The organism is Kitasatospora sp. NPDC088742 (assembly GCF_055584905.1).
Map to the genome: position 1 here is coordinate 1 of NZ_JBVJLD010000051.1, position 56,602 is coordinate 56,602.

Below are 56,602 nucleotides of genomic sequence, written 5' to 3' on the forward strand. Positions count from 1 at the left end.
GCACGGGAGAGAGGGGCACCTACCGGTGTCGTACCGGCGGGTGCCCCTCACCCTTGGTACGTCAGGCCTGCTCGGCCTCGACGGCCGGAGCCTCGGTGACCTCGGCAGCGGGGGCCTCGACGGTCTCGGCAGCCTCAGCGGCCTCGGCGGCCGGAGCCTCGGTGACCTCGGCGGCGACCGGGGCCTCCTCGGCCTTCTTCTCGCCCTCGAGGAGGTCCTTCTCCCAGTCGGCGAGCGGCTGGTCGGCGCCCGGCTCGGCCTTGACATCGCCCTTGGCGACACCGGCGCGGGACTTCAGGCCCTCGGCGACGGCGTCGGCGATGACGCGGGTCAGCAGGGTGACGGAGCGGATCGCGTCGTCGTTGCCCGGGATCTTGTAGTCGACCTCGTCCGGGTCACAGTTGGTGTCCAGGATCGCGACGACCGGGATGTGAAGCTTGCGGGCCTCACCGACCGCGATGTGCTCCTTCTTGGTGTCCACGATCCAGACGGCGCTGGGCACGCGCTGCATGTCGCGGATACCGCCGAGGGTCTTCTCGAGCTTGGTGTGCTCGCGCTCGAGGACCAGGAGCTCCTTCTTGGTGAGACCGGAACCGGCCACATCCGTGAAGTCGATCTCGCCGAGCTCCTTGAGGCGCTGCAGACGCTTGTAGACGGTCGAGAAGTTGGTCAGCATGCCGCCGAGCCAGCGCTGGTTCACGTAGGGCATGCCCACGCGGGTGGCCTGCTCGGCGATGGCCTCCTGGGCCTGCTTCTTGGTGCCGACGAAGAGGACGCTGCCGCCGTGGGCAACGGTCTCCTTGACGAACTCGAAGGCGCGGTCGATGTAGTTCAGCGACTGCAGGAGGTCGATGATGTAGATGCCGTTGCGCTCCGTGAAGATGAAGCGCTTCATCTTCGGGTTCCAACGACGGGTCTGGTGACCGAAGTGGACGCCGCTCTCCAGCAGCTCCCGCATCGTGACGACGGCCATGGCCGTGCTCCTTGTGCTCTGCCCGGCGCGCCGGGTCCTTGCGGACCGCGGGGTGCCAGGGGTTCTCGGTTGTTCCGTGCCGGTCGGGCGACCGTCACGCCTGACGCCCCGGACGTGCCGAGCCACTCGGCCTGGCGTCGATCGGGACCGGGGTCCTGACCGCACCGGGCTCGGCGGACCGAGCGGCACTCACACCGGGCTGGCGGCCTCCTCGCGGGGTGGCCTGACCGCCGGTGGCGGGGCGTGCGAAGTCGACCCGGGAGACCGGGTCGCGTGTGAAGTGTACGGGAAGCCCCGAGCGAGGAGCGACTCCGCCGGTGAGGGGCTCGGGCCCGAGGGCGGCCCGACTGTGGCCCAGCGAGTGCCCAGCGATGGCCGAAGGGTCGTTGGAGGGTGGCCGGCGGGGCGATCGGGGCGCGGAGGTGGGGCGGAGTACTGAGATCCATCGGGCGCCTGATCGCCTCGGGTTCACCCCTGCGGGGGACGGCGGCTGTCCACAGGGCGGCCTTGTCCACAGGGCGGGGCCTGGTGGTGGTCCGGGGCGGGGCCGATCGGGAGTCTGCACGGCATGACCGATCCTTCCGCCTGTCGTGTGATCCCGCTCCAGCTGCCCTCCTCCCGTCCGCGTTCCCGGCCCTGGCCCCGGTTCGGCTCCCGAGGCCGAGCCTGGGGGCGGGAACGAGGGCGGGAACGGGGGCGGGGCCACGCTCCGGCTCTTCCCGGCGGGCTCGTCCTGACAGCCGGCGGGCCCGGCTCCGGGCCACCGGGCAGGCCCGACCGGCGGCTGGTCCTGCTGCTGGCCACCTTGCTGACTGCAGTGCTGCTGGTCGGGCTGGAGCCACCGGCCGCCCATGGAGCGGCGCGAGAGACGGCGGGCCTCGACCTGCCGGCCAGCCGCCCTGTCGTCGGGCCGGGGCCCGGACGGGCCTGGCCGGTGGGTGGGAGGAGCGGGCTGCTCCAACGGTTCGACCCACCACCGGTTCGCTGGGCGGCCGGCCACCGGGGCGTCGACCTGGCGGCCTCGGTCGGCGACACCGTCCGGGCGGCCGCGCCCGGGGTGGTCTCGTTCTCGGGGACGGTGGGTGGCCGCCCGGTGGTGACGGTGACTCACCCCGGCTCGGGGAGCCCGGCGTTGCGGACCACCTACCTGCCGGTCACCGGCGTCCCGGTCGGCACGGCGGTCTCGGCCGGACAGCCGATCGGGGTGCTGGCCACCGGGGCCGGGCACTGCGCCAGCGGCTGCCTGCACTGGGGGCTGCTGCGCGGGAAGCGCTATCTCGATCCGCTGGCCCTGCTGGGAACCGGGCGGGCCAGACTGCTGCCGCTCGACGTGCGGTGAGGCGCGCGGACGAATCATCGCGTCGCGCTGCGGGGCCGCCCGCCAAGCGCCGAGGGCGGCCTCCGTCAGTCCGTGGCCGGGGTGTCGGCGGGCGGCTCGACGGTAGTGGTGCCGTCAGCCGCCGCGCGGTGCGCCGGACAGACACCGTGCAGCACCATCGAGACGGCGGAGTCGGAGACCGGACCGGGGCCCGGACCGGTCGGCCGCTCGGCCTGCCGGACGGCGGCCTCGACCACTCCCTGGAGGAGTGCGGCCGCCACCCTTGGCTGATCGTGCCCGAGGTCCTCCAGGGCCCGCACCACCAGGTCGACCAGGGTGTGGTGGGCCGCCCGGATCCGCTCCCGCGCCGCATCGCTCAGTTCGAGCGCCGAGATCGCCACGACCGCTCGGTGCCGGGGATCCGCCGCAAGGGCGAGCTGCCCCCGGACATAGGCCTCGACCTTCTCCTCCGGGGCGTCGGAAGCGGCCATCCCCGCCTCGATCTCGGCGGCCCAGAGCGGGAAGTCGATGGCGCAGAGCTCTTCCACGACCGCTGCCCGCGAACGGAAGTACTCGTACACCGAGGAGCGCGCGAGACCGGCTCGCGCCGCGAGGGTGGGGAAGGTCAGCGCCTCCATGCCCCCCTCGGTGAGCAGCGTGCGGGCAGCGTCGAGCAGCGCTGCGTGCTGCAGCTGGCGATGCTCGGCCACGGTGGCCGCCCGGATCTTAGGCACGCTCCTACTGTACGGAGCCCGGAGCGCTCCGGTGACCGGGCCTCGCGAATCCGTCAGAGCATGCCCCGGCGCATCCGGCGCACACCTCCCGACACGCGCTCGACCATTGGGCTGCGCCGACGGCGGCCAGCCGACCCACCGCTCCCGGCTGCCCGACTGCCCAGCTGCCCAGCTGCCCAGCTGCCCGTCAGCAGATCTCGGAGAGCTTGGCCCGGAGCTGGATCACCGACTTGGTGTGGATCTGGCTGACCCGGCTCTCCGTGACGCCGAGCACCTGCCCGATCTCGGCCAGAGTGAGCCCCTCGTAGTAGTAGAGGGTGACCACCGTCTTCTCCCGCTCCGGGAGGGTGTTGACCGCCGTGGCCAGCAGCCGGCGCAGCTCCCTGTCCTCCGCCACCTCGACGGGGTTGTCGGCTCCGGTGTCCTCCAGGGTGTCCATCAGGCTCAGCCGGTCACCTCCGTCACCGGCCGGGTGCAGCAGCTCGTCCAGGGCCACCACGTTGGCGAGCGAGAGCTGACTGAAGATCGCGTGCAGGTCCTCGATGGCGATCCCCATCTCGGCCGCGACCTCCGGCTCGTGCGGGGTGCGGCGCAGGCGCGCTTCCAGCGTGGCGTAGGTCCGCTCGACCGCCTTGGCCTTCTGCCTGACGGAGCGTGGGATCCAGTCCAGCGCCCGGAGCTCGTCGATGATCGCGCCGCGGATGCGGCTGATGGCGTAGGTCTCGAACTTGATCGCGCGATCGATGTCGAACTTCTCGATCGCGTCGATCAGGCCGAAGACCCCGGAGGAGACGAAGTCGGCCTGCTCGACGTTGGCGGGGAGCCCGACCCCGACCCGGCCGGCCACGTATTTGACCAGTGGCGAGTAGTGCAGGATCAGTTGCTCCCGCAACCTGGCGTCGCCGGACTCCTTGTAGGAGCGCCAGAGCACCTCCAGGGCTGACCGTTCGTCAGTGGCCGCACCCTCTGGGGGAACCGCCGCCCGCTCTCGCCGGGCGGCCGGTGGACGGACTGCCGTCTGGGCAGCCTCCTCCACGTTCCCCCTGGCGTGTGCCCGGCCCGCCTGCCGGGTCACGCCCATCACGCCTGCTGCCTTGGCCGGTCCCTCGGCGGCCGGGCGCACCTCGGCCCCCGACCCTGGCCCTCCCGAGGACCGGAGGCCACCGGTCACCCTGTGTCCGGGAATGTGTGTGGGCATACGTTGGTCTGCGCCGTTCTGCCGAGTCATGTGCTGATAGGGAAGCCAGTGGGAGCGTAGCGTGATCGAGTCGCTGCACAGTGCTACCGCCACTCGGTCGTCCCCCGATCCGGTGGTGCGCTCGGCGCGTCGCGCTCCACCGGACCGGCGGGTCGTCATCCCCGTCCGGACCTCGCCCGGCGCGCCAACCGCCAGTGCGCACCGCACCTCTCGACGAAGCCGAGGGACCCCAACTCGTACAGCCGCTGCTGGACTTCGTCCTGCGACAGGCCGGCCTGCCGCGCCAGCCGCTCGAGCGGCGCGCCCTCGGCGGTGGCCGGGACCGCCTCCAGCACCTTGGCCACGTTCGGGGTCAGCAAGTCCCGTGGAAGGACCGGTCCTGATCGGCGCGGCGCGAGGTCGTCGCCGATCGCCCCGATCAGCTCGCTGACCTCCGCGGCATCGGTGACCAGGGTGGCCGCGCCGCTGCGGATCAGTGCGTGGACCCCGGCCGAGAGTTCGGAGGTGACCGGGCCGGCCACGCCCATGGTGTGCCGGTTGAGGTCGCGGGCCCGGCGGGCGGTGCTCAGGGCACCGCTGCGCAGGGCCGCCTCCACCACCACGGTGCCCCGGGTGAGGGCCGCGATGACGCGGTTCCGGAGGACGAAGCGGAACCGGTTGGGGTGTTCACCCGGGGGCAGTTCGCTCAGCAGCAGCCCCTGCGCCGCGATCCGGGCGATCAGCTCGGAGTTGCCCGCCGGGTAGGCCACGTCCACCCCGCTGGCCAGCACAGCGAGGGTCACTCCACCGACCGCGAGCGTGCCCCGGTGCGCAGCCGCGTCGATCCCGTACGCCGCTCCGGAGACCACCACCCAGCCGCGCTCGGCGAGTTGGGCGGCGAGCTCTCCGGCCACGTGGGCTCCGTACGAGGTACAGGCCCGGGCCCCGACCATCGAGACCGACCGCAGAGCGAGCATCCGGAGGGAGCCCGAGCCCCTGACCCAGAGGCCGACCGGCCGGCCGTCTCCCAGGTCGTCGAGTTGGGAGGGCCACTCGGTGTCGCCCGGAATGATGAACCGTCCACCGAGTGACCGCACCCGTTCCAGGTCACCGTCGATGTCGATGAGCGGCAGTCGGGCCCGGTAGGCGGCGAGGCGGTCGGCGTCCACGTCCAGGTAGCCGGGCTCCGCCCGACGGTGGATCGCCTCGATCAACCTGACCGCGCCGACCTGTCCGAGCCAGCGGCCGATCACGGCGTCGCCCGGCTCGATGAGGCGGGAGAGCGCGACTCTCGCACGCCGCTCGGGGTTCTCCTGCCACGGATGAGGGTGGGTGCCGTCACCGGCACAGTCCTCGACGCTGTGCCCGGTCTCGGGCAGCGGCCTGGCCTGCTGCCCGGTCTGGGCCTCGGACTTGGCTTCGGGCTGGTCCTCAGGCCGGGGCTCCGATTCGGGCTCGGCAACGGTGGGTCTGATGCGGTTCACCTGCACCTCCACGGTGTCGGCGGAGTTCTGGACGGCTCGGCCAAGAAGGCTGCGCGGGGGTGTCAGGACTCGCTCTCGAAATAGCTGTCCGGCTCCTTGTCAGGGTGGGTCGGCCGGTCCGTGGTGGTGAGTCCGCGTTGGACTCCCGTCCGCAGCTGCAGCGCAGCCCGGACATCGACCCTGGTCGGGCTGGGGTGTCCGCACAGGTCCGCTACCGTCCAGGCGACCCGGAGCACGCGGTCCAGCCCGCGGGCGGTCAGCAGGCCGCGTTCCAACTCCCGCTCCGCGTCGATCAGGGCGCCAGGCGCCAACTGCCAACGGGTCCGGAGGGTGTGGCCGGGGACCTCCGCGTTGGTGCGCCACGGCATCTCGGCCATCCTGGCCGCGGCTCGCTCGCGAGCGAGCCGCACCCGGGCGGCGACCTCACGGGTGCTCTCCGCCTTCCCCTCACGCCCCATCAGCTCGGCCCTGGTCACCGGCGCCACCTGAACCTGGAGGTCCACCCGGTCCAACAACGGGCCGGAGAGCCTGCCCTGATAACGGCTCACCATCGTGGGCGTGCACTCGCACCCTTCGCCCCGACGAGAATGCCTGCCACAGGGACAGGGATTGGCCGCGAGGCAGAGTTGGAACCGGGCCGGCAACCGGACCGAACCGGCCGACCGCGCGATGGTCACCTCACCGGACTCCAACGGTTGCCGGAGCGCGTCGAGGACCCGGACGGGGAACTCCGGCGCCTCGTCCAGGAAGAGGATCCCCCGGTGTGCCAAGGAGACGGCTCCCGGCCGGGGATACCCGCTTCCGCCGCCGACGATCGCGGGCATCGTCGTGGAGTGGTGCGGCGCGTAGTACGGCGGACTGTCGATCAGCGGGCGGTCCACGGGCAGCAGACCGGCGACCGAGTGCACCGCCGTCACCTCCAGCGCCTCGGACTGGGTCAGCGGCGGCAACAGGGCTGGTAGACGCTCGGCGAGCATCGTCTTCCCCGCACCCGGCGGTCCCTTCAGGTAGAGGTGGTGGCCGCCGGCGGCCGCGATCTCAAGCGCCTGACGGGCCTCCTGCTGCCCCGACACGTCGGCGAGGTCGAGCAGGGCTGCCTTCTCCGCTGTGAGCCCCCGGATGCCCGCTCCCGGCAGGAGCAGCCCGGCCATCGACGGGTCACGGCGCACCTCCCCCAGAGGTGACGGCTCGTCAGGATCTGGGGCACCGGTCAACATGGCGATGAGCTGCCGAAGGCTGCGGACCCCTCGGACCGAGACATCCGGGACGAGGGACGCCTCGGCAGCGGTCTGCTCAGCCACGATGATCTGCCGGTAGCCGGCTTCGGCGGCCGCGAGGACGGAGGGCAGCACTCCTCTGACCGGCCTGACCCGTCCGTCCAGGCCGAGCTCACCGATGATCAGCAGGTCGGCGATGACGGCTGGTTCGAGCCGCTCGGCGGCGGCCAGCACCGCGCAGGCCACGGCCAGGTCGAAGCCGCTGCCACCCTTCGGGACCGAAGCCGGGCTCAGACCCACCGTCAGTTTCCGCTGGGGCCAGGTCTCCCCACTGTTGACCACGGCCGCCCTCACCCTGTCCCTCGCCTCGGAGAGCGCCTTGTCGGGCAGGCCTACCAGGGCGAAGGCGGCCAGGCCGGGCTCCAGGTCCGCCTGGACCTCCACCACCACTCCGTCCACCCCGACCAGGGCCACCGAGCATGTGCGGGCGAAGGCCATCTCAGACCGCCCCTCTGAGGTGCTCCACCAAGGCCGCGCCCTTGAGGCGGTTGACCACCGCCACCAAGTCGATGCGGACTCCGCCGGGCGGCAGCGGGACCGACCGGATGGGCGGCTCCGGGGTGGCGGTCTGTCTGCCGCCCTTGACCGTCTTGGCGCGGCTTCCCTTCGCGCTGCCGGTCTTGCCACCTGCGGTCTTGCCCGAGGCCGTGCTCGTGTCCGTCCGCGACAGCTCGGCTTCGCCGGCCCCGCCCTCGCTGCCGGGACCGGTCGGTGGAGTCCCGGCCGACTGGCCGGCTGACGGTCCGTCCGGTGCCCCGGAAGCCGTCTCCACCGCTCTCGCCAGCCGGTCGAAGTGCTCGGGCCAGCGCTCGCCCAGCCAGCGCTCGGCGAGATGGCGCAGGCGCTCGGCCTTGGTGTGGTCGATGCCTTCCTGGGGCTGCTGGAACCCACGCTCGGACCGCGTCTTCACCTCGCAGACGGCGAGGGTGTCCCCGTCGAGGGCGACGATGTCCAGCTCACCCTCGGCGCAGCGCCAGTTGCGTTCGAGGATCTGCAGACCACCCTGGGCGAGCCAGCGGGCAGCGACTTCCTCGCCGTATCGGCCGAGGCCGGTGTTGGAACTCTGCACGGCAATCACCTCCATGCCGGAGGTTGCCGCGACGGACCGACGACGGGTCGGAAGTGCCCTCAGCCTGTGGAAAACCCGGGGCTGTGGACAACCGAGCTCACTCGGAAGAGTGGTACCGAGAATTCACCCTGGACAGACCGGCGGCCGGCGGTCCAATGTCTCGTTCCGGGCAGCCGTTCGAGCGCTGCCGCGGTTCAGTTCCCGAACGACGCGTCGTCGGACGGGAGCTCCAGATCACTCTTCGCCAGTTCCTCGATATTGACGTCCTTGAAGGTCAGCACCCTCACCTTGCGGACGAACCGGGCAGGCCGGTACATGTCCCAGACCCAGGCATCCGCCATCGAGACCTCGAAGAAGACCTCGCCCTGCACCGAGTGGACCTGAAGCTCGTAGTCGTTCGTCAGGTAGAAACGCCGCTCGGTCTCGATCACGTATTTGAACAGGCCGACGACATCCCGGTACTCCCGGTAGAGCTTGAGCTCCATCTCGGTCTCGTACTTCTCGAGGTCTTCGGCACTCATCCAGGCGTCCCCTCAGCTCGATACGTCCACCCCATTGTGGACCACCCCGCTCGTCCGCAGAGCCTTACCGGCCGGACTGGCGGACCATCGGTCAGCAACCGCTCCGCCAGGTCGGCCAACTCCACCGGATAGACCGTCTCCCCGGTCTCCCGAAGTTCGGCCACTGTCCACCAACGGGCCGTCAGCAGCTGGGCGTGCTCAGCCCCGTCCGCTTCGGGCACCCGCAGCTCGGTGGTCGCGGTCCGTGCCAGGTGAAACCACTGGTCCTGCTCGTACCCCCTCCCCAGATAGGAGAAGGTCACCGTGTCGAACGCCACCACCGGTCCGAGCTCCACCTCGGTCAGCCCGGTCTCCTCGGCCAGCTCGCGCAGGGCCGCGTCCCGCAGCTCCTCGCCGGGCTCGACTCCTCCTCCGGGTGTGAACCACCAGCACACGCCCGGAACCGCTGGATCCACTCCTCGGAACAGCAGCAGCCTGTCCTCGCTGTCCAGCAGCAGCACCCGCGCCGCCCGACGTCGCTCCACCGTCATCGCGGACTCCTCCGTCACCGACCCGGCGCGGCCTCGCGGTTCAGCTCCGCCCCGCTCGCTTCCTCCGCCGCCCGGCCAGCGACGCCACTCCACCGACCAGCGAGGCCAGCAGGATCAGCCCCGCGCCGAGCACCGTCCCGAACGCGAGCGGCCCGATCGGACCGGCGTCCGCCGCCGCCCGGCCAGGCAGAGCGTCGAAGGCGGCCGTACGTTCGCTCACGCCCGCGCGGCCGGCCGGCCAGACCGTCGCGTCCACCCGTCCCAGCACATCGGTCGCCGCCACCGTACCGCCCGCCAGGTCGAGGTGCGTCCGCGAATCGAGCGAGCCGAGCCGGTGGTCACCCAGCAGGAACAGGCGCCCCTCGGGCACGGTCGTGGAGAAACGCTGGTCATCGAGCTTCGGATCAGCCACGTAGGGCTCGTCGACCGGGTGGTCGTTCACCATGAGCCGGTGCTGGGCATCGCAGCAGACCACGGTGTCGCCTCCGGTCGCGACCACCCTCTTGACCAGCGCGCTGTTGCCCCACAGCGCATCCCGGAAGACCACCACGTCGCCACGGCCGATGCTGTCGGCCGGCACCGACCGGGCCACCACCGTGTCGCCCACCCGAAGCGTGGGCTCCATCGACTGCGTCGGAATCCGGTACGGCCGGTACTGCACCGCGATCACCGCGAAGCAGCCGATCATCAGCACGAAGCCGAGGCCGATCACCAGCCCCTGGACGACCGCCGCCGGACGCCGCCCGAGCTTCGTCCCCGCCGGGGCCGGGGCCACCGGGCTCATCACACCGCTCACCGTCGCCACCTCCTGGTCGGCCCGCGCTCCGCACGGGCAGGCCGCGGCGGGGCCGGACAAGCCGACGGGCCGTGGCACGTGCGAGCAGATTACTCGCCGGTACCACGGCCCGCGCAAGAGCCGAGTGCTACCCGGAAGCAGCCGGACCAGCCGTCACCGGCGCTTGCGCCGCAGCCACCAGGCCGCCGGCAGTGCGACCGCCGCGCCCGCCACCGGAGGCGCGTACGGCAGTGCGGCAGCCGCGAGGCCCTTCTGCTCGAAGGTGTCCGGGACCGGAAGCGTGGCCCAGTTGCCGATGGGCCAGGCGACCACGAAGGCGCGGCCGACCACGTTGTCCACTGGCACCGTGCCGCCACCGGGCTGGTCCTGGTGGAAGCGCGAGTCGAGCGAGTCCGCCCGGTGGTCGCCCATGACCCAGATCCGGCCCTCGGGAACGTGCACCGGACTGAACGGCTTGTCGCCGCACGGAGTGTTGCCGGCGTAGATGTAGGGCTCGTTGAGCGCGATCCCGTTCACCTTGACCGGCCCGGTGCCCTCGCACTCGACGGTGTCGCCACCGACCGCGATGACCCGCTTGATGAGGTCCTTCTCGTTGGCCGAAGGCATCAGACCGACGAAGCTCAGCGCGTCCTGGATGCCGCGGACGACGGCGTTGTCGCTCTGCTGCGTCGGCTCGTCGCTCAGCCAGCCGCCCGGATCATGGAAGACCACGACCTCTCCACGCTCGGGCTCGGCTCCGAACCAGGGCGTCAGCTTGTCGACCAGCACCCGGTCACCGATCTGCAGGGTGTTCTGCATCGAGCCCGAGGGGATCGAGAAGGCCTGGACGAAGAAGGTCTTGATCACCAGCGCCAGGATCAGCGCGATGCCGACCAGGATCGGCAGCTCCTTCCAGAACGAGCGCTGCTTGGCCTGCTTCTTCCCGCCGCCTTCCGGCGTCTCCTCGGCCGAGTCCGAGGCCGCCGGAGCGGCCTGCCCGGATCGATCGGAGCCGTCCAACTGCTCGGGGCCCTCGCCCTCGGGCTCAGGGCCCCCAGAGCGGGCACCGATCACCAGATCCCCCACAACATCTCCTCCCAGCTGTGCGGACGCCCACGCGTCCGCGCTCACAGTGCCGCACAGCGGGCACCACGTTCTGCGACGGGTTGTCAGCCCGCATCAGCCCTGCCCGTCGAAACGGGGTCTGACACCGACTCACCGACCTTGCCGCCGGAGGCAATCGGACCGTGCACCGAGCACTCCAGCACTTCTCTACCACTCCCGGCCGGGACGCCCGGGCTCCCACACGGCAGCACCGGCGAATCAGCGGACGGACGGCCCGCCCCGGTCCCTCGCGCGCCTTGGCCGCACGAGGGCCGGAAGGAAGCCCAACACACCCATAACGAGCGGAGGTTTCGCCGGATCCGGCTGAGCACCCGCGAGATTCGTCCCGTCAGGTGTGCCCGCTCCTCCACCCGCCCCCGGAACGCTACGCTCCCCCGCCCCGGCTTGCACGGGAAGCGCCGACAGAGTCCCGGGAACGTCGAGTTGACTCATCCTCTGAAGCGGCCAGGCGATCACGAAGGCCCGTCCGAGCACGTTGTCGATGGGGATGGTGCCCTGGCCGGCCTCGCCGAGGTGGTAGCGCGAGTCGGCGGAGAGGTCCCGGTGATCGCCCATCACCCAGAGCCGCCCCGGGGGGACGGTGACCTTGAACGGCTGCTTCGACGGCACGTTGCCCGGCGCCAGGTAAGGCTCTTCCAGCGGAACGCCGTTGACGGTCAGTCGGCCCGTCGCCTCACAGCACTCGATGGTGTCGCCCGGGACACCGATCACCCGCTTGATCAAGTCCTGCTCGTCGTCGGACGGGAGCAGGCCGACGTGCGAGAGCAGCCGCTTGGTGGTGCTCAGTACGGCGCCTTCGTCCTTCGCATGGGGCTGGGGTTCGAGCCAGCCGCCCGGATCCTTGAAGACGACCACCTCACCCCGGGACGGCTCGTTGCCGAACCACGGCGTGAACTTGTCGACCAGCACCCGGTCGCCGATCTGGATGGTCTGCTCCATCGATCCCGAGGGGATCACGAAGACCTGAACGGCAAAGGTCTTGAGCGCCAGGGCGATCAGCACGGCCACCACCGCGATCAGCGGCACCTCGCGCAGCAGCGACCGCCTGCGCCGCCGGGCGGCCCGGCGGGCACTGCGGCGCCGTTCGGCCCGGCCGCGCGGCGCCGGCGCCGAGGCGGGCGCTGTCCCACCTGCGGCCGCAGTGGCCTGCGACTCGCCTCCCGGCGTGCCCGTACCGTCCGCGCCCCCGGCCCAGCCGGGTATACCGGTGCCGGCGCTCGTGCCGTCAGCCGGCGGCGAGGCGAGGCCACGCCCCCTACCTCGTTCCCCCACGGCCACCAGTCCCCTCCACCGGGGCGAAGCTCGCTGGGCGGTCGAGCGAAGTCCAGCGACCGACCGGGAAGACGATCCAGTCCGCCCGTCCGATCACCTTCGACTCGGGCACGAAACCACCGCCGGGCTCACCGAGATGGTCCCGTGCGTCACGGGAGGCGCTCCGATGGTCCCCCATCAGCCAGAGCTTGCCGGCCGGCACCACCACGTCGAACTTCACCGCTGACGGGGCGTCACCCGCGTACAGGTAGGCCGACTCGTCCAACGGCACCCCGTTGACCCTGAGCCGCCCGTCCGTTCCACAGCACGTCACTCGGTCACCCCCGATGCCGACCACACGCTTCACGTACACAGAACTGTCGCCGGGGCTGAGCCCTGCGGCCGACAGGAAGCGTCGCACAGGCGGTGTCTCGTCGGCGTAAGGCAGGAACGAACCCGTCCCGTCGAAGACCACCACGTCCCCGCGCTCGATCTCGCCGCCGAAGGCGTAGGCGAGTTGGTTCACCAGCAGGCGGTCACCCGGCTGCAGGGTGCCCTCCATCGACCGCGACGGGACGGAGAACGGGCGGACCACGAAGGCGTTCACCAGCAGCAGGACCAGCAGACACACCGCACCGATCCGCAGGAGGTCCCATGTCGACCAACCGGCTGACGAGTCATCGGCCACGTCGGTGTAGTCCGTGCCGTCGTCGCCGACCGCTCCGTCGGCTGCGGCTCCGGCTCTTTCGGCTTCCTCGCCCCCTGCTTCGGCGGCTTCACCGGACCCGTCCGTCGGACCAGCCCCCCGCACTCCGTCGGCGGCCATCGCGGACGAGGCCGCAGCGACCGTCACGGTCGCGGCTGTGGCCGGAGCCGTGGGCGGGGCGGAAACGGACGCGGACCGCGACGGCGAGTCCGCACCCTGGGGTACGGCTGTGCCGTCGCGGTCCGCGACTGGTTCTTGCGTGCTCATCGGGGCAGAGCCTATCCCGAAGGGACTCGACCCCGACTGAGCGTCCCGGGCCTCCGGACGGACCGGAGGCCGGAGGATCAGCGGTCGCGCTTCTCCTTGATCTTCGCGGCCTTGCCGCGCAGGTCACGCAGGTAGTACAGCTTGGCGCGGCGGACCGCACCACGGGTCACGAGCTCGATCTTCTCGACGACCGGGGTGTGCACCGGGAAGGTGCGCTCCACGCCGACGTTGAAGGAGACCTTGCGGACGGTGAAGGTCTCACCGATGCCGGCGCCGTGACGGCGGATGACGACGCCCTGGAAGACCTGGACACGGGAGCGGTTGCCCTCGATGACCCGGACGTGAACCTTCAGGGTGTCACCGGCGCGGAAGGCCGGGATGTCGGAACGCAGCGAGGCCGCGTCGACAGCAGCGAGCTTGTTGCTCATTTTGCTCTCCATCGCAGGCGCCACGGGCCGCCCACGGAAGTTCGTCACAATGGGGTGTGCTGCGGGCCGTTTCGGTCTTCGACGTTCCCCCCGTGGCGGGGGCACCGATCCACTGGCTCCCACGGAGGAAGCCCAACGGCAGACAACAGTCGCCTATTCTTCCACAGCCTCCGCCGTGGACCGAAATCGGCCGAGCTCCTGGTCCCAGGCCAGCCCCAGGATGCTGAGCGCCTCACGCTCCTTCTTGTCGAAGTCGCCGTACTGCCAGCGCTGCACCAGGTCGGGCCGGTTGGCCAGGGTGCGGGTGAAGGCCTGCTCGCGACGCCACCGGGCGATCTTGCCGTGATGTCCACTGAGCAGCACCTCCGGCACCTCCCGGCCGCGCCACTCGGCGGGCTTGGTGTAGACGGGCCCTTCCAGCAGGTCCGCCATCGCGCCCGGCGCGAAGGAGTCGTCCCGGTGGGACTCCGCGTTGCCGAGCACCCCGGGCAGCAGTCGGGCGATCGCCTCGACCATCACCAGCACCGCGACCTCGCCGCCGGCCAGCACGTAGTCGCCGATCGACGCCTCGACCACCGGCATTCGGGTAGCGGCCTCCTCGATCACCCGGCGGTCGATGCCCTCGTACCGCGCGGGCGCGAAGGCCAACCACTGACGGCCCGCCAGCTCCTGGGCCAGCTCCTGGGTGAACGGCCTCCCACTCGGGGTCGGCACGACCAGGGTCGGCACCTCGCCCTCGGGCCCCTGGGCGAGCACCGTGTCCAGGGCCGCGCCCCACGGCTCGGGCTTCATCACCATGCCGGGGCCACCCCCGTACGGGGTGTCGTCCACCGTCCGGTGCACATCGGTGGTCCAGGACCGCAGGTCGTGCAGGTGGACGTCGAGCTGCCCGCGGGCCCGGGCCTTGCCGACCAGGGAGACGTTCAGCGGCTCCAGGTACTCCGGGAAGATCGTGACGACGTCGATGCGCATCTCGCTCATGCGCGAGCCCCGCCGGTCGCCTCGTCGGGCGCATCACCGGCCGACCCACCGTCAACTGCCGCCGTCTCGGTCGCCCCGGCCCCCCCGGTCGGCTCTGCTTCGCCCGTACCGTCCGCACTGACCACCTCGGCGTCCGCCGGGTCGATCAGACCGGGCGGCGGGTCGATGACCGCGCGCTGGTTCTCCAGGTCGATGGTCGGCACGATCCGCGTGACGAAGGGCACCAGCACCTCCGTCCCGTCCGGCTTGGTGACGGTCAGCAGGTCCTGGTACGGCAGGTGGACCACCTCGGTGAGCTCGCCCACCAGGGTGCCGTCCAGCATCACCACATCGAGCCCGATCAGCTGGTGGTCGTAGTACTCCTCGGGATCGTCCGGACGCTCCTCCGGGTCGACCTCCGCGATCAGCATCGTGCCGCGCAGGGCCTCGGCACCGTTCCGGTCCTTGACCCCTGCGAAGCGCAGCAGCAGCCGGCCGCTGTGCACCTTGCCCGACTCGATGGTCAGCGGGCCGGCCGACGCCGGGTCGGTGAGCAGCACCGCACCGGGTCCGAGCCGCAATTCGGGCTCGTCGGTCCGGACCTCGACACTGACGTCCCCCTTGATGCCGTGGGCGCGGCCGATCTTGCCGACGACGAGCTGCACGGTGATCGTTCTCCTGATCCTTTGGTCCTTGAAGCGATGAATACACGAGCGGCGCCCGTGCGGGCACCCCGGTACGCAGAAGGACCGGCCGGGACGACATGCGTCCCGGCCGGTCCCTGAAACCTGACGATCTAACGTCAGCGAATGCTGTCCACGTCGACCAGGTCGACCCGGACGTTGCGACCGCCGAGGGCGCCGACCACGGTGCGCAGAGCGCGGGCCGTACGGCCGCCCCGGCCGATCACCTTGCCGAGGTCATCGGGGTGCACGCGCACCTCGATGGTGTTCCCCCGACGCAGGTTGCGCGAGCGCACCTGTACCTCGTCGGGGTGCTCGACGATGCCCTTCACCAAATGGTCCAGGGCGTCCTCGATCACGATCAGGCCTCGGTGGAAGCGGCGTCGGCCTCAGCCTCGGCCTTGTCAGCCTTCTTGGCCTTCGGGGTGATGGCAACACCGGTGGTGCTGTCCTCGAAGCCGGCGACGGCCTTCGCGAAGAGGTGCGAGAAGTCCTCGACCTTGGGCTCGGCAACCAGCAGCGGAGCCGGAGCCGGCAGGCCCTTGTACTTCTGCCAGTCGCCGGTGAGCTTCAGGATGGCGAGGACCGGCTCGGTCGGCTGGGCGCCGACGGACAGCCAGTACTGGGCGCGGTCGGTGTCGACCTCGATCTTCGAGGGGTTGTAGGTCGGCTGGTAGATGCCGATCTCCTCGATCGCGCGGCCGTCACGCTTGGTGCGCGAGTCGGCGACGACGATGCGGTAGTGCGGGGAGCGAATCTTGCCGAGACGCTTGAGCTTGATCTTGACTGCCACGGGAGTGGATTCTCCTGGTGTTGACGTGGGTGAGCGGCCACTGCCGTCGCGTGGGGTTGCGAGGTGGGCCGTTCAAGGGACACGCCAGCCGTAGGAGAGAGGGGTCCTGCTCGGCTGCCGAGTACTCAGCTGTCTATTCTGCCACACGCCGAGGGAACGCCCGAACAGGGTCCGCGCCGGTCGGCCCGACCGAGGGCCCCCGCCCTCGGTTGAGCCGAATCTCGGCACGACAGGCACTGCACACCACGAGCAGTACAGGTTGTACGGCACTGCGAGTACTACGGGACTGCGGGACTACCGAACCTTCAGGACTGCGAAACTGCCGAGGCCACGGGCCCCACGTGCGAGCAGCGCGGTACGTACGGCTCATCCGCCTGGCAACGGATGGCCACCCCCCGACCGGCTGCGACGGATCGCCTCTGTACTCAGGCGATCCGGAACGGCTGCTGGCAGGCACCGCAGACGATCGACGCCTGGGCGAGCACCGACGGCACCACCCGGACGTTGCGGCCGCAGCCGCAGATCGCCTTGACGCGGACGCCGCCCCCGGAGGAGCCGTGTCGAGCGGCTGGCCCGCGGAACGCGCGGTGACCGCCTTCACCGTTGACGGCGAGCTGGTGCGCACCGAGGGCGCGGTCCAGACGCTCGATCGTCTCGGTGTACCGCTCCTGCGTCTCCGACAGCATGGTCACCTGGGAGAAGCCGCTGCTGGCGTGCGGCTCGATCGGGTGCGCCAGGCCGAGCTCGGAGGCGAGCATCAGGAAGCGGCGGTTGTGGTAGCGGCCGGCTCGCGAGGTGTCCCGGATGTCCCGGGCGGCGGCGAGGCCGTGGGCGGCTTCGTGCAGCAGACGCTCGAAGCCGAGCTGGGTGCCGCAGGCCGACGAGGACTCGCCGATCAACGCCTCGGGCGAGGCGAGGTCGGGGAGGTCCTGATGGTGGGCCTGGATGTCGCTCCAGGCGGCGGCCAGTTCGGCCGCCAGGACGAGAGGCTGTGTCGTGCTCACGCTAGACCAACGATGCAGTCAGAGCCGATGTTCCGCGAGTTCCCGTTCACGGGGAATTCCCAGCGAACTTTCAGGAATGCACTGCCGTGCGCGAATTGTGCTGCCTGTATCTGACGCAAGACCAACCCCCTGCAACTTTGGGCCCGGCGAACCTCGCCAGGCTCTCGGCTATCGCCCGGGAGCGGTTGCTCCCCTTGCGGCGAACGGCCCGTGGCGGTGTCGAGAATTGACAGGGCCACGGGCCGTATACCGTACCGCTAGTTCACCACGACCGGGAGTTGACCGGTCAGTAGTCTCACCAGACAGTCAGTCGGCGGTAGAACATTCGCACTGCATAAGTCACGTTCGGAGTCCTGCAAAGCCCCGGCCGGAGACCCGTTCGGGGCCCCGGCCGCGGACTCGATCACCGGCTCGGACTCAGTAGGCCCGGGCCACGATCGCGACGTTGCCCTCCTGGTCGTCCGTCAGCGGCACGGAGCCGTCGGCGGCGACGATGCAGCGGACCGAGACGCCCTGCTCGGCCAGCTTGGCCTCGCCCTCCGGGCCGAGCTCGGCCCAGGAGATCCGGCCCCAGCCGGTGGCGGCGGCCTCGACGGCCTCGTCGAGGTTAGTGACCTCGACGGTGCGGGCCAGCCGGCGCTCGCGGGACTGACGGAGAAGCAGTGCCTGGTCCTCCTCGAGGATGCCGGGCAGCAGCGCGGCCAGGCCGTCGATCGAGACCGGCTCCTTGCCGCCGGGGATGCGGCGGGCCAGCATCGCGGTGCCGTTCTCCAGGTCGCGCGGGCCGACCTCGATGCGCAGCGGAACGCCCTTGAGCTCCCAGTCCACGGCGCGGCGGCCGAACGGGGTGTCGGTGCGGTCGTCCACGACCACCCGCACGCCGGCCGCCTCCAGCTGGGCGCCGATCTCGCGGACCTTGGCCAGCACCGCGTCGTCGCCCTTGATGGCGAGCACGACGGCCTGCACGGCGGCCAGGCGCGGCGGGACACGCAGCCCGTTGTCGTCGCCGTGGGACATGATCAGGCCGCCGACCATGCGGGTCGAGACGCCCCAGGAGGTCTGCCAGACGTACTCGCGCTCGGCGCCCTGCAGCTGGTAGGTGGTGTTGAACGCCTTGGCGAAGTTCTGGCCCAGCTCGTGGCTGGTGCCCATCTGCAGCGCCTTGCCGTCGCCCATCATGCCCTCGAGGGTGAGGGTGTTGATGGCGCCGGCGAAGCGCTCCTTGGCGGTCTTGCGGCCGAGCACCACGTCGATGCCGAGCACGTTGGTCATGAAGTCGCCGTAGACCTGGGTGTGGATCATCGACGCGTACTCGCGGGCGTCCTCGTAGGTGGCGTGGGCGGTGTGGCCCTCCTGCCAGAGGAACTCGGTGGTGCGGAGGAAGACGCGCGGGCGCAGCTCCCAACGGACCACGTTGGCCCACTGGTTGATGAGCAGCGGCAGGTCGCGGTGGCTCTGCACCCACTTCGAGAAGTACTCGTTGATGATGGTCTCGGAGGTCGGCCGGACGACGACCGGCTCGTCGAGCTCCTTGCCGCCGCCGTGGGTGACCACCGCGAGCTCGGGGGCGAAGCCCTCGACGTGCTCGGCCTCCTTGGTCAGGTACGACTGCGGGATGAACATCGGGAAGTAGGCGTTCTGCGCGCCCGCCTTCTTGATCCGGGCGTCCATCTCCTGCTGCATCCGCTCCCACAGGCCGTAGCCGTACGGTCGGATGACCATGGTGCCGCGGACCGGGCCGTTGTCGGCCAGTTCGGCCTTGTTGATGAGGTCCTGGTACCAACGCGGGAAGTCGTCCGCCTGGGGAGTGAGCACGGGTGCCTTAGCCATGGGGCAGATGGTACGGGGAGTGGGCCCCGGACCGTGAATCCGTTTCGCCGGGTAGCTGCCACCAGCCACCGGCGACCCGACGGGCCACCCGACCGACGACCCGACCGACGGCACTCCGGAGGGCGCACCGGGGGCGCATCACCCATGTGGCGGGACACCACCCTGCACCCCTCTGGACGCCGGGGCCCGGCGGCTGTTCGCTGGTGTCGGGGCGGGACTTTGGGGGGGTGGTTTTCGATGCGACGACCCTGTGGTGACCCAAGGACCGGATGGAGGCCGAGATGGTTTCGGCGCAGTTGACCGGCACGACCTCGGAGGCGACTCCGGACTGGCTACGTCCCCACGACCCGGACGGCCGCCTCGGCCGGACCAGCCGGGCCCGGGACTGGGCGGAGATCCAGGAACGGATGCTGGTGCCGCTCTACCAGGCCGTGTACGAGCGGTTGGAGGTCGGCCCCGCGACCAGCCTGCTCGGCCTCGGCTGCCGCTCCGGGCTGGCCCTGCTGCTGGCCGCCGAGCGCGGCGCGCAGGTGGCCGGCACCGAGGCGGACCCCGAACTTCGCGAGCTGGCCACGGCCCGCGGCCTGACGGTGCACCAGGAGCCCGCCCCCCGTCCGGCCCCGTGGTCGGACACCCACACCGATACCCACGCTGACACCCGAGCGGACAGCCGCCCCAGTACCCGCCCCAGTACCCACTCCGGCACCCACCCCGGCTCCCGCCCGGGCACGCACCCCGGCACCCGGACGGCGGCACCCGTCGCCCGATCGGCGCACTCCCTGGTGACGGTCTTCGAGCAGTTGCAGACCACGCGCGCCCCCGGCCTGCTGGTGGAGGCCGCGGCGCGGCGCGTGCTGACGGGCGGTCAGCTGGTCCTGGCCGCCTGGGGCCCGGCGGAGCGGTGCGAGAGCGCGTCCGTGCTGGAGGTCGGGCAGCGGTTGGCCGGCTCGGGCCCGGGGGTGCGGGCGGGGCTGCTGGCGGGGCCGTTCGCGCTGAGTGCGCCGGGGGGTCTCGAGTCGCTGCTGTTCCGCGCCGGCCTGCGCCCGGCCGGGGGCGGGCGGGTGAGCTGCCCGTTCGCCTACCCCGATCTGGAGAGCGCGGTGCGCGGGCTGCTCTCCACCGGGCTGTTCGACGCCGCGCTGGCGGAGTCGGGCCGGACCCTGGTGGCGAAGGAGCTGGAGGAGGCGCTGCACCCGTTCGTCCGCCCGGACGCCTCGGTCCGGATGACCAACCTGTTCCGCTACGTGGTCGGCGAACGGGTCTGAGCCCCACCGGAGCGCCCGGCGCGACCTGACTCGAAACGGCGACCGACAGCGGTGTGCCCCGGCCCCTTCCCGGGCCGGGGCACACCGCTCCACGGACCGTCAGCTGCGGTCCAGCTCCTTGGCGTTGCGGGCGACCCCCGCCGCCCGGTAGGCGGCCTCCTCGTCCAGGGTCTCCGCCGCCAGCAGTGCCGCCGCCAGGGCGTCCAGCTGGCTCCGGTGCGCGTTCAGCAGCCGGAGGGCCTCCTCGTAGCACTCCGCGACGATCCGGCGGGCCTCCTCGTCCACCGCGTCCAGGGTGGTCGGTGCGGCGGAGAGCCCGTACGCGCCCTGGGTGTCGCTCGGGACGGCGGTGAGCCGGCCGACCCGTTCGCTCATGCCCCAGCGGCCGGCCATCCCCCGCGCGATGTTGGTGACCTGCTCCAAGTCGCTCTCCGCGCCCGTGGTGATGACGCCGTAGACCACCTGCTCGGCCGCCATGCCGCCGAGCGCGCCGATGATCCGGCCGCGCAGGTAGGGCTCGGTGTACGAGTAGCGGTCGGCGTCGGGGGTGGAGAGGGTGACGCCCAGCGCCCGGCCGCGCGGCACGATGGTGATCTTGCGGACCGGGTCGGCGCCTGGCTGGAGCATGCCGAGCAGCGCGTGGCCGCTCTCGTGGTACGCGGTGCGCTCCCGCTCGCCCTGCGGCATCACCAGCGGCCGGACGGCGCCCAGTTGGACCTTCTCCAGCGCGTCCGAGAGGTCGTCGGCGCCAACCCGCTCCTGCTTGCGCTTGACCGCGAGCAGGGCGGCCTCGTTGACCAGGTTGGCGAGTTCGGCACCGGTCATGCCGGGGGTGACCTTGGCCAGCTGGGTGAGGTCGGCGTCGGGGCCGAGCGGCACCGTCCGGGTGTGGATCCTGAGGATCTCCACCCGGCCGTCCCGGTCGGGCGGGCTGACGGTGATCCGGCGGTCGAACCGGCCCGGGCGCAGCAGCGCCTGGTCGAGGACCTCGGCCCGGTTGGTGGCGGCGATCACGATGACGCCCTCGGAGCCGGAGAAGCCGTCCATCTCGGTGAGGATCTGGTTGAGCGTCTGTTCGCGTTCGTCGTGGCCGCCCATGCCGCCACCGCCGCCCCGCTGGCGGCCGATGGTGTCGATCTCGTCGATGAAGATGATCGCGGGCGCCACCTTCCGCGCCTCCGCGAAGAGCTCCCGGACCCGCGAGGCACCGACGCCGACGATCATCTCGATGAACTCGGAGGCGGAGGCGGAGAAGAACGGCACGTTCGCCTCTCCCGCCACGGCCCGGGCCAGTAGGGTCTTGCCGGTGCCGGGCGGGCCGGTGAGCAGCACGCCGCGCGGCATCTTGGCGCCGAGCTTGCGGTACTCCTGAGGGTTCTTCAGGAAGTCGACCACCTCGCTGAGTTCGGCCTCCACCTCGTCGATGCCGGCCACGTCGGCGAAGGTGGTGCGCTTGCCCTCATCGGGGTTGACCGGCTTCGGCGGGGCCTTCTTGCCGAAGCCGCCGGCGCCGCCCATCCCGCCCGCCATCCGGCGGGCCAGCAGCACCCAGATCACCACCAGCAGCAGCATCGGGGCGAGCGAGATCAGCAGGTTGGCCAGGAAGCTGCGCTGCTGCACCACCGGTTCGGCGGTGACGGTGACGCCCTGCTGCTGGAGGGTGTTCCAGAGCCCGTCGTCGGCGAACGCCGGGCGCTGGGTGGTGAAGTCGGTGTAGTCCCCCTTGGCGCCGTCCGGCTTGGGCGCGGCCGCCTTGAGGGTGCCCTCGATGGCGTCGCCCTTGGAGTAGATCTGGGTGATGTTGCCCTTGCCGAGCTGGTTGCGGAACTCGGTGTAGGAGACGGTCGTGCCGCCCCCGCCGCCGAAGGTGTTCAGCAGCAGTTCGGCGAGCAGGAAGACGCCGAGCGCGGTGAGGAGCATGCCGGCCCACCCGCCGGGCATCTTCTTGCGCGGCGCGGGCGGCGGCGGGGCACCCTCGGACCGCCAGGGCTGGTCGGGGGTCTGACGGGGCGGTACGGGATTGCTCACCTATCGGACAATACGGACGGATGAACAGTCCGACCAAAGCGCAACGCCGAGCCCCGGCCAATGCCCGACAGCGAGCCCAGGCCGAAGGGCGGAACCCCGCCCGCCCACAGCGAGACGGCCCGTCAGGCCCCCGGCCACTCCTCCGCCGTCAGGGCGAAGCGCTCGTGGTCCCGCCAGGCCCCGCTCAGGAAGAGCATCCGCGGGGTGAAGCCCTCGTGCCGGAACCCCAGCCGCCGCGCCATCGCGATCGAGCGCTCGTTCTCAGGCTGGACGTTGATCTCCAACCGGTGCAGCCCGAGCCCGCCCTCCACCTGGCCGGCGAAGCAGCGGTCCACCACCAGCCGCATGCCCTCGCTCATCAGCCCCGTCCCCGCGTACGGGAGGTAGGAGTCGTAGCCGAGCGCGGCGTTGCAGAAGCGGCCCATCACGATGTTGGCCACGTTGCACTTGCCGACCAGGCCGCCGCTCTGCCGGTCGAGGATCAGGAAGGTCCGCAGGCCCGGGCCCTGACGGTCGAGCAGTTCGGGCAGACCGTCCGGCTCCACCGGGTTCCACCGCCCGACGTGCTCGGCGGAGCGGCGGACCGCCGCCGCGTACTGTCCTGCGTCTGCCGCCCTGGGGGCCCGGATCTCCACTCGCACGCCACCATCATCGGGCATGGCGACGGCCCGCCACCGGAAGGGGTGACGGGCCGTCGGAAACTCGCCTGCGTCGGAGACCGCCCGTGGGCGGCCGCCGGCCGTCAGATCAGGTCCTTGAACTCCTTGGGCAGTTCGAAGTCGGCCGGGCCCTTGCCCGCGCCGAGCCCGAAGGCACCGCCGGGAGCCTGCGGGGCGCCGTCCGCACCGGCACCCGGGCCGAGCGCCTTGCGCTCCGCCGCGGCCGCCTCCTCCTGGGCCCGCTTGAGCGGGTTGCCGCTCTTGCGCTTGCCCTTGGCGGGCTGGGCCTTCTTGGCGGACTTCTTGCCGCCGCCGCCCATCCCCGGGATCCCCGGCATGCCGGGCATGCCCTTGCCGGAGGCCATCGCGGACATCATCTTGCGGGCCTCGAAGAACCGCTCGACCAGGTTCTTCACCTCGCCGACCTGGACACCGGAGCCCTTGGCGATGCGGGCCCGGCGGGAGCCGTTGATCAGCTCCGGCTCGGACCGCTCGAGCGGGGTCATCGACTTGATGATCGCGCCGACCCGGTTGACGTCCTTGTCGTCGATGTTGTTGATCTGGTCCCGGATCTGGCCCATGCCGGGGAGCATCCCGAGCAGCTTGGAGATCGAGCCCATCTTCTGGACCTGCTCCAGCTGGGACAGGAAGTCGTCCAGCGTGAAGGCCTTCGGGCCGCCGCGCAGCTTGGCGGCCATCTTCTCGGCCTCGGCCTGCGAGAAGGTCTGCTCGGCCCTCTCGATCAGCGAGAGCATGTCGCCCATGCCGAGGATGCGCGAGGCCATCCGGTCCGGGTGGAAGGCGTCGAACTCGTCGACCTTCTCGCCGTTGGAGGCGAACATGATCTGACGGCCGGTCACGTGCGCGACCGAGAGGGCCGCACCACCGCGGGCGTCGCCGTCCAGCTTGGAGAGCACCACGCCGGTGAAGTCGACGCCGTCGAGGAAGGCCTGGGCGGTGGTGACCGCGTCCTGGCCGACCATGGCGTCGACCACGAACAGGACCTCGTCCGGGTCGATCGCGGCCCGGATGTCGGCGGCCTGCTGCATCAGCTCGGCGTCGATGCCGAGGCGGCCGGCGGTGTCGACGATGACCACGTCGAACTGCTTCTGCTTCGCGTACTCGACCGAGTCGCGGGCCACCTGCACCGGGTCGCCGACGCCGTTGCCCGGCTGCGGACCGTAGAAGGCGACGCCGGCCCGGCCGGCCATCACCTCGAGCTGGGTGACGGCGTTGGGGCGCTGGAGGTCGCAGGCCACCAGCAGCGGGGTGTGCTTCTGCGTCTTGAGCCAGTGGCCGAGCTTGCCGGCCAGGGTGGTCTTACCGGCACCCTGGAGACCGGCCAGCATGATCACGGTCGGGCCGGACTTGGCGTACTTCAGGCGGCGGGTCTCGCCACCGAGGATGGCGATGAGCTCCTCGTTGACGATCTTGATGACCTGCTGCGCCGGGTTGAGCGCGCCGGAGACCTCCGCGCCGGCCGCGCGCTCCTTGATCCGCGCGATGAAGGCGCGGACCACGGGCAGCGCGACGTCCGCCTCCAGCAGGGCGATCCGGATCTCGCGGGCGGTGGCGTCGATGTCCGCCTCACTGAGGCGGCCCTTGCCCCGGAGGTTCTTGAACGTCGCTGCGAGGCGGTCGGAGAGTGTGTCGAACACGTCGGTCGCGGGTCCCTTGCGGCATCGGTACGGGTACTGTCGTCGCCCCCAGGGTATCCGGCCGCCACTCCAACGGTCCCCACCCGGTCGGAAGCCGTTCACGGAACGGCCTCCGACAGCCTCGGACGGCCTCAGGAGAGCGCCTCCTGCACCGCCGCCGCCACCTCCCCGGCCCGCCCCGCGGTCAGCGGACCGCCCGCCGGATCGGTGAGGTAGAAGGCGTCCACCGCCTCCGCCCCGAGCGTGGAGACGTGCGCGGTGCGGACCCGGGCGCCCGCCCCGTCCAGCGCCCGGCCGATCCGGTGCAGCAGCCCGGGGGCGTCGTGCGCGCGCACCTCCAGCACCGTGGCCGTGCTGGACGCCCCGCCCGGCGCGACGGTGACCACCGGCGGCGGGGTGGCGATCCCCCGGCGGCGCGGCGCGGCGGCGTCGCGCTCCGCCAGCTTCCTGGTCACGTCCAGCGAGCCGTCCAGGGCCCGCCGCAGGTCGGCCCGAAGCCGCGCCGCCTCCGGGAGTTCGCCGTACTCGGCGGCCACCGTCCAGCCGAGCAGCAGCACCGGCCCGGCGCCGGCCGGGTCGAGCTCGCGCAGCTCGGCCGAACGGACCGTCAGACGGTGCAGCGCCAGCACCCCGGCCACCGTGCCGAGCAGGCCGGGCCGGTCCGGCAGGGCCAGGGTGAGCTCGACGCCCATCGGCTCGGTGCCGCTCTCCTCCGGGCCGGCCCGGTCCAGGACGGTGTGGGCCAGCAGGGTGAGCGCGGGCTCACCGGTGCGGGCCGCCTCGACCGCCAGCCGCTCCTGCTCGGCGGTCGGCCCGGAGGCCCACCGCAGCTCCGCGGCCGGCTCCTGAGCGCCCGTCAGCCGCGCGGCGGCCCGGCCGGCCAGGCCGGCGACCAGCGAGGCCCGCCAACTGCTCCACGCGGCCGGGCCGGTGGCGGTGGCGTCCGCCTCGGTGAGGGCGTGCAGCAGCTCCAGGTGCGAGAGGGTGCCGGTCACCCCGGCGATCAGGTCCACCGTGGCCGGGTCGTCCGGGTCCCGCCGGGTGGCGGTCTCCACCAGGGTCAGGTGGTGCCGGACCAGCAGCGCCAGGGTCTCCACGTCGGACTTGTCGAAGCCCATCCGGGCGGCCACGTCCCGGACGATCACCTCGCCCGCCTCGGAGTGGTCGCCGGGCCAGCCCTTGCCGATGTCGTGCAGCAGCGCGGCCACCAGCAGCAGGTCGGGCCGGGCCACCCGGCGGGTCATCGCGGCGGCCCGCACCGCGGTCTCGATCAGGTGCCGGTCCACCGTCCAGACGTGCACGGCGTTGCGCTGCGGGCGGCAGCGCACCCGCTCCCAGTCCGGCAGCAGACGGGTGATCAGGCCTTCGGCCTCGTACGCCTCCCAGACCGGCACGGCCGCCTCGCCCGCGCCGAGCAGGGTGACCAGCTGGGCCCGCGCCTCGTCCGGCCAGGGCACCGGCAGCGGTGCGGCCTCGGCGGCGAGGCGGCGCACGGTGGCGTAGGAGACGGTCAGCCCGGCCTGGGCGGCTGCCGCGGCGGCGCGCAGCGGCAGCACCGGGTCCTGCCCGGGCCTGGCCGACTGGGCGAGCACCGCCTCGCCGTCCTGCTCGACCACGCCGTCGGCCAGCGGGGTCCGCTCCACCGTGCCCCGGGCCACCGCGCTGCTCCCCCGCCCGACCGTGCCCCGGGAGGCCGCGCCGCCGCCCCGGCCGGCACCGCCGAAGGTGAACAGCCTGCTCCGTCGCACCCGCCCGCCGCCGTCCCGCTCGGCCAGCACCCGTTCGACGGACCGCCAGGTGACGTCCGCCGCGTAGGAGATGGTGCGGGCCGCCTCGTAGACCTGGCGCAGCAGGGTGTCCGCGTCCAGCACGCCGAGCCGGGCGGCGACCTGGTCCTGCTCCTGGAGGGCGAGCCGCTCGGTGGCCCGGCCGGTGGTCAGGTGGAGCGCGTCGCGGACGTCGGCGAGCCGCTCGGCGGCGGCCTCCAGCCCGTCCCGGGGGGCGTCGGCCAGCCAGCTGGCGGCGATCGCGTTGAGCGCCACCACGTCCCGCAGGCCGCCCCGGGCCTCCTTCAGGTCGGGCTCCAGCAGGAAGGCCAACTCGCCGTGCCGCTCGGCCCGTTCGAGGCAGGAGGCGCGCAGCTCGGGCAGCCGCTTGGCCGCGCTCGCCCGCCAGTCGGAGAGCACGGTGGAGCGCAGCTCGGCGGTCAGTTCGGCGTCCCCGGCCAGATGGCGGGCGTCCAGCAGGCCGAGCTGGGCCTTGAGGTCGTCGGCGGCCACCGCGCGGGCCTCGGCGGGGGTCCGGACGGCGTGGTCGAGGGCGGCTCCGCCGTCCCAGACGGGGTACCAGATCCGCTCGGGCAGGGCCGGGTCGAGCGGGCCGCGGTGGAGCAGCAGCACGTCCAGGTCACTGCGCGGGGAGAGTTCGCCGCGGCCGTAGCCACCGACCGCCACCAGGGCGCTGGCTGACGGTGCGCCGGCCGCCGCGTACAGGCCTGCCAGCCAGTCGTCGGCCAGCCGGGCCAGCGCCTTGCGGCGGACGGCTCCGGTCAGGCCCGGTTCGTCGAGCAACCGGGCGCGGGCGGCCGCGTGCTCGGAAGGCTGGTCGGTGGTGGTCACGTCGGTTCCCCGTCCCTCTCGCCTGCTGCGGGCCCCGGCCGGACCGCCGGGGCCGTCTCCCCGGTCCCGGATGCTCGTCCGGACCGGATACGCGTCCGGCGGACCGGCGACCACGGGGGTCACCGGCCCGCCTGGGACCGTCGGTTGCTGCTCTCGAATGATCTCGGATGATGCCCTTCCGCCCGGCTCGGCTAGAGCGCGTCGGGGCCGCGTTCGCCGGTCCGTACCCGGACGGCGGTGTCGACCGGGACGCTCCAGACCTTGCCGTCACCGATCTTGCCGGTGCGGGCGGCCTTCACCACGACCTCCACCACGTCGTCCGCCATGTCGTCCTCGACCAGCACCTCGATCCGGACCTTGGGGACCAGGTCGACGGTGTACTCGGCGCCCCGGTAGACCTCGGTGTGGCCCCGCTGGCGGCCGTACCCGCTGGCCTCGGTGACGGTCAGTCCGTGCACCCCGAAGGCCTGCAGGGCGTTCTTGACCTCGTCCAGACGGTGCGGCTTGATGACTGCGGTGATGAGCTTCATCAGGCGTCGACCTCGGCCTTCTGCGGAGCGGTGGTGGTGACGGAGGCGGAGGCGGCGCGGCCCAGGCTGGCGCCGACGGCGCTGAAGTCGTAGGCGGACTCGGCGTGTTCGGCCTGGTCGATGCCGGCCAGCTCGACGTCCTCGGAGACCCGGAAGCCGATCGTCTTGTCGATCGCCTTGCCGAGCAGCCAGGAGACCACGAAGGAGTAGAGGCCGACCACGACGACGCCCATCGCCTGCTTGCCGAGCTGGCCGAGGCCGCCGCCGTAGAACAGGCCCTGCGCGGTCTGGCCGACGTGGCCGGTGGCGAAGAGGCCGATCAGCAGCGAGCCGATGACACCGCCGACCAGGTGGACGCCGACCACGTCGAGCGAGTCGTCGAAGCCCCAGCGGTACTTGAGGCTGATCGCGGCGGCACAGGCCGCACCGGCGATGATGCCGATGGCCACCGCGCCGAGCGGGCTGACGGAGCCGCAGGCAGGGGTGATGGCGACCAGGCCGGCCACCGCGCCGGAGGCGGCGCCGAGCGTGGTGAAGGCGCCGTGCCGGATCTTCTCGTAGGCCAGCCAGCCGATCACCGCGGCGGCGGTGGCCACCTGGGTGTTGATGAAGGCCATCCCGGCCACGCCGTTGGCGGCCAGCGCCGAACCGGCGTTGAAGCCGAACCAGCCGAACCAGAGCAGCCCGGAGCCGAGCATCACCAGCGGCAGGCTGTGCGGGCGCATCGGGTCCTTCTTGAAGCCGATCCGCTTGCCGAGCACCAGGCAGAGCGCCAGGCCCGCCGCACCGGCGTTGATGTGCACCGCGGTACCGCCGGCGAAGTCGATCACGCCGTTGCGGTCACCGAGCCAGCCGCCGTTGCCGCCGTCGAAGAAGAACACCCAGTGCGCGACCGGGAAGTAGACCACCGAGACCCAGAGCGCCACGAACAGGCCCCAGGCGGCGAACTTGGCGCGGTCCGCGATCGCACCGCTGATCAGCGCCGGGGTGATGATCGCGAACATCAGCTGGAAGGCGGAGAACGCGGTGACCGGGATGGTGCCGGTGAGGTCGTTCAGGCCGATGCCGCGCATGCCCAGGTAGTCGAGGTTGCCGATCAGACCGGCACCCGCGTCCGGGCCGAAGGCGAGCGAGTAGCCGTAGAGCACCCAGAGCACGCTGACGATCGCGAGCGATACGAAGCTCATGACCAGCATGTTGAGGGTGCTCTTGACCCTGACCATGCCTCCGTAGAAGAAGGCCAGGCCCGGGGTCATCACCATGACCAGGGCCGCACAGATGAATACGAAGGCGGTGTCGCCAGCGCTGAAGCCGTCCGGCATCGGCGTCTCCTCGTGAGTTACAAGAGCCGCTCCACACCCGGGATTCCTGTCCCGTGCCACCCGGGGTGTCGGCGTTGAGGAGGAGAGTGCCGAAGGCGGATTTCGGCCAGTGCGGCTCGGTGTTTCGCCGCCGTGACGAGCGCCACGGCGGCGTTACGAGGAGGTGAACGACTGCTGCGCACGGGGGACGGGCGGCCGTGAGGACCGCAGGTCTCAGCCGCTCTGGACGAACTCCGGGATGTTCTCCACCACCCGGTCGGAGAGCTGGGCGACGGCGTCCAGGTCGCCGTAGTTCTGCAGCGCGTTGGCGGTGGTCTTGCGGATGCGGGTGTTCAGCCGCTCGGAGCGGACCTTGGTGGCGATGGCCACCGCCTCCTCGGCCACCGCGACGGCCTGGCGCGGCTCGTTCTGCAGCAGGTGCACGCTGGCCATGCCGATCAGGTTGAAGGCGTAGCTGCGGACGTGCTCCTTGTCCTGCCGGAACAGGTCCACCGCGCGCTGCATCACCGGCTCGGCCATCGAGGCGTAGAGCGGGCTGCGGTTGGCGTGGTACGCCAGGTCTCGGTAGGAGTGCGAGTTCTCGCCGTTGAGCTCGGCCTCGGTGAAGAACTTCAGCCAGCCGGGCGAGTTGTCGTCGAACCGGGTGTCGCTGAAGGTGTCCTCGGCCATCCGGACCGCGCGGGCGCAGCGGTTCACCTCGCCGATGGTGGCGTAGGCCCGGGCCTCCATGGCGAACAGCAGCGCCTGCTGGCGCGGGCTGGCGGTGTCCCGGCTGCCGTACTGCGCCAGGTGGATCAGCTCCAGGGCGTCCTCGCCCCGGTTGAGGTGGATCATCTGACGGCTCATGTCGGTGAGGATCTGCGCGCCGAACGGCCGGTCACCGGCCTCCTTGGCCGCGTGCAGGGCGAGCACGTAGTACTTCTGCGCGCTCGGGTGCATGCCGACGTCGTACGACATCCAGCCCGCCAGGTGGGCGAGTTCGGCGGTGAGCCGGAACAGCCGCTTGGTGGTCTGCTCAGGGTAGGTCTCCTGGAGCAGGTCGGTGACCTCGTGGAGTTGGCCGACCACCGCCTTGCGGCGCAGGCCTCCGCCGTTCTGCGCGTCCCACTGACGGAACATCACCGTGGTCTGCTCCAGCAGCTGGAGCTCCGGCTCGGAGAGGCGGCCGGTGAACTGCTCACCGCCGTTGGCGGCGGCCAGGATCGGGGTGGGGGTGCCGGCCGGGTTGGGCGTGAGCCAGCGCTGCATCGGCTCGATCAGGGCGGTGCCGGCCGTCAGGGCGAGCGAAGTGCCGAGGAAACCACGGCGGTTGAGCATCAGGTCGCTGCGGGAGTACTCGCTGATCAGCTGCACCGTCTGCGGCGCGCTCCACGGCAGGTCGACCCCGCTGTCCACGGTGGAGACCGGCACGGCGGTGCGCAGGCCGAGGTCCTCGATCGAGACCACCGAGCCGAAGCGCTCCGAGAACAGCTGCGACATGATCTTCGGGATCGGCTCGCGGGGCTGCTCGCCGTCCAGCCAACGGCGCACCCGGGAGGTGTCGGTGGAGACGTGGTGGGCACCGATCTGCCGGGCCCGGCGGTTCACCTGCCGCGCCAGCTCCCCCTTGGACCAACCACTACGGCCGAACCAGGAGGTCAGCTTCTCGTTCGGTTGCTTCTCTGCCATGGGTAAGCGCCCCATCCCGCCCGGCCCCTCGGGGCCCCCGATCGTCTTCGCACTCCCCGCCCTGAGTGAGCGGCCCGATGCGTTCCGTGTGCTGAACGTAACGCGACAAGTGCCGCCCCGGGGAGCGCGCCCGGATAATCGCCACCATTCGCCACCCCTGGGAGTGAACTACGCGACGGCCCGGGGCGCTTCACTGGTAGCCGGCACCATGCCCGCCCAACTCGCCGTGCCGCCTTGGATCTTGACGATGCGGCAGCCGCCGGAACAGGAAGGGGAGTCCCGTGCAGCTCCGACGATCCGGCATCCGCAGCGGGGGCGCAAGCGGCCTGTTCGCCCGGCACCCACGAATCGGAGCACTCCGCCTGCTGCGCGCCGCCGACGCGCGACCCGCTTCACGTCGCACAATCGACGCACCGTCACGGCCCGCCGACCCGTCCGCCCGCCCGTCCGCCCACCCGGCCGACGGTCCGTCCGGTGACGCGCACCGTAACCACCGGCATTCCGAACCTGTTGGGGGAGGCATGGAAACCCTCTTCGGCGAACTCCGCTTCGGCGCCCGCCGCCGGACCCGCGGCACCGCGTACGAGGCCGCCGCTGAGTACACCGGGCGCTGGGGCTGGGCGGTGGCCGTCTCCACCGGCTCCGCCACCCCCGCCGACGGGCGCTGCGACTGCGGCACCGTCCACTGCGCCGCACCCGGGCTGCACCTCGGGCTCGGCCCCGCCGTCGACCCGGCCTCCGGCACCGGCACCGCCGGGCTGGACGCGCTCCGGGACGGCTCCTCCCCCGCCGCGCTCCTGCTGCCCGCCGGGCGCTCCTTCGACGTGCTCGACGTCCCGGCCCAGCCCGGCCTCCAGGCCCTGGTCCGGCTGGAGCGGATGGGCACCCAGGTCGGGCCGGTGCTCGGCCTGCCGACCGGGCGGCTGCTCTTCTTCGTCTCCCCCGGCGCCGCCCAGCGCCTCCCCGACCTGCTCTACCGGATGGGCTGGGACGACACCACCCTCGACCTGGCCTGCCACGGCGAGGGCAGCTACGTCGCCGCCCCGCCCACCACCCTCGGCCCCCTCGGCCCGGCCCGCTGGCTCCGCCGCCCCTCCCGCGACTCCGCCGCCTGCCCCCCCGAGGCCCGCCTCCTCCTCGGCACCATCGCCTACGCCTGCCACCGCACCCGCGAACGCACCCCGGTCACCGCGTAGCGGCTCCGCCGGGGGCCGGCAGGGCACATGCCAAGGGGCGCGGGGAACGGCGCGAGGCGGAAGGCCACTCACCTGCAACTGAGGCTCCATCAGCCAGTTGCACGCGCTGCCGTTCCCCTGCGCGCAGTTCCTCGCGCCCCTGAGGTCGCTGCCCTGCCGGGCCACCTGCCCGGAGGGCCGCGTCAGTCGCCGATCAGGGCGTCCACGAAGGCGCCCGGCTCGAACGGGGCGAGGTCGTCCGCGCCCTCGCCGAGCCCGATCAGCTTGACCGGCACACCGAGTTCCCGCTGCACCGAGATGACGATGCCGCCCTTCGCGGTGCCGTCCAGCTTGGTGAGCACGATGCCCGTGATGTCCACCACCTCGGCGAACACCCGCGCCTGGACCAGTCCGTTCTGCCCGGTGGTGGCGTCCAGCACCAGCAGGACCTCGTCCACCGGCCCGTGCTTCTCCACGACCCGCTTGACCTTGCCGAGCTCGTCCATGAGCCCGGTCTTGGTGTGCAGCCGGCCCGCGGTGTCGATGAGCACGGTGTCCGCGCCCTCCGCGATGCCCTCCTTGACCGCGTCGAAGGCGACCGAGGCCGGGTCCCCGCCCTCGGGCCCGCGGACGGTGGCGGCACCGACCCGCTCGCCCCAGGTCTGCAGCTGGTCGGCGGCGGCGGCGCGGAAGGTGTCGGCGGCGCCGAGCACCACCTTGCGGCCGTCGGCGACCAGGACCCGGCCGAGCTTGCCGGAGGTGGTGGTCTTGCCGACGCCGTTGACGCCGACGACCAGCACGACGGCCGGGCGGCCGTCCTCGTGCTTGGCGGTCTTCAGCTGACGGTCGGCGTCGGCCCCGATCAGCGCGACCAGCTCCTCGCGGAGCAGGGCGCGCAGCTCGTCGGGGCTGCGGGTGCCGAGCACCTTGACCCGGGTGCGGAGGTTCTCGACCAGTTCCTGGGTGGGCTTCACGCCGACGTCGGCGACGAGCAGGGTCTCCTCGATCTCCTCCCAGGTGTCCTCGTCGAGGCGGTCCCGGGAGAGCAGGGTGAGCAGGCCCTTGCCGAGTGAGTTCTGCGAGCGGGAGAGCCGGCCGCGCAGGCGGACCAGGCGGCCTGCGGTCGGTTCGGGGACCTCCAGCTCGGGGGCGGCGAGGGCCGCGTCGGGGGTCTCGATCTCCTGAGGGAGCGTCACCTCCTCGACGGTGCGGACCGGCTCCGGCGCCGAGGCGGCGGACTCATCGCCGACCTGCGGCTCGCGCGGGGGCGTGATGACGGGTGCCTCGGCCTTGGGAGGCAGCTGCTTACGTCGTCTGCCGCTGACGACGAGGCCCGCGACGGCGCCGATGGCGACGACCGCGATGACTACGGCAAGAATCAGATATTCCATGGCGCCACCCAGTATCCGCGACGCCCCCACCACAGTGAACGAGGACATACGCCTCTTATGACTTAAGCAGGACAGAACATACCTTTGTGTCCCATGACCGAGAACCACCAGGCCGTGGAGACCCGCGGCATCGAGCCCGTGCCCGACCACGAGCGCCAGGGCCGCGTCCGTGAGCTGTTCCACACCTGGTTCGCCGCCAACATCAGCGTGCTGCTGCTCACCATGGGCGCCGGGCTGATCGTCTTCAACGGCCTGAACCTCTGGCAGGTGCTGCTGGTCGCCGTCTGCGCCGCCGTGCTGGCCTACGGGATCGTCGGTCTGCTCACCATCTCCGGCAAGTGGGGCGGCTCCCCCGCCATGACGCTCTCCCGGGCGGTCTTCGGCGTCCGGGGGAACCTGGTGCCGGGCGCGGTGACCTGGGTGGCCCGGTTCGGCTGGGAGACGGTGAACGCGGTCACCGGGGCCTACGCCCTGCTCTCCGTCCTCGACCTGCTCTTCGGCATCCGCAGCACCACCCCGCTGATCGTCGTCACCCTGCTGCTCTTCGTCGGCACCACCTTCCTGGTCTCCGGCCTCGGGCGGAACGCGCTGCTCTGGTGCAACCGCTGGTCCGCCTACCTGTTCGGGATCTTCTCCGTCCTGGTCCTCGGCTACCTGGCCGCGACGGTCGCCTGGTCCGAGGTCTTCGCCCGCCCGGCCGGCACCACCGCGATGGTGGTCGCGGGCATCGGCACCATCGCGGCCGGCGGCCTCAGCTGGGCCCCGTCCGGCGCCGACTTCGCCCGCTACCTGCCGCGCGGCGCGAGCGAGCGCGGCATCGTGGGCACCGCGATCGGCGGCGCCGGGATCGTGGTGGTCCCGATGGTGCTGATGGGAGCCGTGATGGCGGTCGGCACCCCGGACCTGGCCTCCGCCTCCGACCCGGTGGCCTTCATCGGCGACCTGCTGCCGATCTGGCTGGCGGTGCCGTACCTGCTGATCGCGCTGATCGGCATGGTGCTGATCAACAGCCTCTCGATGTACTCGGCCGGCTTCACCGCGCAGACCATGGGCGTGAAGCTGCCTCGCGCCTGGGCGGTCTCCATCAACGCGGTGATCAGCCTGGTCGGCGGTCTGCTGCTGATGCTGGTGGCGAAGAGCTTCTACGGCTCCTTCATCACCTTCCTGACCATCCTGGCCGTCTCCTTCTCGGCCTGGATCGGCGTCTACGGCGTCGACATGCTGCGCCGCCACCGCCAGGGCCGGACCCGCTACGACGGCGCCGCCCTGCTCGACACCACCCCCGCGTCCGCCTACTGGTTCAAGGGCGGTTTCTGCTGGCAGGCGCTCACCGCCTGGCTGCTGGCGATCGGCACCGGCCTGATGTTCACCCGGGCGGCGCTCAGCGCGGACGACGTCTGGTTCGCCGGCCCCTGGGCGAGCAGCTGGATCGGCACCGACGGCCTGGCCTGGGTGGTCACCATCCTGGTCGGCGCCCTGGTCTTCGCGGCCCTGCCGCAGGCCCGCACCTCCGCCGTGGAGACCGAGCCGGAGAGCGGCGAACCCGAGAGCGGCGAACCGAGCGAGCTGGTCACCCGCTGACCGACGGCTCCTGCCGGGGCACCGCGCGCGTCCGGCGCTCGCGGTGCTCCTCGCGCAGCCGCTGGCTGATCACCTGGGAGATCCCGTCCCCCTTCATGGTGACGCCGTACAGCGCGTCGGCCGACTCCATGGTGAGCTTCTGATGGGTGATCACGATCAGCTGGGAGCTCTCCCGCAGCTCCTCCATGATGGCGATCAGCCGGCGCAGGTTGGTCTCGTCCAGCGCCGCCTCCACCTCGTCCATCACGTAGAACGGGCTGGGCCGGGCCTTGAAGATGGAGACCAGCAGCGCCACCGCCGTCAGCGAGCGCTCGCCGCCGGACAGCAGCGAGAGCCGCTTCACCTTCTTCCCCGGCGGCCGGGCCTCCACCTCGACGCCGGTGGTCAGCATGTTGTCCGGGTCGGTCAGCACCAACCGCCCCTCCCCGCCCGGGAAGAGCCGGGAGAAGACGCCCTCGAACTGCGCCGCCGTGTCGTGGTACGCCGAGGTGAAGAGCTGCTCCACCCGGGCGTCCACGTCCCGGACGATGTCCATCAGGTCCTTGCGGCTGCGCTTGAGGTCGTCCAGCTGCTCGCCGAGGAACTGGTGCCGCTCCTCCAGCGCCGCGAACTCCTCCAGCGCCAGCGGGTTCACCTTCCCCAACTGCTGGTACGCCCGCTCGGCGGCCCGCAGCCGCTTCTCCTGCTCGGCCCGGACGTACGGGCGGGGCTCGTCCGGCTCCTGCCCCTCCTCCGGCAGCGCGGGCGGCACCAACTGGTCCGGCCCGTACGAGGCGAGCAGCTCGCCGCCCTCGATGCCGAACTCCTCCAGCGCCTTGGCCTCCAACTGCTCGATCCGCAGCCGCTTCTCGGCCCGCAGCACCTCGTCCCGGTGCCCGGCGTCCACCAACTTGTCCAGCTCGCCCTTGAGTTCCCGTCCGTGCTCGCGCCCGGCGCGCAACTCGGCCTCCCGCTCGGCCCGTTCCCGCTCGGCCTCGGCGCGCTCCGCCTCGGCCCGGGCCAGCGTGAGCTCCAGCCGGGCCAGCAGCTGCCGGGCTCCGGCGGCCACCGCCCCGGCCACCCCGGCCTCGTGCCGGGCGCGTTCGCGCCGCTCGGCGGCCCGGGCGCGGGTCTCGCGTTCGGCCGCGGCGGCCCGGTCGAGCTGGTCGGCCCGGCCGTTGAGACCGCGGACCCGCTCCTCATGGGTGCGCACCGAGAGCCTGGCCTCCAGCTCGCCCTGCCGGGCTTCGGACGCCCCGGCCGCCAGCTCGTCCCTTCGCACCGGATCCGGCTCGTCCTCCCCCGCGTCCGCCAACTCCTCGGCCACCGCCAGCCGTTCGGTCAGCTCCTCGGCGGCGGCCAGCGCCTGCGCCAGGCCCTCCTCGGCCCGGGTGACGGAGGCGGCCAGCCGTTCGGCCTCCCCGGCGGCCGCCCTGGCCTGCCCGCCGAGCCGCCCGAGCGCCCCGGCGGTCGCGGCCCGCTCCTTCTCGGCCGCCCGCCGACGGGCCGCCAACTCCTCGACCTCGGCCGTGAGTTCGCGCCGCAGCTCGGTGGCACCGGCCAGCTCCTCGGCCAACTCCTCGCACCGGACGTCGAGTTCGGCGATCCGCTCGGCCGCCTCGGCCACCGCGGCCTGGGTCTCCAACAGGCTCGGCGCCCCGGCCGACCCGCCCTGCGCGTAGCCGGCGCCGAGCATGTCACCGTCCCTGGTCACGGCGGTCAGGCCGGGCTCGCGCCGCACCAGCCGGACGGCCTCGTCCAGCCCGTCCACCACCACCATCCGGGCCAGCAGCCCCGTCACGGCCGGCCGTAGCGGCTCCGGCGCGGACACCAACCCGGCCGCCCAGCGCAGTCCGTCCTCCGGAGCCCCCTCCACCGGGGCGGCCCCGCCGACCAGCAGCGCCGCCCGCCCGGCGTCCTGCCCGCGCAGCAGCCGCAGCGCCGCCGCCGCCGTCTCCACCCCGTCCACCGCGACCGCCTCGGCCGCCGCCCCGAGCGCGGCCGCGACGGCCGTCTCGTACCCGGGCTCGACGGCGAGCAGCGAGGCCGCCGGGCCGAGCACGCCGGCCAGCGCCCCGGCCAGCAGCGCGCCGCTGCCGTCCTTGCGCCGCAGCCCCAGGGAGAGCGCCTCGTGACGGGCCGTCAGTGCGGCCCGCTCCTTCTCGGACGCCGCCAGCGCCTCCCGGGCCGCGCCGACGGCCGCACCGGCCCCGGCCGCCCGCTCCTTCGCGTCCTGGTGCGCGGCCTCGGCCTCCTCGTCCCCGCCGGCCGGCCCGCCGACCTCGGCCTCCAGCTCGGCGTACTCCTGCTGCGCGGCCTCGGCCCGCTCCAGCGCACCGTCCCGGGCCTCGGCCTGCCGTGCCAGTTCGGCCTCGGCGCCGGCCGCCTTGGAGCGCGCGGCGGCGGCCTGCCCCTGGAGCCGGGCCAGGCCCTCCCTGCGGTCCGCGATGGCCCGCGCGGCGGCCTTCAACCGGCCTTCCTCGACGGCGAGTTCACGCTCCAGCTCAGCCCGCCGCTCGACCGCCTCGGCCAGCGCGTAGCGCGCCTCCTCCAGGGCCTCGGCGAGCGCGGCCTCCTCCTCGCGGACCCGGGCGGCCTCCCGCTCCAGCTCCTCCGGGTCCCGCCCGCGCCGCTCCTCGCCCTGCCCGGCGGTGAGGGCGTGCCGCACCCGGGCCTCGGCCAGCCCGATGGTGCCCCTGGTCCGCTCGCCGAGCGCGGAGAGCCGGTACCAGGTCTGCCGGGCCTCCTCCAGCCGGGGCCCGAGCTGCTGCACCTGGGCCTCCAGTACGGCCTCCCGCTGCTGGGCCCGCTCCAGCTCCTGCTCCACGGTGGAGCGGCGCAGCCGCAGCGCCAGCTCGTCGGCGATCTCGGCCTCCACCGCCCGGCGGAGCGTCAGCAGGTCGTCGGCGAGCAGCCGCAGCCGGGCGTCCCGCAGCTCGGCCTGGATCCCGGCCGCCCGCCGGGCGATCTTCGCCTGCCGCCCCAACGGCCCGAGCTGGCGGCGCAGTTCGGCGACCAGGTCCTGCACCCGGTTGAGGTTGGCGGCCATCGAGTCCAGCTTGCGCAGCGCCTTCTCCTTGCGCTTGCGGTGCTTGAGCACCCCGGCGGCCTCCTCGATGAAGGCCCGGCGGCCCATCGGGTCGGCGTGCAGCACGGAGTCCAGCTGGCCCTGTCCGACGATGACGTGCATCTCGCGGCCGATGCCGGAGTCGGAGAGCAGCTCCTGGATGTCCAGCAGCCGGCAGGTCTCGCCGTTGAGGGCGTACTCACTGCCGCCGTTGCGGAACATCGTCCGGGTGATGGTGACTTCGGAGTAGTCGATGGGCAGCGCGCCGTCGGTGTTGTCGATGGTGAGGCTGACCTCGGCGCGGCCGAGCGGCTGGCGGCCGCTGGTGCCGGCGAAGATGACGTCCTCCATCTTGCCGCCGCGCAGCGACTTGGCGCCCTGCTCCCCCATGACCCAGCTGAGCGCGTCCACCACGTTGGACTTGCCGGACCCGTTGGGGCCGACCACACAGGTGATGCCGGGTTCGAAGCGCAGCGTGGTGGCGGAGGCGAAGGACTTGAACCCGCGCAGCGTCAGACTCTTCAGGTGCACGCGCCCGTTCTCCTCACCTCGGCGTCCGCCCGGGGTTCACCTCCCGGACGGCCGACTGTATCCGGCCACCCTGGCGGTGGACGGACAGGCGGTGGTTTGACCACGCCGGAGCTGGGCAATGTCATCGGCAAAAGGTGACGGGAACGACGAAGGGACGCCGTCACGGCGTCCCTCTTGTAGCTGCGACCCCATCGGGGATCTCGTGCGCAGCAGCGTCGAACTCTGGCGATCGGGTCAGGATCAGGTGAGCACGGGCTCCCGCTGGTCCAGCTCGATGCTGCTGAGCAGCGAGTGCTCGTCAACGACAGCGGTGAGTGCGTCGTTCTCAGCCTGCATCCGGTTGAGCTCGGACTCCAGGTCCTGGACGCGCTGCTGAAGCCGTCGCATCTCGGTGAGCATTCGCGGGTCGGGGCCGCCGACGTACCCGAGAAGCGCCTTTGCCATGATGAATGGTCCTCCACGCTGAGTGACCGAACCGTATAGGTACAGGTCTTGGGGGAAGGGGTGTCACGCACCCGTCCGCGGGCCGGAAGTGCTGGCTGGGCACTACGGGAGGGCCGTGTGAGCTGGGCTCGCGACGGCATGACCCTGCCGGGAGAACGCATATTGGTGCGCGGGCTTTCAGCGTCTCACCAAAGACGGTACGGGTCAACACGATCACCGCACGCTACCGCCACCCTGTCACCTGCACGCGGGAGTGGACACGCTGTGCGGCCGGGCGGGCAACCCATCGTGTGTCAGATGGATCACTGCTCGCTGCGGAGTCAACCACGAGTCTGCCCAGAAGGCAACCGCATGACACCGGCAGTCTCGCCACGGTGTCACCTCAGTGTCACGCCGGTCTCCTCCGTGCACACCCCGGCATACCCCGGCACCCGCCGCCGCGCGCCGGGCGCCGCCGGGGATCAGCGGAGTTCGAAGCCCTGGTACCCGCGGGCGGTGGCTCCCCATATCTCGGTGACACCGCTGACCCGGCCCGGCGTGCCGGGGCCGCGGAGCAGTTCCAGGAGGCGCTCGCAGTCGTGCCGCGCGCCCTGGGCGACCACCTGGACCCGGCCGTCGCCGAGGTTGCTGGTGTAACCGGTGATGCCGCCGATCTCCAGCGCCCGGGCCCTGGTCCACCAGCGGAAGCCGACTTCCTGGACCTTGCCGCGCACCCAGGCGGTGCAGCGGACGAGCTCGTCGCTGTGCATGACCACGACCCTAGGTCATGCACAGCGACGGTCATGCACGGCGACGGTCATGCACGACGAGCCCACCGCCCGGCTCAGCGGAACAGCGCCACCAGCGCACGGGCCTCGTCCGAGCTCTGCGAGAGGGCGGCCAGCGAGCCGTCCGCGAAGTGCAGGTCGACCCGGTCGGAGACGCCGCCGGTGCGGTCCTCGACCCGGCGGACCCGGCCGTACGGGAGCTCGCCGAGCGGGCGCAGGCCCACGCCGACCAGGTGGTCGGCGAGCAGGATCCGGCGGTCGGTGAAGGCCAGCACCGCCCGGTTGTTGTCCATCGGCGCGGCCCCCTCGTAGCCGTGCCGCACCGCGATCACGAACTGCCCGGCCTGGCTGTCCCAGCCGCCCTGCAGGCCCGCGCCCCGGGTGATCCGGCGGATCACCCGGAAGATGCCGAAGACCGCCTCGATCAGCAGCTCGGCGACGACCGCCACCAGCTCGAACAGCGCACCGAGGGCGGCCCCCGCCCCGCGCGTCGCGGCCCCCGGCCGGTACTTCCGCGGGACCCGGCGGATCAGGTCGCTGAGCTGGAGGTCGGCCACCGCGTGGATCTGCTCGCCCGGCTGGAGGTGCGGGGCGAACAGCGGGCGGTAGGACTCGCCGCCCAGCGGCCGCGGCTCGGTGTACGTGCTCATCCGAAGGCCTCCTCGACCCTGGTCTGCGGCACCCGGTAGGGCTTCGCGTGCTCGCCGCCGTCCAGCGCGCCGGTGGCGGCGTCGATCGCGGCGTCGTCCTTGGCCGCGTCGGTCAGCTCGCCGCCGAAGTCGCCGGCGCCGATCCCGAGCCCGACGCCGGTGGCGATGCCGCCCTTGACCGCGCCGAAGCCGATCTTCACCGCGCGGGCGGTGGCGTACTCGCCGAGGGTGCCGAGGTTGGGGTTGGTGATCAGGTCCTTCGCGGCGCCGAAGCGGTTGCCGGCGCCGCCGATCTTGCGGACCGCCTTGGCCGCCTTGAGGCCCTCCCTGATGTTCTTGAAGGACTTCCCGGCGGTCTGGATCTTGCGGACCGCGTCCATCAGCTTGCCGAGCGTCGTGGCCAGCTTGCGGGAGACCGAGGCGATCCGCAGGACGTAGACCGACACCTCGGCCTCGACCACCAGCGCGTTGACCACGGTGGCCGCGCCGAGGGTGATGATGTCCACCAGGATCATCGCGGCCATGGTGGTGATCAGGACCTCGATCGCCTCCCGGATCAGCCCGATCACCAGGTTCTCGGCCAGCTCGCAGGCCTCGGCGGCCTGGCTGATGATCTTGGCCGTCTCGTTCATGTCGGCGGCGGTGGCCTCGATGGCCTCGACCACCTTGCCCATGTGGGTGCCGAAGGCCTCCGAGGCCTGGCCCTCCCACTGGCCGGCGAGCGTCGTGCCGCCCGAGCGCAGCTCGTTGGCGACCTCCTGCATGGCCTTCGCCTGGGCCTGCCACTCCTGCGCGGCCTCGGTGAGGGTCTCCAGCTCGCCGGTGACCTCCTCCAGCATGTCCATCAGCCCAAGGAAGTCCAGGGCGCCCTTGACGAACTCGTCCAGCCCGGCGTCGAGGCCCTCGGAGACCGGGTTGGTGAAGCTGGGCAGCGCCTCGAAGGGGGTGCTGACGAAGTCCCGGGTCCACTTGTACGCGGCACCCGCCTCGCCGAAGCTGACGTCCGTCCCGGGGATCACCGGCCGCCCCCGTAGACCGAGGCGATCGCGGCGTCGTGGCTCGCGTAGTTGTCGGCGGTGTCCTGGAGGCCGCCGGCGGTGTCGGTCAGGATCTCGGTGAGGTCGGCGAGGTTCTGCTGCTCGGCCTCGGCGTGCTCCTGGTACGCCTCGAACAGGTTCTGTGCGTCCGGCAGTTTGCCGAAGTCGTTGGAGTTCAACGACACCGAGGCGAGGCGGGACTGGATCTCGGCGATCCGTTCCGCCTGCGCCTCGACGAGTGCCGCGTACTGCCTGAGTGCGCCCGGTTCTACCCGGAAGCCCTGGTCCCCCATGGTGCTGCCCCTTGCTCAGTGCTTGGCTGATCATCGTACTGAAGGCCAGACGCAGCTCTGCGGGCAAGGGGTTTCACACCACCCGACTCAGAAGCCCCCGAAGTCCCCTCCGCCACCGAAGTCCCCGCCGCCACCGCCGTCGAATCCGCCGAAGTCGGAGGGGTTGAAGTCGGCCCCGGAGGAGTCGCCGCCCTCCCAGCCCGAACCGGTGTCCGCCCAGGCGGTGGACGGGGTGGCCAGCATCGAGCCGAGCGCCGTCCCGACCAGCAGGCCCGGCAGCATCCCGCCGCCGAAGTACCCGCCCGCCCACGGGCTGTAGGCCGGCCCGGCGTTCCAGTACGGCTCCCGGCCGTGCTCGGTCTCCACCGTCCGGATCTCCGGCTCCTGACCCGCCGTCAGCCGGGCCGCGTCGGCCGCGCAGACCGGCACCGAGCGGCGGGCCGCTCCGGCCGGGGCCCAGTCCGCGTCCTTCACCGAGGGGCCGTGCCGGGGGTCGAAGAAGCACGGCGGACGGCGGTCCGGCAGCGGCTGCTTCTCCCGACGGGCCGTCAGGGTGGCCAGCGCGAACCGGCCGTCGGCCAGCGCCTCCGCCACCGGGCGGACCTGCTCCGGGCGCTCGGCCTGGTCCATCTCCTGCTTGGCCCGGTCGTAGCAGTCCAGCGCGTGCGCGTAGTCGGCCCGCTGGGCGTCGTCCGCGTCCGCGGAGCCCGGGGCGAAGTCCAGCCGGTCCAGCTCCTCGCCGAAGGCGGTGATGTCCTCGTCCACCACCACCCGCAGCTGGGCCAGTTCGGCCCGGGCCTTCTCCGCCTTCTTCCGCTTCGACCGGCGCAGCAGCAGGAACACCCCGCCGCCGGCCAGCGCCAGCAGCGCCACCGGCACCACGACCGCGGCCACCCCGACCCCGCCGGAGGAGGAGGCCACGCCCTTCCCCTTCACCTGGCCGAGCGCCTGCCCGACGAAGTCGTCCAAGGTCCCGGCGATGTCCCCGGGGTGGGCCCGGAAGGCCGCCCCGGACATCGAGGCCGCGGCCGCCCCGGAGAGCGCGGCCGGGTCCGAGAAGGCCTTGAACTCCTCACCGCGCCAGATCGCGTAGACGCCCGTCACCCCGACCCTGGTCCGCAGGTCCCTGGCCAGGGTCTGCGCCGGGTACTGGTCGCCCGCCGGGACCACGGCCACGAACACCGGCTTGTCGGCCGCCTTGATCCGCGCGGTCAGCGCGGCCGCCTGGCCGGCCGAGTACCGCCCGGCCATCGCCGGGTCGACGTACACCTGACCCTGCTTCAGCGCCTTCCCGGCCTCCTCGATCCCCCCGGCCGCCACGGCGGGGCCGGCGAGGAGCAGCATGAGTGCGGCCAGCAGCGCGGCGAGCACGGCGACGGCCGGGGAGCGGCCCGGTCGGTGGAGCGCGAAGGTCCTCATGCTCCGAACCTACCCCCGAAGGCCGGACATTCCGCCCTCCCGAGGGTCCACGGTCTCCCCCGCCGGTCGGGCCGGACCGCGCTCCTCCTGGCGGTGGACCCCGGTGCCCGGCGGGCCGGGCATAGTTAGGACCGATCAAGTACGTCCGCACCATCCAGATCGGAGCACCCGGTGATCCTGGGCCTCGTCACCGCCGTCGCGGCATCCGCCTGCTACGGCACCGGCTCGGTACTCCAGGCGGTCGGCTCGCGCCGCTCCGCCCGCGAGGAGGCCGCCGCCAAGGGCCGCTCCGCCGGCGTCACCGAGCACGGCGGGCCCAACCTCGCCTCCACCGCCAAGGCCGCCGTCACCTGGGAGTTCATCCTCGGCACGGTGCTCGACCTGATCGGCTTCGGCCTCGGCGCGCTGGCCGCGCGGCTGCTCCCGCTCTTCCTCTCCCAGACCGTCATCAGCGCCAACCTGGTGATCACCGCGGTGCTCTCCATCAAGCTGCTCGGCATCCGCCTCAAGCGCCCCGAGTGGGCCTCGATCGCCGTGCTCTGCGCCGCGCTGGTCCTGCTCGCGGTGGCGGCCGGGCCCGAGGGCGGGCACCACGCCGAGATGGCCGTCCACTGGTGGCTGCTCGGCGTCACCATCGCCCTGATCGCGATCGGTGCGCTGGTGGTCCGCCTGATGGGCGCCGGCGGCGCGATCGTGGCCGGCCTGCTCTCCGGCCTCGGCTTCGGCGCGCTCGGCGTCGGCGTGCGCATCCTGAACGGCATCGAGCCCTTCGACCTCGTGAAGCTGGTCTCCGACCCGGCGCTCTACGCCGTCCTGGTCGGCGGCATCGGCGGGATGTACCTGCACACCGTGGCCCTGCAGATCGGCTCGGTCAACGGCGCCACCGCGGCCCTGGTGGTCGGCGAGACCGTCATCCCCGGCGCCGTCGGCGTGCTCTGGCTCGGCGACTCGTCCCGGGCCGGCCTCGGCTGGCTCGCCGTCTCCGGCTTCGTCCTGGCCGTGGTCAGCGCGGTCGGCGTCGCCTACTACGGCCAGGGGGAAGAGGACCTGACCGAGGGTCAGGCCGCAGAACCGGAACTCACCAAGCGGGCCTGACCGGCCGGCGCGCTCCGCTCCCTCAACGCGGGGCGCGCTGGCACTTCGGGCAGAAGTAGCTGGAGCGGTTCATCCACGGCTCGCGCCGCATCGCCGTCCCGCACCGCCGGCACGGCTCGCCCTCCCGCCCGTACGCGTCCAGCTCGCGCGAGAAGTACCCGCTCTCGCCGTTCACGTTGACGTACAGGCTGTCGAAGCTGGTCCCGCCGACGGCCAGTGCCGCCCCCATCACGTCCCGCGCGTGCCCGAGCAGCGTCCGCGCCTGAGGCCTCGTCAGGGTCGCGGTCGCCCGCTCGTAGTGCAGCTTGGCCCGCCAGAGCGACTCGTCGGCGTAGATGTTGCCGACCCCGCTGATCAGCGTCTGGTCGAGCAGCGCCCGCTTCACCGTGGTCCGCTTCAGCCGCAGCGAGGTCACGAAGGCCTCGTCGTCGAAGCGCTCGTCCAGCGGATCCCGCGCGATGTGCGCGATCGAGAGCGGGGTCGACTCCGGGTCCCCCGGCTCGGACTCCTCCACCGCCAGCCCGCCGAAGGTCCGCTGGTCGACGAAGCGCAGCTCGCGCCCGCCGTCGGTGAACCGCAGCCGCACCCGCAGGTGGGTCTCGTCCGGCACCACCGGGTCCTGGACCAGCAGTTGGCCGCTCATCCCGAGGTGCCCGATCAGCGCCTGGTCCCCGCCGAGCGGCACCCAGAGGTACTTGCCCCGGCGCTGCGGATCGCCCAGGGTGGCCCCGGTCAGCCGGGCGGCGAACTCATCGGCCCCGCCGGGCTGACGGCGGACCGCGCGGGGGTGGAGCACCTGCGCCTCGGCCACGGTGCGGCCGGCGGCCCAGCGGGCCAGACCGCGCCGGACCACCTCTACTTCGGGGAGCTCGGGCACGGTGGCCGCCTATTCCTGACGAACGGTCAGCTGCTGCTGGAGGGGTTGAGCTGGTCGGCGTACTTGGCCTTGATGGCCCGCCAGGCGCTCTCCGCGGCCTTCTGCTCGGCTTCCTTCTTCGAGCGGCCACTGCCCTGCCCGAAGTCCTCGCCGGCCACCCGGGCGTTCGCGCTGAAGGTCTTCTCGTGGTCCGGGCCGGACTCGGCCACCACGTACTCCGGCACTCCGATGCCCACCGTGGCGGTGAGCTCCTGGAGGCTGGTCTTCCAGTCCAGGCCGGCGCCCAGCTGAGAGGACTCCTCGATCAGCGGGTCGAACAGGCGGTGGACGAAGTCGGTCGCGGCGTCCAGCCCCTGGTCCAGGTAGATGGCGCCGATCACGGCCTCGACGGTGTCCGCGAGGATGGAGGACTTGTCGCGGCCCCCGGTGCCCTCCTCGCCCTTGCCCAGGCGGATGAAGGTGCCGAGCTCAAGGCCCCGGCCCACCTCGGCCAGCGCGCGGGAGTTGACCACCGCCGCGCGGAGCTTGGCCAGCGTGCCCTCGGCGACCTCCGGGTGGAGGCGGTAGAGGGTGTCCGTCACGACCAGCCCGAGCACCGAGTCGCCGAGGAACTCGAGGCGCTCGTTGGTCGGCAGCCCACCGTTCTCGTAGGCGAAGCTGCGGTGCGTGAGGGCACGCACCAGAAGGGCGCGCTCGAGCGTGAACCCGAGGCGCCCTTCCAGGACGTCGTATTCGGTCGAAGCCGGACCGCCGGCCTTGCTCCCGTTGGCAGGAGCCGACTTGCGGGCAGAAGTACTCTCCGACATCGAACCGTGCACCCCGCCGATCAGACCGAGAGGACCTGGCGACGGTTGTACGTGCCGCAGCTCGGGCACGCGATGTGACCCAGCTTCGGCTCGTGGCAGCGGTCGCACGCCACGAGGGCCGGAACAACGGCCTTCCAGTTGGACCGACGGTGGCGCGTGTTGCTGCGCGACATCTTCCGCTTCGGAACAGCCACGGCTACTTCTCCTGGTTCTCGGCGAGACCCTCACGGGTACCGCTGGTCTTGATCCCGTCACCCTCGTCGCCGGGGGCGGCGGAGAGTCCCTGCAGAGCCGCCCACCGGGGGTCGGCGGCGTCGTGGTGGTGCGTCGGGTCGTCGCTCAGGCGCGCTCCGCACTCGGAGCACAGGCCCAGGCAGTCTTCCTGGCACACCGGCTGCAGCGGCAGTGCGAGCACCACCGCGTCACGCAGCACCGGCTGGAGGTCGAAGAAATCGCCCTCCAGACGGTAAGTCTCGTCCTCGGAGTCCTCGTCGAGGTCCTCCGCACCGGCGGTCCGGGTGCGGTGACGCTCGTCGGACTCCGGGTAGTAGTACAGCTCCTGGAAGTCGACCTCCAGGTCGTCCTCCACCGGCTCCAGGCAGCGCACGCACTCGCCCTCGACGTGGGCGGTCGCGGTGCCGGTGACCAGCACGCCCTCGACCACGGACTCGAGGCGGATGTCGAGCTCGATCTCGCTGCCGGCCGGGACGCCGATGACGTCCTCGATGCCGAGCTCGGCGGGCGCCGGCAGGGTGCGGGACACCTTGCGCAGCGAGCCCGCGCGACGGCCGAGCTCATGCGTGTCGAACACGAGCGGGTCGCGGTGGTCGAGGCGGTTCAAGGTGTCCTGACTTCCTGCTGGCGGCACGCACTGACTGCGCGGCGCGGATCGATTCTGGTCGGCGGGTTCCAGGCAGCCGAACGGGCCCAGCTCTGGATCGGCCGGAGTGGTCAGACTACCGGACACTCCGGCGTGGCCCAACTTCGCCTTCCGTTCACCGGCCGCCGAGCTCCCGGAGCCTGGTCATGTCGATCATGCTGGTGTCGAAGAAGCTGGTCTCGTCCAGGCTGGCCTGCTGCTGGGGCAGCTGCTGCGGGACCTGCTGCTGGGGCACCTGCTGCTGCGGGTAGCCGTAGGCGTCGTACTGCTGCTGCTCCTGGCCCTGGTACGCGGCGGGCTGCTGGTAGCCGTACGCGGGGTCGAAACCCTGGGTCTGGTAGCCGGGCTGGGGCTGCTGCGGGTAGCCGTACGGGTCCGCCGGGGGCTGACCGGCCGGGTCGTAGCCGCCGCCGTAGACCTCGGCGTACTGGCCGCCGGCGTACTGCCCCTCCTCCGGGGCCTGCCAGCCGGCCGCCGCGGGGGTGGGCTCCGGCCAGCTCTGCTGCTGCGGGACCTCGGCCCGGTACCAGGGCTGCTCGTCCTCGTCGGCGAAGCCGGCCGCGACCGCCTCGGCCCGGTCCTTGGCGTGCTGGGCCTGGTCGGCGGCGGCCAGGTAGGCACCCAGCTCGTCGATGTGGGCCTTGCCGAGGAGCTTGTCGCGGCCCTTGCCGACGGCCTCCAGGGTCTTGCTGAGCACCGTCTCCAGAGTGGCGAGCTTCACGTCGACGTACTCGTCGACCTCGGGGCTCGGGCTGACCCGGGAGCGGAACTCCTCGCCGTCCTGCGCCTCTTCGTCGAAGGGCTGCTCGAAGACGCTGGCGTCGCCGCGCAGCTTCTGCCGGCCGCGGCCGACCGCGCCGAGCGTCTTGGTGAGCACCACCTCGAAGTTGGCCAGCTTGGAGTCGACGTAGTCGTCCGCCTCGCTGCGCTTGGTCTCGACCTCGACCCGGGCCTCGCCCAGGATCCGGTCGGCCTCGGCCTGGGCCCGCAGGACCACCTCGGTGTCGGAGACGATCGAGCCGCGCTCGTCGTGCGCACCGCGGATGATCTGGTCGGCCTGGGCCTGGGCGTCCGCCACCACCTGCTCGTGGTCGGCCATCACCGACTGCGCCTGGGCGAGTTCGGCGGGCAGCGCGTCGCGGAGCTGCTGGAGCAGGCCGACCAGCTCGGCCCGGTTCACCACGCAGGACGCCGACATGGGCATCGAGCGGGCGTTCTCCACCGCCGCGACGATCGCGTCGAGTCTGTTCTGCACGTCCACGGGGCTTCGTCTTTCCGTGTGCCGCCGAGCTGCGGCGGAGGCAGCGCCCTACGGCACGGCATCACCGTCGGGCAGGAGTACAGACTGTACGGCCAGAGCGGGCGCAGCTCACAACGCCGGTGCCGCCGCCGGGAAGGAATGTGACGGTTCGCCAGCTCTGTCCGGATTCACTTGTTCCGTTCGGCGATCCGCGCGACCAGCCGGCGGTTGACGCCCTCGGGCAGCAGGCGGGAGACGTCGCCGCCGTAGGAGGCGACCTCCTTGACCAGGCTGGAGGAGAGGAAGCTGTAGGTCGGCGAAGTCGGCACGAAGAGCGTCTCGACGCCGGTCAGGCCGTGGTTCATCTGGGCCATCTGCAGCTCGTAGTCGAAGTCGCTGACCGCCCGCAGGCCCTTGATGATCGCGGGGATGCCGCGCTCCCGGCAGAAGTCCACCAGCAGGCCGAGGTGGGTCTCGATCTCGATGTTGCCGAGGTGGGCGGTGGTCTCCCGGATGAGCTCGATCCGCTCCTCCACGGTGAACATGCCCTGCTTGTTCTTGTTGATCAGCACCGCGACGTGCACCACGTCGTAGAGCCTGGAGGCCCGCTCGATGATGTCGAGGTGGCCGTTGGTGATCGGGTCGAACGAACCCGGGCAGACCGCTCGGCGCATGACGTGGACTCCCTTGAGGGACAGGGTGGGTGGGGTGACTACCGGCCCTCGACGTCGTCGTCGGAGCCGGAGGCGGCGCGACCGTACCAGAGGGTTCCCTCGCCGTAGCGCCGCGAACGCACCGGCTCGAACCCCTCGGGCCAGCCGAACTCGCCACCCCGGGTACTGCGCTCCACGGTGACGAGTACCTCCTCGTCGAGCCAGCCCCCGGCCAGGAGTGTGATCAGCATCTCCCGCACCTCGTCATCCGTCACGGCGTACGGCGGGTCGAGGAAGACCAAGTCGTACGGGGACGAAGGAGCCTGACCCGCGATCACCCGTTCGGCCTTGTCGGCGCGGACCTCGGCGCCGGGGAGGCCGATCGTCCTCACGTTCTCCCGGATCACCCGGGCGGCGGAGGCGTCGGCCTCCACCAGCAGGACGTGCTCCGCGCCCCGGCTCAGCGCCTCCAGGCCGACCGCGCCCGATCCGCCGAACAGGTCGAGCATCCGGGCCCCGTGCAGGGTGCCGCGCAGTGCCTGGAGGGTGGAGAACATCGCCTCCCGGGCCTTGTCCGAGGTGGGGCGGGTGGCCCGGCCGGGCGGGACGGCGAGGCGGCGGCCTCCGGCGGTGCCGGCGATCACGCGGGTCATGGGGCTGGGCGGTCCTCTCTCGGGGAGCTTGACCACCACCTAACCACGAGCGGGGCGCGGGGAACCGCCCGGCCGACCCTCCACCGCCGTGGGGGCCGGCCGAGCGGTCCCGCGCGCCCCCGGGATCACGACCCCTCGCCCCCGACGATGGCGGGGCCGGCGTAGCGGGACCAGGAGAGGCAGCCGTCGGGCGCGCAGTACTCGGGCTTGCGCGGGTCGTGGCCGAGCTCGCGGAGCTTGGTGCGGACGGAGTCGGGCGTGCGGCCGAAGCGGGCCGCGATCCGGGCGATGGTCTCGCCCTCGTGGAAGCGGCGGGTCAGCTCCTCCTCGTGCTGGGGCACCCAGGGGGCGCCGTGGCCGGGGTAGAGCTCGCGGAGCACATCGCGGTCGGGGATGGGCTCGGAGACGTCGGCGACGATGGCCAGGGCGCGCAGCGCGCGGTTGAGCGCGATCCGCAGGTTGGCCACCTCCTCCACCGGCAGGCGCAGCTTGCCCGAGGCGAGCGGGCTGGCGGCCGCCCCCTCGCGCCAGCCGGTCAGGGTCAGGGTGACTTCGCGGTCGTCCTCGCTGGCCAGCTCGATGCGGAAGACCTTGTCGCCCAGCGGAAGCTCGTTGAGATGACGGAATGCCAAGGCAGAACCCCCAGGAATCGTGCCAGGTACGCACCTTGGGGGTGCGCCCTGAACAACTCCTATTCTGCCGTGGACCACTGACAATTCCGGGGGCCCAAAAGCCGTGCGGAGCTGGGAAGTTAGCCCTTTTCTAGGTACTCCGCGCGGTCCTCGTCGAGCAGGCTCTCCAGGGCGGTCCGCAGGTCCGGATGGGCCGTCAGGTCCGGGTCCTCGGCGACCAGCCGGGCGGCCTCCTCGCGGGCGGTGGCGATGACCTCCTCGTCCTCCAGGACGGAGAGCACCTTGAGGGAGGACTTCACGCCGGACTGGGCCTGGCCGAGCACGTCGCCCTCGCGGCGCTGCTCCAGGTCGATCCGGGAGAGCTCGAAGCCGTCCAGGGTGCCGGCGACGGCGTCGAGGCGGGCCCGGGCGGAGGAACCCGCGGGCATCTCGCTGACCAGCAGGCAGAGGCCGGCGGCGGAGCCGCGGCCGACCCGGCCGCGCAGCTGGTGGAGCTGGGAGACGCCGAAGCGGTCGGCGTCCATGATCACCATGACGGTGGAGTTCGGCACGTTGACGCCGACCTCGATCACGGTGGTGGCGACCAGCACGTCCACCTCGCCCGCCGCGAACCGCCGCATCACGTCGTCCTTGGCCTCGGGCGCCAACCGCCCGTGCAGGATCTCCACCCGCAGCCCGGCCAGCGGGCCCTTGGTGAGCATCTGGGCCGTCTCCACCACGGCCAGCGGGGGCCGCCGTTCGTCACTGGCGGCGCCGAGGTCCTCCGGGTCGTCGGAGACGGCCTTGCGCTTCTTCTTGGCGGCGGCGTCCTCGGGCTCGTCGCCGATCCGGGGGCAGACCACGTAGGCCTGGTGGCCCTTGCCGACCTCCTCGCCGACCCGCTCCCAGGCCCGGGCCAGGAAGTTGGGCTTCTCCAGCGCGGGCACCACGTGGGTGGAGATCGGCGAACGCCCGGCCGGAAGCTGGTCCAGCACGGAGGTCTCCAGGTCGCCGAAGACCGTCATCGCCACGGTGCGCGGGATCGGGGTGGCGGTCATCACCAGCAGGTGCGGCGGCTGGCTGCCCTTGGCGCGCAGCGCGTCCCGCTGCTCGACCCCGAAGCGGTGCTGCTCGTCCACCACCACCAGGCCGAGGTCCAGGAAGGTGACCTTGTCCTCGATCAGCGCGTGGGTGCCGATGGCGATCCCGGCGTCCCCCGTGACCATGTCCAGCAGCGCCTGGCGGCGCGCGGCGGTGCCCATCGAGCCGGTCAGCAGCACCACCTTGGTGCCGAGGTCGGAGCCGCCGAGCATGCCGCCCTCGGCCAAGTCCCCCATCATCTCCGCGATGGAGCGGTGGTGCTGCTGGGCCAGCACCTCGGTGGGCGCCAGCAGGACGGCCTGGCCGCCGGCGTCCACCACGGCGAGCATGGCGCGCAGCGCGACCAGGGTCTTGCCGGAGCCGACCTCGCCCTGGAGCAGCCGGTGCATCGGGTGCTCGGTCGCCAGGTCGGCGAAGATCTCGGCCGACACCTTCTGCTGACCCTCCGTCAGGGTGAACGGCAGCCGGGCGTCGAAGGCGGCCAGCACCCCGTCGGCGGAGGGGCGGCGGGCGACGGCGGGGAGGGCGGAGTCCGCGGCGCGGCGCTGGGCGAGGGCGACCTGGAGCACGAACGCCTCGTCCCAGCGCAGCCGGTCCTGGGCGTGCTCCCGGTCGGCCTGGTTGCGCGGACGGTGGATCAGCTCCAGCGCCTCGGGGAGCGGGATCAGCTCGTGCTTCTCGCGCAGTTCGGCGGGGAGCGGCTCGCCGACGTCGGCCAGGTGCTTGTCGAGCGCGAGCTCGACGCAGAGCTGGAGCTTCCAGCTGGGCAGCTGGGCGCTGGCCGGGTAGACCGGGATGAGGCGGCCCGCGAACCGGCCGGCGGCCTCGCCGCCCTCCTCCTCACCGTCGATCAGCTGGTAGTCCGGCGAGGCGAGTTGGCGCTTGCCGTTGAAGACGCCGACCTTGCCGGCGAACAGGCCCTGGGTGCCGGGGCGCAGGTCCTTCTGCCGCCAGCCCTGGTTGAAGAACACCAGGCTGAGCCGGCCCCTCCCGTCGGTGACCACCACTTCGAGGCGGTCCCCCTTGCGGGCCTTGAACGGGATCAGGGTGACCTTCTCGACCCGGGCCAGCACGGTGACGTGCTCGTCGATCTCCAGGTCGTCGAGGCTGGTGAGCTGGCCCCGTTCCACGTACTTGCGCGGGTAGTGGTGCAGCAGGTCGCCGACCGTGCGCAGCTTGAGGCTGTCGGCCAGCACCTTGGCGGTGCGGTCGCCGACCAGCTTGGTCAGGGATTCGTCGAGTGCGCCCACCGTCCCTATTGGACACCACTCGGCAGACACCCGTGGTGATGCCGGGGGCACGGGGCTCTGCTGACTTGCGGCTCCGAAGGCGTAGCCAATTTCCTACTCGACGCCGATGAGGAGCGGGACCTCCTGCTGGCCGCCGTCGTAGCGGACGGTGTCGACCTCGGGGCGTTGGCGGCGGGCGTGGGCGTCGAGGTGTTCGGCCAGGCCCGGTGGGGCGCCCTCGCCGAGGACCAGGGTGACGAGCTCGCCGCCGGCGGCGAGCATCCGTCCGAGGACCTCCTCGCCGACGGCCGCGAGGTCGGTGCCGATCGCGACCACGTCACCGTCTATCAGGCCGAGCACGTCCCCGGCCTGGCAGACCCCGGCCATCGTCCAGGACTCCCCCTCGGCGACGACGAGTTCCGCGTAGCGGGTGGCCCCCGCCGCCGAGGTCATCGCGACCACGTCCTCGTCGAAGCGCCGGCCGGGCTCGTGGACGGCGAGCGCCGCCAGCCCCTGCACCGGCGAGCGGGTCGGCAGCACGGCGATCCGCACGCCCTCCTCCCGGAGCTGGTCGGCGGCGGCACCCGCGGCGGCCCGCAGTTCGGGGTCGTTGAGCAGCAGCACGACCTCCCGCGCGCCGCACCGCCGCGCGGCGGCGGCGAGTTCGGCGCTGGCGGGCGGCCGGTCGGGGTCGGCGAGGAGCACGTGCGCCCCGGCGGCCTCGCAGAGTTCGGCCAGTCCGGGGCCGGTGACCACGCTGAGCACGGCCCGTCCGGCGACCGCCTCCCGTCCGGAGCGGTCGGCGCCGGCCCGGGCGGCGGCCTCGGCGAAGTGGGTGATCCGGATCTGGTACGGCCGTCCGGCCCGCACCCCGGCCTCGACGGCGGCCCCGGCGTCGTCGACGTGCACGTGGACGTTCCACAGGCCGTCGCCGCCGCCCACCACCAGGGAGTCGCCGAGCGCGCCCAGCTCGCGCCGCAGCTCCGGCAGTACCTCGTCGGGGGCGTCCAGCAGGTAGATGACCTCGAAGGCGGGATGGCCGGGGCCCGGCGGCCGCTGGTGCCCCTCGCAGCCGGTGGCGGGGCGCAGCCCGTGGTCCTGACGGAGTGCGACCGGGCCCATCGGGGTCTTCCCGGCCACCGCGTCGGCCAGCGCGCCCAGCACGGCGACCAGTCCGCGGCCGCCGGCGTCGACCACCCCGGCCTCGGCGAGCACCGGCAGCTGGCCGGGGGTGCGCAGCAGTGCCTGCCGGGCGGCCCGGTAGGCGGTGTCGGCGGTCCCGGTGAGGCCGTCCCGGCCGCCGGTGTCCTCGGCGGCCTCGGCGGCGGCCGCCGCGACGGTGAGCAGGGTGCCCTCGACCGGTTCGGCGACGGCCTGGTAGGCGGAGTCGGCGGCCCGGCGCAGCGCCTTGCCCAGGTTGGCGGGTTCGCCGCCGTGGGCGAGCACCTCGGCGAGGCCGCGCAGCCACTGGGCGAGGATCACCCCGGAGTTGCCCTGGGCCCCGATCAGGGCGCCGCGGGCGAGCAGGGCGGTGGCCTCGGCCAGACCGTCCACCCGGCCCCGTTCGAGCGCCTCGGTGGCGGACTCGACGGTCAGGTAGAGGTTGGTGCCGGTGTCGCCGTCCGGTACGGGGTAGACGTTGAGGGCGTCGATCTCCTCGCGGGCCTGCCCGAGGGCGGTCAGCGCGAGGCGGCTCCAGGTGCGGACGGTGGTGGCGTCTAGCGTGGCCGGCACCTGGCTCCTCCGGATGAACGCGACGGAAAGAATGGGGGCGATGCTGGCAGGTTATCCGGCGAACGGGCCGGTGGGCGCCGGTGACCGCCGGGACGATCTTGGCCCGGGTCGTGGTAGTTTCGTTGAGCGGGAGTGGTCGTTGTATGCTCTCCCGGTTGCCTGGAACAACCTGGGCGCACCCCTTGATCCGATCCGGTCCACGCTAGTGGTCCTGGTCGCTCAGCCGGGGTTTTCGAACGTAAATGATCTGAAGTCTTGGAGTGACTCCTGTGGCTGCCAACTGCGACGTCTGCGGCAAGGGGCCGGGCTTCGGCAACAGCATCTCCCACTCGCACCGCCGTACCCCCCGTCGTTGGAACCCCAACATTCAGACGGTTCGTGCGACGGTCGGTCGGACGCCGAAGCGGCTCAACGTCTGCACCTCGTGCATCAAGGCCGGTAAGGTCTCGCGCTGACGCGCAGACCGGTTAGCCGGTCCTCCAGATCGCCGATTCGCCCTAGGGCGGGTCGGCTTTCTGTCTTTCCCACGCACGTGCGGACGTGAAGGGCGGGCCCCTGCGGGCCCGCCCTTCGACGTGCGTCAGGACCGCCAGCGCCAGGCGTGGTCCACCGGGCCGATGCCGGCGCCGAGCGCGAAGCCGCCGCGGATCGCGCCGGTGATGTAGTCCTTGGCCGCGGCCACCGCCGCCGGCATCTCGGCGCCCTTGGCCAGCTCACCGGCGATCGCGCTGGCCAGCGTGCAGCCGGTGCCGTGGGTGTGCCGGTTGTCCAGGCGGGGCGCCCGGTACCAGTGGCGGGAGCCGTCGGCGCCGGCCAGCAGGTCGGCCGCCTCGCCCTCCAGGTGGCCGCCCTTGACCAGCACCCACCGCGGCCCGTGCCCGAGCAGCGCCTCGGCGGCGGCGTCCATGTCCCGCTCGCCGGCCACCTCGATGCCGGTGAGCTGGGTCACCTCGTGCAGGTTGGGCGTGGCGAGGGTGGCGACCGGCAGCAGCAGCTCCCGGACGGTGGCCACCGCCTCGGCGGCGAGCAGCGCGTCGCCGTGCTTGGAGACGCCGACCGGGTCGACCACCACCGGGGCGCCGACACCGGTGAGCAGCTCGGCGACGGTCCCCACCAGCTCCACCGAGGCGAGCATGCCGGTCTTCACCGCCTGCACGCCGATGTCGTCCACCACGCTGCGGAACTGGGCCCGGACCGCTTCGGCCGGGAGTTCCCAGTAGCCCTGGACGCCGACCGAGTTCTGGGCGGTGACGGCGGTGATCACGCTCATGCCGTGGACGCCGAGCGCGAGCATCGTCTTGAGGTCGGCCTGGATGCCGGCGCCGCCGCCGCTGTCGGAGCCGGCGACGGTGAGTACGCGAGGAGGAGCAGCCATGGGCGCCAACCTATCGAACCCGGCTCAGAGCACGGCTTCGGACTCCGCCCAGCGGTCCTCGGGGACGGTCTTCAGCTGCTGGACCGCCTCGGCGACCGGGACCAGCTCGATGTCGGTGCCGCGCAGCGCGGTGAAGTGCCCGAAGGCGCCCTTGTGGACGGCCTCCACCGCGTGCCACCCGAAGCGGGTGGCGAGCACCCGGTCCCGGGCGGTGGGGGTGCCGCCGCGCTGGGTGTGGCCGAGGATGACCGGGCGGGCCTCCTTGCCGAGCAGGTTCTCCAGCTCGATGGCCAGCCGGTTGCCGATCCCGCCGAAGGTCTGGTGGCCGTACTGGTCCACCGAGCCGTGGTCGAAGCGGAGCGTGCCGGGCGCGGGCTTGGCGCCCTCGGCGACGGCGATGATGGCGAACTTCTTGCCCCGCCGGAAGCGGTCCTCGATCATCCGGGAGACGGCCTCGATGTCGAAGGCCTTCTCCGGGATCAGGATGCCGTGGGCGCCGGCGGCCATGCCCGCGGTCAGGGTGATCCACCCGGTATGACGGCCCATCAGCTCGACCACCATCACCCGCTGGTGGGACTCGGCGGTGGTCTTCAGCCGGTCGATCGCCTCGGTGGCCACGTGCACGGCGGTGTCGAAGCCGAAGGTCACGTCGGTGGCGTCGATGTCGTTGTCGATGGTCTTGGGGACGCCGACCACCGGCAGGCCGGCGTCGCTGAACATCCGGGCGGCGGTCAGCGTGCCCTCGCCGCCGATCGCGATCAGCGCGTCGATCCCGATCTTCGCGGCCAGCTCGTGGGCGTTCTCCACCGCCCACTGGATGCGCTCGCGCCGCACCCGGGCCGAGCCCAGGACGGTGCCGCCCAGGGTGAGCAGACCGGTGACGTCGTCGTGCGAGACCGGGCGGGCCCGGCCCTCGATCAGGCCGAGGAAGCCGTCCTCGATGCCGATGATCTCGTCGCCGTGCACGTCGGTGCCCCGGTGCACCACCGAGCGGATCACCGCGTTGAGGCCGGGGCAGTCCCCGCCGCTGGTCAGGACACCGATGCGCATGGGGGTGTGCTCTCCCGCCGGATTGGTCGGATTCTCGTACGAGCCGGACAACACCGCCTAAACGGACATTGCCGACCGACTCACACTATCCGCCCGAACCTCCCGGGCCTGAATTCCCGCGCCCCTGACGCCCTCTCAGTCCTCTCAGTCCTCGTCCGCCGCGAAGTGGTCCCAGCCGCCCGCCCGGTCCCACGGCGCTCCGTCCACGGTGACCGTCCCGCCCCGCCCCGGGCTGGCCGGGCGGACCACCTCGCCCACCACCCGCCAGCGGGCGGGCAGTTGGACGGAGGACGGGAAGGTGGCCACGATCG

General features: G+C 72.3%; 53 protein-coding genes (1 of these 53 cut by a window edge). 6 read left to right on the plus strand and 47 right to left on the minus strand.

Going from position 1 to position 56,602, the window contains the following annotated elements; all coding sequences use genetic code 11:
• Window positions 1–61 precede the first annotated feature (61 nt).
• A complete protein-coding gene (gene rpsB, locus ACZ6ZR_RS30825) occupies window positions 62–973 on the minus strand; it encodes a 30S ribosomal protein S2 (protein ID WP_465647931.1) in 912 nt (303 codons plus the stop codon).
• A gap of 805 nt (window positions 974–1,778) precedes the next feature.
• Here rpsB and ACZ6ZR_RS30830 point away from each other — a divergent pair.
• Window positions 1,779–2,312, plus strand: a complete 534-nt coding sequence (locus tag ACZ6ZR_RS30830; protein WP_465647933.1) for a murein hydrolase activator EnvC family protein — start codon at window positions 1,779–1,781, stop codon at window positions 2,310–2,312.
• A 65-nt stretch (window positions 2,313–2,377) separates the two neighbouring features.
• Here the strand turns inward: ACZ6ZR_RS30830 and ACZ6ZR_RS30835 are convergent, their stop codons facing one another.
• From ACZ6ZR_RS30835 to proS, 18 genes are all read right to left on the minus strand, one after another.
• Complete coding sequence (locus tag ACZ6ZR_RS30835; protein ID WP_465647935.1) at window positions 2,378–3,025, minus strand: TetR/AcrR family transcriptional regulator; 648 nt, start codon at window positions 3,023–3,025, stop codon at window positions 2,378–2,380.
• A 187-nt stretch (window positions 3,026–3,212) separates the two neighbouring features.
• Window positions 3,213–4,106 (minus strand): RNA polymerase sigma factor WhiG, encoded by an 894-nt coding sequence (gene whiG / locus ACZ6ZR_RS30840; RefSeq protein ID WP_465647937.1) that lies wholly within the window; start codon window positions 4,104–4,106, stop codon window positions 3,213–3,215.
• 272 nt (window positions 4,107–4,378) lie between these two features.
• Window positions 4,379–5,686, minus strand: a complete 1,308-nt coding sequence (dprA, locus tag ACZ6ZR_RS30845; protein ID WP_465647939.1) for a DNA-processing protein DprA — start codon at window positions 5,684–5,686, stop codon at window positions 4,379–4,381.
• A gap of 62 nt (window positions 5,687–5,748) precedes the next feature.
• Entirely contained in the window at window positions 5,749–7,401 is a 1,653-nt protein-coding gene (locus tag ACZ6ZR_RS30850; RefSeq protein WP_465647941.1) for a YifB family Mg chelatase-like AAA ATPase, read from the minus strand.
• A gap of 1 nt (window position 7,402) precedes the next feature.
• Window positions 7,403–8,032 (minus strand): YraN family protein, encoded by a 630-nt coding sequence (locus ACZ6ZR_RS30855; protein WP_465647943.1) that lies wholly within the window; start codon window positions 8,030–8,032, stop codon window positions 7,403–7,405.
• A 194-nt stretch (window positions 8,033–8,226) separates the two neighbouring features.
• Window positions 8,227–8,553: a DUF2469 domain-containing protein gene (locus ACZ6ZR_RS30860; RefSeq protein ID WP_057232326.1), complete on the minus strand. Its 327-nt coding sequence runs from the start codon at window positions 8,551–8,553 to the stop codon at window positions 8,227–8,229.
• Window positions 8,550–9,083, minus strand: coding sequence for an NUDIX hydrolase (locus ACZ6ZR_RS30865; RefSeq protein WP_465647945.1), 534 nt, complete (start codon window positions 9,081–9,083; stop codon window positions 8,550–8,552). Before ACZ6ZR_RS30865 ends, ACZ6ZR_RS30860 begins: the two co-directional genes overlap by 4 nt.
• Window positions 9,084–9,123: 40 nt before the next feature.
• Complete coding sequence (gene lepB / locus ACZ6ZR_RS30870) at window positions 9,124–9,879, minus strand: signal peptidase I (protein WP_465647947.1); 756 nt, start codon at window positions 9,877–9,879, stop codon at window positions 9,124–9,126.
• Between the two features lie 153 nt (window positions 9,880–10,032).
• The gene (gene lepB, locus ACZ6ZR_RS30875) at window positions 10,033–10,944 is read right to left on the minus strand and encodes a signal peptidase I (protein WP_465647949.1); all 912 of its coding nucleotides are present in this window, start codon (window positions 10,942–10,944) and stop codon (window positions 10,033–10,035) included.
• Between the two features lie 237 nt (window positions 10,945–11,181).
• Window positions 11,182–12,009 (minus strand): signal peptidase I, encoded by an 828-nt coding sequence (lepB, locus tag ACZ6ZR_RS30880; RefSeq protein ID WP_465647951.1) that lies wholly within the window; start codon window positions 12,007–12,009, stop codon window positions 11,182–11,184.
• A gap of 229 nt (window positions 12,010–12,238) precedes the next feature.
• Window positions 12,239–13,060, minus strand: coding sequence for a signal peptidase I (gene lepB, locus ACZ6ZR_RS30885; RefSeq protein ID WP_465648053.1), 822 nt, complete (start codon window positions 13,058–13,060; stop codon window positions 12,239–12,241).
• A 224-nt stretch (window positions 13,061–13,284) separates the two neighbouring features.
• Window positions 13,285–13,635 carry a 50S ribosomal protein L19 gene (gene rplS / locus ACZ6ZR_RS30890; protein WP_465647953.1) on the minus strand — a complete coding sequence of 117 codons (351 nt, stop codon included), beginning with the start codon at window positions 13,633–13,635 and terminating at the stop codon, window positions 13,285–13,287.
• 153 nt (window positions 13,636–13,788) lie between these two features.
• Window positions 13,789–14,607 carry a tRNA (guanosine(37)-N1)-methyltransferase TrmD gene (gene trmD / locus ACZ6ZR_RS30895; RefSeq protein ID WP_465648055.1) on the minus strand — a complete coding sequence of 273 codons (819 nt, stop codon included), beginning with the start codon at window positions 14,605–14,607 and terminating at the stop codon, window positions 13,789–13,791.
• Window positions 14,608–14,612: 5 nt separating this feature from the next.
• Window positions 14,613–15,260 carry a ribosome maturation factor RimM gene (gene rimM / locus ACZ6ZR_RS30900; protein ID WP_465647955.1) on the minus strand — a complete coding sequence of 216 codons (648 nt, stop codon included), beginning with the start codon at window positions 15,258–15,260 and terminating at the stop codon, window positions 14,613–14,615.
• 137 nt (window positions 15,261–15,397) lie between these two features.
• On the minus strand, window positions 15,398–15,637 hold the full coding sequence (locus tag ACZ6ZR_RS30905; protein WP_030306741.1) for an RNA-binding protein: 240 nt from the start codon (window positions 15,635–15,637) through the stop codon (window positions 15,398–15,400).
• 2 nt (window positions 15,638–15,639) lie between these two features.
• Window positions 15,640–16,071 carry a 30S ribosomal protein S16 gene (gene rpsP, locus ACZ6ZR_RS30910; RefSeq protein WP_465647957.1) on the minus strand — a complete coding sequence of 144 codons (432 nt, stop codon included), beginning with the start codon at window positions 16,069–16,071 and terminating at the stop codon, window positions 15,640–15,642.
• 425 nt (window positions 16,072–16,496) lie between these two features.
• Complete coding sequence (locus ACZ6ZR_RS30915) at window positions 16,497–17,075, minus strand: hypothetical protein (protein ID WP_465647959.1); 579 nt, start codon at window positions 17,073–17,075, stop codon at window positions 16,497–16,499.
• Between the two features lie 417 nt (window positions 17,076–17,492).
• Complete coding sequence (gene proS / locus ACZ6ZR_RS30920; protein ID WP_465647961.1) at window positions 17,493–18,905, minus strand: proline--tRNA ligase; 1,413 nt, start codon at window positions 18,903–18,905, stop codon at window positions 17,493–17,495.
• A gap of 269 nt (window positions 18,906–19,174) precedes the next feature.
• Here proS and ACZ6ZR_RS30925 point away from each other — a divergent pair, with 269 nt between their 5' ends.
• Window positions 19,175–20,170 carry a class I SAM-dependent methyltransferase gene (locus ACZ6ZR_RS30925; protein ID WP_465647963.1) on the plus strand — a complete coding sequence of 332 codons (996 nt, stop codon included), beginning with the start codon at window positions 19,175–19,177 and terminating at the stop codon, window positions 20,168–20,170.
• A gap of 99 nt (window positions 20,171–20,269) precedes the next feature.
• On the opposite strand, the gene ftsH is transcribed toward ACZ6ZR_RS30925, so the two are convergent.
• The 7 genes from ftsH to nsdA form a co-directional block, all read right to left on the minus strand.
• Window positions 20,270–22,198 (minus strand): ATP-dependent zinc metalloprotease FtsH, encoded by a 1,929-nt coding sequence (gene ftsH, locus ACZ6ZR_RS30930; protein ID WP_465647965.1) that lies wholly within the window; start codon window positions 22,196–22,198, stop codon window positions 20,270–20,272.
• A 122-nt stretch (window positions 22,199–22,320) separates the two neighbouring features.
• The gene (locus ACZ6ZR_RS30935) at window positions 22,321–22,857 is read right to left on the minus strand and encodes a GNAT family N-acetyltransferase (RefSeq protein ID WP_465647967.1); all 537 of its coding nucleotides are present in this window, start codon (window positions 22,855–22,857) and stop codon (window positions 22,321–22,323) included.
• Between the two features lie 83 nt (window positions 22,858–22,940).
• Window positions 22,941–24,515: a signal recognition particle protein gene (ffh, locus tag ACZ6ZR_RS30940; protein ID WP_465647969.1), complete on the minus strand. Its 1,575-nt coding sequence runs from the start codon at window positions 24,513–24,515 to the stop codon at window positions 22,941–22,943.
• Window positions 24,516–24,646: 131 nt separating this feature from the next.
• Entirely contained in the window at window positions 24,647–27,133 is a 2,487-nt protein-coding gene (locus tag ACZ6ZR_RS30945; RefSeq protein WP_465647971.1) for a [protein-PII] uridylyltransferase, read from the minus strand.
• 191 nt (window positions 27,134–27,324) lie between these two features.
• Complete coding sequence (locus ACZ6ZR_RS30950; protein WP_465647972.1) at window positions 27,325–27,663, minus strand: P-II family nitrogen regulator; 339 nt, start codon at window positions 27,661–27,663, stop codon at window positions 27,325–27,327.
• The gene (locus tag ACZ6ZR_RS30955) at window positions 27,663–28,985 is read right to left on the minus strand and encodes an ammonium transporter (RefSeq protein WP_465647974.1); all 1,323 of its coding nucleotides are present in this window, start codon (window positions 28,983–28,985) and stop codon (window positions 27,663–27,665) included. Before ACZ6ZR_RS30955 ends, ACZ6ZR_RS30950 begins: the two co-directional genes overlap by 1 nt.
• A 213-nt stretch (window positions 28,986–29,198) precedes the next feature.
• On the minus strand, window positions 29,199–30,653 hold the full coding sequence (gene nsdA / locus ACZ6ZR_RS30960) for a transcriptional repressor NsdA (RefSeq protein ID WP_465647976.1): 1,455 nt from the start codon (window positions 30,651–30,653) through the stop codon (window positions 29,199–29,201).
• A 521-nt stretch (window positions 30,654–31,174) separates the two neighbouring features.
• Here nsdA and ACZ6ZR_RS30965 point away from each other — a divergent pair.
• Entirely contained in the window at window positions 31,175–31,849 is a 675-nt protein-coding gene (locus tag ACZ6ZR_RS30965) for a bifunctional DNA primase/polymerase (protein ID WP_465647978.1), read from the plus strand.
• Window positions 31,850–32,031: 182 nt separating this feature from the next.
• On the opposite strand, the gene ftsY is transcribed toward ACZ6ZR_RS30965, so the two are convergent.
• On the minus strand, window positions 32,032–33,219 hold the full coding sequence (ftsY, locus tag ACZ6ZR_RS30970) for a signal recognition particle-docking protein FtsY (RefSeq protein WP_465647980.1): 1,188 nt from the start codon (window positions 33,217–33,219) through the stop codon (window positions 32,032–32,034).
• 93 nt (window positions 33,220–33,312) lie between these two features.
• On the opposite strand from ftsY, the gene ACZ6ZR_RS30975 reads away from it, so the two are divergent.
• Window positions 33,313–34,800 carry a purine-cytosine permease family protein gene (locus ACZ6ZR_RS30975; protein ID WP_465647982.1) on the plus strand — a complete coding sequence of 496 codons (1,488 nt, stop codon included), beginning with the start codon at window positions 33,313–33,315 and terminating at the stop codon, window positions 34,798–34,800.
• Here ACZ6ZR_RS30975 and smc read toward each other — a convergent pair.
• The 7 genes from smc to ACZ6ZR_RS31010 form a co-directional block, all read right to left on the minus strand.
• Window positions 34,790–38,377: a chromosome segregation protein SMC gene (gene smc / locus ACZ6ZR_RS30980; RefSeq protein WP_465647984.1), complete on the minus strand. Its 3,588-nt coding sequence runs from the start codon at window positions 38,375–38,377 to the stop codon at window positions 34,790–34,792. The genes ACZ6ZR_RS30975 and smc overlap by 11 nt on opposite strands.
• A gap of 240 nt (window positions 38,378–38,617) precedes the next feature.
• Window positions 38,618–38,821 (minus strand): hypothetical protein, encoded by a 204-nt coding sequence (locus ACZ6ZR_RS30985; RefSeq protein WP_465647986.1) that lies wholly within the window; start codon window positions 38,819–38,821, stop codon window positions 38,618–38,620.
• Window positions 38,822–39,282: 461 nt separating this feature from the next.
• Window positions 39,283–39,570, minus strand: coding sequence for an acylphosphatase (locus ACZ6ZR_RS30990; RefSeq protein WP_465647988.1), 288 nt, complete (start codon window positions 39,568–39,570; stop codon window positions 39,283–39,285).
• Window positions 39,571–39,644: 74 nt separating this feature from the next.
• Window positions 39,645–40,238 (minus strand): hypothetical protein, encoded by a 594-nt coding sequence (locus ACZ6ZR_RS30995; RefSeq protein ID WP_465647990.1) that lies wholly within the window; start codon window positions 40,236–40,238, stop codon window positions 39,645–39,647.
• Complete coding sequence (locus ACZ6ZR_RS31000; protein ID WP_465647992.1) at window positions 40,235–41,257, minus strand: WXG100 family type VII secretion target; 1,023 nt, start codon at window positions 41,255–41,257, stop codon at window positions 40,235–40,237. Before ACZ6ZR_RS31000 ends, ACZ6ZR_RS30995 begins: the two co-directional genes overlap by 4 nt.
• Window positions 41,254–41,568 carry a WXG100 family type VII secretion target gene (locus ACZ6ZR_RS31005; protein WP_465647994.1) on the minus strand — a complete coding sequence of 105 codons (315 nt, stop codon included), beginning with the start codon at window positions 41,566–41,568 and terminating at the stop codon, window positions 41,254–41,256. The genes ACZ6ZR_RS31000 and ACZ6ZR_RS31005 overlap by 4 nt, the downstream gene beginning before the upstream one ends.
• A gap of 87 nt (window positions 41,569–41,655) precedes the next feature.
• A complete protein-coding gene (locus tag ACZ6ZR_RS31010; RefSeq protein ID WP_465647996.1) occupies window positions 41,656–42,987 on the minus strand; it encodes a hypothetical protein in 1,332 nt (443 codons plus the stop codon).
• 171 nt (window positions 42,988–43,158) lie between these two features.
• Here ACZ6ZR_RS31010 and ACZ6ZR_RS31015 point away from each other — a divergent pair, with 171 nt between their 5' ends.
• Entirely contained in the window at window positions 43,159–44,082 is a 924-nt protein-coding gene (locus tag ACZ6ZR_RS31015; RefSeq protein ID WP_465647998.1) for a DMT family protein, read from the plus strand.
• 22 nt (window positions 44,083–44,104) lie between these two features.
• Here the strand turns inward: ACZ6ZR_RS31015 and mutM are convergent, their stop codons facing one another.
• From mutM to ACZ6ZR_RS31065, 10 genes are all read right to left on the minus strand, one after another.
• A complete protein-coding gene (gene mutM, locus ACZ6ZR_RS31020) occupies window positions 44,105–44,959 on the minus strand; it encodes a bifunctional DNA-formamidopyrimidine glycosylase/DNA-(apurinic or apyrimidinic site) lyase (protein ID WP_465648000.1) in 855 nt (284 codons plus the stop codon).
• A gap of 26 nt (window positions 44,960–44,985) precedes the next feature.
• Window positions 44,986–45,765, minus strand: coding sequence for a ribonuclease III (rnc, locus tag ACZ6ZR_RS31025; protein WP_465648002.1), 780 nt, complete (start codon window positions 45,763–45,765; stop codon window positions 44,986–44,988).
• Window positions 45,766–45,785: 20 nt separating this feature from the next.
• On the minus strand, window positions 45,786–45,959 hold the full coding sequence (gene rpmF, locus ACZ6ZR_RS31030; protein WP_030056747.1) for a 50S ribosomal protein L32: 174 nt from the start codon (window positions 45,957–45,959) through the stop codon (window positions 45,786–45,788).
• A gap of 2 nt (window positions 45,960–45,961) precedes the next feature.
• Window positions 45,962–46,606 carry a YceD family protein gene (locus tag ACZ6ZR_RS31035; protein ID WP_465648004.1) on the minus strand — a complete coding sequence of 215 codons (645 nt, stop codon included), beginning with the start codon at window positions 46,604–46,606 and terminating at the stop codon, window positions 45,962–45,964.
• A 154-nt stretch (window positions 46,607–46,760) separates the two neighbouring features.
• Complete coding sequence (locus tag ACZ6ZR_RS31040) at window positions 46,761–47,906, minus strand: ATP synthase subunit B family protein (protein ID WP_465648006.1); 1,146 nt, start codon at window positions 47,904–47,906, stop codon at window positions 46,761–46,763.
• Between the two features lie 167 nt (window positions 47,907–48,073).
• The gene (coaD, locus tag ACZ6ZR_RS31045; protein WP_465648008.1) at window positions 48,074–48,559 is read right to left on the minus strand and encodes a pantetheine-phosphate adenylyltransferase; all 486 of its coding nucleotides are present in this window, start codon (window positions 48,557–48,559) and stop codon (window positions 48,074–48,076) included.
• Window positions 48,560–48,597: 38 nt separating this feature from the next.
• Window positions 48,598–49,191: a 16S rRNA (guanine(966)-N(2))-methyltransferase RsmD gene (rsmD, locus tag ACZ6ZR_RS31050; RefSeq protein ID WP_465648010.1), complete on the minus strand. Its 594-nt coding sequence runs from the start codon at window positions 49,189–49,191 to the stop codon at window positions 48,598–48,600.
• 125 nt (window positions 49,192–49,316) lie between these two features.
• Complete coding sequence (locus tag ACZ6ZR_RS31055; RefSeq protein ID WP_465648012.1) at window positions 49,317–49,823, minus strand: hypothetical protein; 507 nt, start codon at window positions 49,821–49,823, stop codon at window positions 49,317–49,319.
• Window positions 49,824–49,942: 119 nt separating this feature from the next.
• Window positions 49,943–52,153: an ATP-dependent DNA helicase RecG gene (gene recG / locus ACZ6ZR_RS31060; RefSeq protein WP_465648014.1), complete on the minus strand. Its 2,211-nt coding sequence runs from the start codon at window positions 52,151–52,153 to the stop codon at window positions 49,943–49,945.
• Window positions 52,154–52,246: 93 nt separating this feature from the next.
• Entirely contained in the window at window positions 52,247–53,866 is a 1,620-nt protein-coding gene (locus ACZ6ZR_RS31065; RefSeq protein ID WP_465648016.1) for a DAK2 domain-containing protein, read from the minus strand.
• Between the two features lie 269 nt (window positions 53,867–54,135).
• Between ACZ6ZR_RS31065 and rpmB the strand changes: the two genes are divergently transcribed.
• Window positions 54,136–54,321, plus strand: coding sequence for a 50S ribosomal protein L28 (rpmB, locus tag ACZ6ZR_RS31070; protein WP_082598345.1), 186 nt, complete (start codon window positions 54,136–54,138; stop codon window positions 54,319–54,321).
• A gap of 125 nt (window positions 54,322–54,446) precedes the next feature.
• Here the strand turns inward: rpmB and thiD are convergent, their stop codons facing one another.
• From thiD to ACZ6ZR_RS31085, 3 genes are all read right to left on the minus strand, one after another.
• Window positions 54,447–55,241 (minus strand): bifunctional hydroxymethylpyrimidine kinase/phosphomethylpyrimidine kinase, encoded by a 795-nt coding sequence (gene thiD, locus ACZ6ZR_RS31075; RefSeq protein WP_465648019.1) that lies wholly within the window; start codon window positions 55,239–55,241, stop codon window positions 54,447–54,449.
• A gap of 24 nt (window positions 55,242–55,265) precedes the next feature.
• Window positions 55,266–56,291, minus strand: coding sequence for a 6-phosphofructokinase (locus ACZ6ZR_RS31080; protein ID WP_465648021.1), 1,026 nt, complete (start codon window positions 56,289–56,291; stop codon window positions 55,266–55,268).
• Window positions 56,292–56,435: 144 nt separating this feature from the next.
• Window positions 56,436–56,602 carry the final stretch of a thiamine-phosphate kinase gene (locus tag ACZ6ZR_RS31085; RefSeq protein ID WP_465648023.1) on the minus strand. It continues 808 nt past the right edge of the window, so only the last 167 of its 975 coding nucleotides appear in the window; its start codon lies beyond the right edge, outside the window; it ends in the stop codon at window positions 56,436–56,438.

Coding starts and splice junctions, on each gene's coding strand:
- ACZ6ZR_RS30865 (WP_465647945.1), bottom strand. CDS start 9,083: ATGACGGTGGAGCGACGTCGGGCGGCGCGGGTGCTGCTGCTGGACAGC.
- rsmD (WP_465648010.1), bottom strand. CDS start 49,191: ATGACCCGCGTGATCGCCGGCACCGCCGGAGGCCGCCGCCTCGCCGTC.
- ACZ6ZR_RS30925 (WP_465647963.1), top strand. CDS start 19,175: ATGGAGGCCGAGATGGTTTCGGCGCAGTTGACCGGCACGACCTCGGAG.
- rpsB (WP_465647931.1), bottom strand. CDS start 973: ATGGCCGTCGTCACGATGCGGGAGCTGCTGGAGAGCGGCGTCCACTTC.
- rnc (WP_465648002.1), bottom strand. CDS start 45,765: ATGTCGGAGAGTACTTCTGCCCGCAAGTCGGCTCCTGCCAACGGGAGC.
- proS (WP_465647961.1), bottom strand. CDS start 18,905: ATGGCTAAGGCACCCGTGCTCACTCCCCAGGCGGACGACTTCCCGCGT.
- ACZ6ZR_RS30995 (WP_465647990.1), bottom strand. CDS start 40,238: ATGAGCACGTACACCGAGCCGCGGCCGCTGGGCGGCGAGTCCTACCGC.
- trmD (WP_465648055.1), bottom strand. CDS start 14,607: ATGCGCATCGACGTCGTCACGATCTTCCCGGAGTACCTGGAGCCGCTG.
- ACZ6ZR_RS30975 (WP_465647982.1), top strand. CDS start 33,313: ATGACCGAGAACCACCAGGCCGTGGAGACCCGCGGCATCGAGCCCGTG.
- nsdA (WP_465647976.1), bottom strand. CDS start 30,653: ATGGCAGAGAAGCAACCGAACGAGAAGCTGACCTCCTGGTTCGGCCGT.
- coaD (WP_465648008.1), bottom strand. CDS start 48,559: ATGCGCCGAGCGGTCTGCCCGGGTTCGTTCGACCCGATCACCAACGGC.
- ACZ6ZR_RS31010 (WP_465647996.1), bottom strand. CDS start 42,987: ATGAGGACCTTCGCGCTCCACCGACCGGGCCGCTCCCCGGCCGTCGCC.
- ACZ6ZR_RS31080 (WP_465648021.1), bottom strand. CDS start 56,291: ATGCGCATCGGTGTCCTGACCAGCGGCGGGGACTGCCCCGGCCTCAAC.
- ACZ6ZR_RS31005 (WP_465647994.1), bottom strand. CDS start 41,568: ATGGGGGACCAGGGCTTCCGGGTAGAACCGGGCGCACTCAGGCAGTAC.
- ACZ6ZR_RS30965 (WP_465647978.1), top strand. CDS start 31,175: ATGGAAACCCTCTTCGGCGAACTCCGCTTCGGCGCCCGCCGCCGGACC.
- ACZ6ZR_RS30985 (WP_465647986.1), bottom strand. CDS start 38,821: ATGGCAAAGGCGCTTCTCGGGTACGTCGGCGGCCCCGACCCGCGAATG.
- lepB (WP_465648053.1), bottom strand. CDS start 13,060: ATGGCCGCCGACGGAGTGCGGGGGGCTGGTCCGACGGACGGGTCCGGT.
- ACZ6ZR_RS30850 (WP_465647941.1), bottom strand. CDS start 7,401: ATGGCCTTCGCCCGCACATGCTCGGTGGCCCTGGTCGGGGTGGACGGA.
- ACZ6ZR_RS30935 (WP_465647967.1), bottom strand. CDS start 22,857: ATGCCCGATGATGGTGGCGTGCGAGTGGAGATCCGGGCCCCCAGGGCG.
- thiD (WP_465648019.1), bottom strand. CDS start 55,241: ATGGCTGCTCCTCCTCGCGTACTCACCGTCGCCGGCTCCGACAGCGGC.
- ACZ6ZR_RS30950 (WP_465647972.1), bottom strand. CDS start 27,663: ATGAAGCTCATCACCGCAGTCATCAAGCCGCACCGTCTGGACGAGGTC.
- whiG (WP_465647937.1), bottom strand. CDS start 4,106: ATGGGCGTGACCCGGCAGGCGGGCCGGGCACACGCCAGGGGGAACGTG.
- ACZ6ZR_RS30990 (WP_465647988.1), bottom strand. CDS start 39,570: ATGCACAGCGACGAGCTCGTCCGCTGCACCGCCTGGGTGCGCGGCAAG.
- ACZ6ZR_RS30860 (WP_057232326.1), bottom strand. CDS start 8,553: ATGAGTGCCGAAGACCTCGAGAAGTACGAGACCGAGATGGAGCTCAAG.
- ACZ6ZR_RS30955 (WP_465647974.1), bottom strand. CDS start 28,985: ATGCCGGACGGCTTCAGCGCTGGCGACACCGCCTTCGTATTCATCTGT.
- ftsY (WP_465647980.1), bottom strand. CDS start 33,219: ATGGAATATCTGATTCTTGCCGTAGTCATCGCGGTCGTCGCCATCGGC.
- rplS (WP_465647953.1), bottom strand. CDS start 13,635: ATGAGCAACAAGCTCGCTGCTGTCGACGCGGCCTCGCTGCGTTCCGAC.